Here is a 57,533-nt window from a genome sequence, read left to right on the forward strand (position 1 = left end):
ATCGTCATCGGTGGCACCAGCGCGGGCATGGCCATCCTGGGTGGTGCGAACTTCACCGCCCAGGTGAGTTCGGTGACCAGCGCGCAGGCCCTGGCCAACCCTTACCACCCCGGGGTCACGGTGAGTACGCAGCCATTTCTGGAAGTGCCCTACATGGAGCAAGTGGTCACCGACACGCACTACGACAACCCCGACCGGCGCGGACGCCACACGGTGTTCATGGCGCGCACACTGGCGGACCACGGTTGGGATGTGAAGGGCATCGCCAGCGAGGAGTATGTGGCGGTATGCGTGGATCCCGAGGGCATCGCGCGGGTCTATGGCGAGTATCCCGCCTTCCAGGACTTCGCTTTCTTCCTGCAGGTGAACTGCCTGGAACCCGACGGCCCGGAGACGATCACGCCGGGCATTCCGCTCACCTGGCACCACGGAGGCCAGGCGGTGAAGGCCTACCGTGTGCCGGGCACCATGCAGGGCACGCACACCTTCGACCTGAATGATTGGAACACGGGCAGCGGCGGCACCTGGCAGAGTTGGAGCGTGCAGAACGGCACGTTCATGGCGATGGCCGGCGATCCTGCGCCGAACTGCATCACAGCCACAGAGGATCCCTCATCGGAGGATGTGCGGCTGCTCTACGACGGATCCACGGAGACCTGGGTGTTGCGTGGTCCGCGGCCACCGTTCAGCGCCATGGTCATCGATCTGCTCGGCAGGCCTGTTCCTACGGAGGTGATCCCGGATGAAGGAGGCTTGCGTGTGCGCCTGCACGGATCCGCCCATGGACTGCGGATCCTTACGGTACGCTCGGCGGATGGCGTCCGGAGTTGGATGCTGTCGGCACATTGAGTGACGCGTGTCACCTGTTCCCGCGATCCGAAGCGGCGATCTTCGCACCATGGGACGATGGAAGATCCACATGATCGCGATCGCGATCGGGGCCCTGGCCGGATGGGCCTGGTGGAATTGGTATGGCTGCGCGAGCGGCTGCGGCATCACCGGCCAATGGTGGAGCAGCACGGCCTATGGCGGCGTGATGGGCTATCTGTTGCTGGGGCTGGTCCTGCCCGCTGGCAAGCGAAAGCGATCCGAAGCATCGGATGAGGGCTGATCAGCCCAGGAAGACCACCTCCACGTACTCGTCCTGTCCCAGGCGCAGGTCGCGCAGGCGGATCTCCACGGTCCAACTTGCGGCACCCGGAGCCTGCACGGGCGTGTAGGGCCATCGCCGGATGTTGAGGAAGAGCGCCTCGGGCCAGCTCGCATCGTAGAGCAGCGCGAACCGCATGCCTTGGTGCTCCTGCGCCACCAGCCTGCCTTCCGCATCGCGCGCACTGGTGCTCACCAGCAGCATGGCGGGGTAGAGCCGCTTCTGCCAGCCCGGCCGTGGGGTGTGGAAGAGCGCCTGGCGGAATTCCAACAGCGGCATCCTCGTGCTGGTGAAGCGTGCCAGCGTGGTGCGTTCGTCCAGGCGGATGTGTCTCGGCTTCATCGGTCCGCTTCAACCCCCGGCCCCTCGACCTTAGAACCTCCACCTCATCTGCACCTTGATATCACTCCGCACGTTGCCCGGGATCTCCTGCAGGCCGCTGCTGATGACCGTCTGGTCCTGGTAGATCCACGCGCCATAGCGCACCCACAGGTCCACGCGGCGCAGCGGTGTGGCCCGCACCATGCCGTACCAGCGGATGCCGCGGCCGTAATAGGGCGGTATGGAGAACACGCCGATGAGGTCGTTCTCGTAGGCATAGATGCGCGCGTCGTAGCTGTCCGTCTCGAAGAGCGCGAAACGGAGGGTGAGTTCCACCGGGCTGCTCAGCGGGCGGTGCACGATGTCCTGGTAGATGAGGAAACCGTGCTTCAATGGCGCATCGCCGCGCTTGAAGTCCACGGTCTCCACGCGGGTGCGCAGGCTCACGGCCGCACTCACCTTGTAGGAGGCGTTGAAGCGGTAGTTGGTCTGGTCCATCTCCACCACGTTGCGGATCCGTTCCACATCGTCGGCGGTGTTGCGCGGGCGGTTGCGCTGGCGCACGCGCACATAGAGTTCGGTGCCGCGCTGCGGCCGCCAGTTCACCTGCGCCAGCCAGTCGCTGCCGTTGCTGGGCGCGTCCACCAGGTAGCGCAGCCAGGGGTGCGTCCACTGGTCGTAGAAGGCGTTGATCGTCCACTTGCGGTCCGGGCGGATCTCCAGCCCCGTGAACAGACCGCGCTGGTTCCAGGGATTGATGCCCTCGCCGAAGGCCACGCTGTAGAGGTTCTGGAAGTCACGCGCGTAGTCGCGGTACACCATGCTCACGCTCACGCGTTTGTCCAGTGCCGCCAGCAGTCCGGCGTTCCAACTCACCGCCCCGTTGGCGCTCATGGCCGCTTCGCCGAAGAAGGTGAGGTTGCGGTAGAGCGCGTTCCAGTCGAGGCCGGCGGTGGTGTTGCTGCGCCCCTGGAACTCGAACTGGTTGTAGGGCTGCAGGTTGCGCGCGAGCGTGCCGCCGAACTCGGTGTGCGCCGCTGTGACGCCCACGCTGTAGGCGCGACGTATGTAGCGGAGGTGCCCACCGATGATGCGTTCGGCCACCGAACGCTTGCGGTCCACCTCGCGCTGCGTGCGGTGGAAGCCGTCCTCCTGGAAACTGCTGAAGACGAGTTCGGGTTCGATCGTGTCGGTGGTGTCCTGGCCGGCGGGCACCGAGGTGATGTTCCCGTCGATGCCCTTGTTGGAGTAGAAGCCCGTGAGTTCCACGTTCTTCATCACTTCATAGGTGGCCGCCACGCCACGCATGAAAAGGTTCTCGTTCACGCTGGTGTAGGGCATCAGGCCGATGCCGTTCCGCTTCACGTTCATGGTGAAGCTGCTCTTGCTGCCAAAACCAAGGCCGTTCCAGAAGGTGAGGCCCTGCCCGAACTGCGCCTGGTAGTCGCCCACCGCCAGCGCCTTGAGCCGGCCGAATTCGCGTAGGAAGAAGTGCGCGCTGTAGAAGTCGTACCCCTGCGGCTGGCTGCCCCGGAAGAATTCCTCGCCCTCGTCCTTCTCGGCGGTGATGCCCATGCTGATGTTCTGCCGGTAGCGGAAGCGGTAGCGCGTGTAGAACTTGTAGGGGCTGCCGAGGTAGACGCGGTTGTTCGCGCGCAGCGAATCGAGCACGGCCGGGTCGTCGAAGTCGGGCAAAGGGTTTCCGTTGGGGTAGTAGTAGTCCTTGCCGAAGAGGCTGCGGCGGTCCATGTTGCCGCGCCGCTGCTCGATGTTGAGGAAGCTGCGCACCATCAGCTCGTGGTTGGCGCGCTTGAGGATGTTCTTCAGCGAAGCCGAGGTGCTGCCCGGTGTTTCGCGCACGGTGATGAAGGGCCGCACGATCTCGATGGTGCGCACGTCCCAGCTGTCGATCGTCTGCAGCTCGTAGATGCTGAGCAGCTTGCCGTTGCGGCGGATGTGCTGGATGAGCGCGCTGATCTGCACGTCGGAAAGCAGGAGCAGCTTGTTCAGTTCGAGCGCGTCGGTGTGGTTCAGGTCGATCGGATCGAGGTAGCGGTCGGTGAGGTACTCGAAGAGGTTGGTGAGGTCGATGTCGGCATCGTCGCCGAGTTGCTCGATGGCGTCCTCGATGCGCTGTTCGATGAGGTCCTTGGGCACGCCATCCACCTGGGCCCGCGCGAAGGGCAGGCACAGCAGCAGGAGCGATGCCGCGGCGATCGGCCTCACTTGAATCGGTAGTTCAGGTTGAGCATGGGTGTGGGGCCCAGCAGGGCGCGCACGGCCAGCGCCATGTCGATGTCGAAGCGGTCCAGCCGCAGGCCCACGCCGAAGTGCGACTGCGCCGGGCCGGTGCCCACCCCGGTGCGCAGGTAGAGCACCTTGTTCGGGTTGTACTCCACGCCCACGCGGAAGCGCTCGTCCTGGTCGATGTCCTTCTCCGCGTCGAGCGTCATCAGCAGCTTGTCGCTGAACGTATAGCATAGGCCGGCGCGCAGCACGGTGGGCACGCGCTCGTCCACCACCACGGCGGCATCGCCGGTGCTGCCGAAGCCGCTGCGGTTGGGGTTGTACAGGTGCGCGCCGATCCACAGCGCGTCGGTGATGCGGGCCTGCATGCCCACTTCGGCCACCAGCGTGCCCGATCGCCCGTAGTTGTCGCCCAGCGCCACACCCACATGGCCCAGTTGCACGGCGGCGCGCAGGCCCTCGCCGAAAGGCATGGCATAGGCCAGCGTGGCGCGCGTCTCGTTGTACAGGTCGTAGCCGAAGCGATCGCCCCCGATGCCCAGCACGCCACGCCCGAGCGGTATCGCCACGGCGATGCCCTGATGCGCGAGGTCCTCGCTCAACCAATGGCGCTGGTAGAAGAGCCCGGCCGTGGGCACTTCCACACCCGTGAGTCCAGCCGGGTTCAGCCGCACGCTCCACACATCGGTGAGTGTGAGACCCGCGTAGCCCATGCCGGCGAATCGCGCACCGAGCGGCAGCGGATCGCCACCGGCGTGAACGAAAAAGGAAGACAGGAGGAACAGGCAGGCGAGCGCGCGTGGCATGGTGCCGAAAGTAGGCAACCGTCGCATGCGCCGTGTTATGCCTGGTGCAACACGGTCCCAACCTCCTATTCCACAAGATCCAACCTCTCAACATCCGACCCACCGCCCCTACCTTCGCCACCCGCATGGGCCGCATACGTCTGCACGACAAGGATTTCGAACCCTTCATCCCGCCAGCGGAGCTGGAGGCCGCCATACAGCGTGTGGCCGATGCGTTGCGCGAGGAGTACGACGGCAAGCGGCCCCTCTTCCTCGGGGTGCTCAACGGCTCGTACTTCTTCGCCGCGGAGCTGCTCAAGCGCCTGCCCATCGAGTGCGAGATCAGCTTCGTGAAGGTGGCCAGCTACCGGGGCACGCGCAGCACCGGCAAGGTGGACCAGCTGATCGGCCTCTCGGAGAAGGTCGAGGGCCGGCACGTGGTGGTGGTGGAGGACATCGTGGACACCGGCCACACCATCCGCCACATCATGGACACCCTGGCCGAGCGCCACCCTGCCAGCACGGCCGTGGCCACCATGCTCTTCAAGCCCGAGGCGTACAAGCAGGACATCCCGGTGAACTTCGCCGCCCTGCGCATCCCCAACGATTTCGTGGTGGGCAGTGGCCTGGACCACGACGGGCTGGGCAGGAACCTGCAGGGCATATACAGGATCGTACAACCATGAGGCCCCCGGGCCCGATCGAATTCCGACATGAGCAAACGCAACATCGTCCTTTTCGGCCCCCCGGGCGCGGGCAAGGGCACCCAGAGCAACTTTCTCATCGAACGCTACGGCCTGGTGCATCTCAGCACCGGCGATCTGCTCCGCGCCGAGTTGAAGGCCGAGACCGAACTGGGCCTGCAGGCCAAGGAACTGATGGACGCCGGCCAGCTGGTGCCCGATGAAGTGGTGATCGGCATGATCCGCAACAAGATGGAGGCCCACCACGATGCGAAGGGTTTCATCTTCGACGGTTTCCCGCGCACCAAGGCCCAGGCCGAGGCCCTCGACGCCATGCTCGCCGAGAAGAGCGATCCCATCTCCGCCATGCTCGCGCTGGAAGTGCCCGAGGATGAACTGGTGAAGCGCCTGCTCGGGCGTGGCGCCACCAGCGGCCGCAGCGACGACCAGGATGTGGCCGTGATCCGCAACCGCATCCGCGAGTACGAGACCAAGACCGCGCCGCTGAAGGACTACTACTCCGCGCAAGGCAAGTACAAGGCGATCGATGGGGTGGGGAGTTTGGAGGACATCACGGAACGGTTGGTGGAAGCGATCGGGTAGTCGTGTGCGCATGTGCCCATGTGCGCAGGTGCACATGGCCACATGGGCAGATGGGCACATGAACAATGAACTTCATCGACCACATCCGCATCGAGTGCCGCAGCGGCAAGGGCGGCAAGGGCAGCAGCCACCTGCGGCGGGAGAAGTACATGCCCAAGGGCGGCCCCGATGGCGGTGACGGCGGCAGGGGCGGGCACATCATCGTGCGCGGCAACGCCCAGTTGTGGACCCTGCTGCACCTGCGCTACACCAAGCATGTGATCGCCGAGGACGGCCATGTGGGCACCAGCAACCAGAGCAGCGGATCCGCCGGCCGTGACCAGGTGATCGAACTGCCTCTGGGCACCGTGGTGCGGGACGCCGAGACCGGCGAGCAGCTCTGCGAGGTGACCAAGGACGGCGAGGAGCACATCCTCTTCAAGGGCGGCCGCGGTGGGCTCGGCAACCAGCACTTCAAGAGCGCCACGAACCAGACGCCCCGGTATGCCCAGCCCGGCGAACCCGGTGTCACCCGGCTGGTGGTGATGGAGCTGAAGGTCCTCGCCGATGTGGGTCTGGTGGGCTTCCCCAATGCGGGCAAGAGCACGCTGCTGGCCAGCATCACCGCCGCCAAGCCCAAGGTGGCCGACTACGCCTTCACCACGCTGGTGCCCAACCTGGGCATCGTGCCCTACCGCGACCACAAGAGCTTCGTGATGGCCGACATCCCCGGCATCATCGAGGGCGCCCACGAAGGCAAGGGTCTCGGCCTGCGCTTCCTGCGCCACATCGAACGCAACAGCGTGCTGCTCTTCATGGTGCCAGCGGACAGCAAGGACATCCGGCACGAGTACAACGTGCTGCTGGACGAACTGCGCGCATACAGCCGCGAACTGCTGGACAAGGACCGCCTGCTGGCCGTGACCAAGTGCGACATGCTCGACACCGAGTTGATGGAGCAACTGCGCCAGGAACTTCCCAAAGGTGTGGACCATGTGCTCATCAGCAGTGTGAGCGGCTTCGGGCTGGAAGAATTGAAGGACGTGCTCTGGCGCAAGTTGCACGGTGCACAAAAGCAGCGGGACACCTTCCCTGAATGGACCGCATGAATCTGCTGGAGCGGATCGATGCGTTGGACCGCGAACTCTTCCTCGCCCTCAACGGCCTGCACGCCCCGTGGTCCGATGCCCTGATGGGGACCGTGAGCGAGATGCTCGTGTGGATGCCGCTCTACCTCTTCTTCCTGGTCGTGCTGCGGAAGCGCCTCGGCTGGAAAGGCCTGTGGTGGAGTTTGCCCGTCATCGCTTTGATGATCCTGGCCAGCGACTCGGGATCCGTGGCGCTTTTCAAGAACACGGTGCAACGCCTGCGGCCCTGCCATGAGCCGGCCTTGCAGGGACTGGTGCACATCGTCGACGGCCACTGCGGCGGGCGCTTCGGCTTCGTCAGTTCGCACGCCAGCAACCACTTCGCCATCGCGGCCTTCATGGCGGGCATCCTGCGCGGAACGCCGCGCTGGGCCTCGCCCGCGCTCTTCTTCTGGGCCGCCTTCATCGCCTACAGCAGGGTCCACCTCGGCGTGCACTACCCGGGTGATGTGCTCGTGGGCGCGCTCTTCGGCTTCACGATCGGTTCATGTGCGGTGCTGATCTTGCGCCATTTGGCGAAGCGCAAAGGCTTCGTGTGGTACCTTGGATCGTGATGATGACCTGGCTCGCGGTTTTCGTTGGTGGTGGCCTGGGCAGCATGGCCCGCTTCGGCATGGGCCGCTTGGTGCTGCTGCTGGACGTGCGCGGCATCTTCCCCTGGGCCACGCTGGCCTCCAACCTCATCAGCACGGCCATCCTCGCCGCCTTCATCATCAAATGGCAGGACCAGTTCCAGGGCCGCGACGCGCTGAAGGCCTTCATCGCCGTGGGCTTCTGCGGTGGCTTCAGCACTTTCAGCACCTTCAGCTACGAGAACTTCCTGATGCTCCGCAGCGGCCTTGTCGGTCATGCCATGGCCAATGTGGTGGTGAGCGCGCTCGCCGGCATCCTGCTCTTCTACATCATCGCACGCAGCGCATGAGACACCTGGCATTCCTTGCTCTTCTCCTTACCGGTATTCCGCTGCACGCCCAGCGGCCTGGCTGGCAGGATCCTCCCCGTCTCATCGTGGGCGTGGTGGTGGACCAGATGCGCACCGACCACCTCTACCGCTACTGGCACAACTTCGGCGAGGGCGGATTCAAGCGCTTGGTGGGCAACGGGGCTTTTCTGCGCGATGCCCACTTCAACTACCAGCCCACGCGCACCGGGCCGGGCCATGCCAGCATATACACCGGCACCACGCCCACGCACCACGGCATCGTGGGCAACAACATGTACGTGCGCGCCACCGGCCAGGGACTCTATTGCGCGCAGGACGACCGGGCGAGGTGCGTGGGCGATGAGGCGCATCCCGGCAAGCGTTCACCGGCGAATCTCTTCAGCACCACGCTGGCCGATGAGTTGGAACGCTTCACCGCGGGACGATCGAAGACCATTGGCGTGGCGTGGAAGGACCGCGGCTCGATCCTGCCCATCGGGCGCATGGGCGACGCCGCTTATTGGTTCGGCGAAGGTCTCGCCGGGCATTGGGTCACCAGCGATTGGTACATGGACGAGTTGCCGCGTTGGGTGAAGGACTTCAACGCACAAGGCCTTGCGGCGAAGTACATGCAAGGCAGCTGGGACCTGGTGCTGCCGATGGAACGCTACGCGCAGGTACTGCCGGACGACAACCCCTACGAGATCCCCATCCCGGGCACGGCCACCGCCACCTTGCCGGTCGACCTCGCGGCCTTGCTCGCCGCCAATGGCGGAGACACCAAGGTGCTGCGCTATCTGCCAGTGGGCAACCGCCTCACCACCGACTTCGCCTTGGCCGCTTTGGATGCGGAGGCCATGGGCAGGGACGCCATCACCGACCTGCTCGCCATCAGCTACGGCGCGCCGGACGAGTTGGGACACCTCACCGGCATCCGCGCTTTGGAAATGGAGGACATGTACATCCGGTTGGATCGGGAATTGGAACGGTTGCTGAACGCGCTGGACAAGGCCGTGGGCCCCGAGCACTACACGCTCTTCCTCACCAGCGACCATGGTGCCGTGGACGTGCCCGCCTACATGAAGGACCTGAAGGGCAGTGCGGACTACATCGACACGAAGCTGATCGCGCAGGACCTGGACATCTCCCTGTCCCGGCGATTCGGCCAGGGCAAATGGGTGCGCCACATCGTGGAGGAGCAGATCTTCCTGAACGACTCCCTCATCGCCGCGCGCAAGCTCGATCGCGCCGTGGTGCAACAGGCCGCCGCCGATGAACTGCTTCGCAACCCCTTGGTCGCCGAGGCCCTGACCGCGTCGGATCTTTCGCGCTTCAACTATTCGGAACAGGTGCGTGGCAACATGCAACGCGGCTTCATGCCCCTGCGCGGCGGCGATGTGATGGTGGCCTGGCGGCCCGGTCACATGGATCCGAAGACCTGGGCCAGGGGCCGCGGCACCGACCATGGCTCGCCGTGGAACTACGACTCGCATGTGCCGATCGTCTTCTACGGCAAGGGCATCCGGCCGGGCGAGGTCCTGCGCCGCACGCACATCACGGACATCGCGTCCACCATCGCCATGATCGCGGGGATACCCATGCCGGACGCGGCCACCGGCCATGTGGTGACGGAAGTGCTCCGCTGAATCAGCGGCCGTAAAGCCCACCGTCTTCGCTGATCGTCCCTCGGGGGCGATACCCTCACGTGAAGCGCCCTTCCGTTCCATGGTGCATCCATTGCATCCAACGCCCTGCCACTGCAACATCCAGCCTCGGCACTGTTCATATCCCTGTTGATGTCCGCTTGAAGCATATCGATCGCGAGGCCCCACCACCGAAGTAGTTTTCGGCATGCATCCTTGGGAGCCGCCGGTCTTCAACAGCCCCTTCGAATTGCATCGCGAGGATGGTGTGCTGCGGCTCGTCTTCACACAGGCCTCCGCGGTCGACCGATACCGGATGAAGGAATTGTTGCGCTTGACCGCGGCCTTGGACCCCATGGCGCGCGCGCCCATGCTGGTGGAATGCCGCAGTGGCCTGTCCGTGAGCGAGGAAGCGCGCGCCCTGCTGAGCCGGGCCTGTGGAGCATCGGGCCATGCGCTCGCCATCCATACCGAGGACCTCGACATGCGCCTGCAGGTGGAGCTGTTCCGCCAGGTGTACCGACCGAGGTTCGCCTTGCGCGTCTTCCGCGAGCCCGGGGAGGCGCACCGTTGGATCAGGGAGCGGGCACAGCTCGCTGAATTGGCACAGCCGACGCCCCCTGTTGAGAAACGCGGGGACATCTTGCCCGCCACGCGCCTCTGAGCGCCCATGGCACCGGTCTAATTTCACACCGTGATGTGGCGCGGACGGCTCCTCTTGACCTGTCTGTGGTCGGCCAGCTTACTGCTGTCGTCCTGGGATTCGCATGGGCAGCCTGTGCTCCGGCTCGATGGTGAAAGCAGCGGCACCACGGTGAATGTGCGCGGCACGCTGGAGGATGATCCTGCCGCCGTGCCCGCCTTCGAGGCCATCTGGCGTGGGGTGCCCGGCGCCAACGCCGTGTTCCAGTTCCGCCCGCTCACCGCCCCACGCGATGACCTGCGCCTGATGCTCGACCGCCTGGTGGAGGCCGGTGTGGGCGCCTACCTCGACAGCCGCGTGCGCTTCACCAAGACCGGCATCGCCGCCGACCTCACGGCCGAGGCCATGATGCGCGAGTTGGACGCCATGGCCCGCGCGGCCTGCGAGGAGTACGGCGCGGAGGAGGCCTTCGCCGGATTCTCGCCGCCCACCCGCCAGCAGTTGGATCGCATGCTCCGCATCGATTGGAGCCAGGCGCATCTGGGCATCGACGGTGGCGATGGGCAGGACAAATACCTGGCGATATACCGCTACGTGCGCACCCAGCGCGAGGAACTCGAACGGCAATTGCGCGCCGATCTGCTGCCGCTCGCCGCGGTGCGCGTGCTGGGGCCCAAGGAGTCGCTTCCCGGCGCCGAGTTGCGCATCAACTCCACCTGCGGCACCGTCTTCGACGAGGAGAACTTCCTCTGTGCGCTCGATCTTCAGCTGGCCGATACCGGCGGTGGTGGCATCGACCCCGCGTTGGGCCAGGCTTTTCTTCGTGCCGTTCAAGAGCGCCCTGCGGTCACGGCCGATACGCCTGTGGCCGAACCGCAGCGCATCCGCAAGCGCGACCGCTGGCTGAAGGGCGAGCTGGACAACATCAACACGCGCATCGACCGCATGGACCAGCGCAAGGAGCTGTGGGAACTGCGCGACCGCATGGACGATATCGAGGACCGCCTCACGGGTCTTGACCTGGAGATGCGCGACCTGCGCGAACAGCGGCGTCCCGAGCCGGACAATCCGATCGCCAACCTCAGCGACCTCACGCGGCGCAACCTCACCATCCGCTTCGCGCGCAATTCCGTGGCGCTCGATCCGGAGTACCGCATCCTGCTCAACGAGGTCTTCGAGCAACTGGCACGCGCGCCGCAGCACAAAGTGCTCATCACCGGCTACACCGACCGCAGCGGCGACCCCGCGCTGAACCTGCGCCTCAGTGAGCAGCGCGCCCAGGCCGTGCGCAATTATCTGCTGCAGCGCGGCATCGCCCCCGAGCGTCTGCCGGTGAACCACTACGGCGACAGCCGCAGCGTGGGGCGCAATCCCGATGAGCGGAGGGTGGAGGTGGAGTGGTTGAGGTGAGTTCAGCCACGCATGAAGCGCTGCGCGAGCAAGCCTTCGGGCGTCAGCACCCGCATCACATAAGTGCCCGGCGCCAAATGCGCCACCGGCACGGACCAGCGCCCCCCCGCCGAACGGCCTTGGGCCACGGCCCGGCCGGTGAGGTCCACAATGGTCCAATGCAGCACGGCGGCATGGGGGCCTTCCCATTCCACCTGCAAAAGGTCTTGCACGGGTGATGGGTACAGATGCAGCGCCTGCGGCGTGCCATGCTCGGCAATGCCTACCTCCCAGGGGGCGAGTTTGACGACCCATACGTCGGCTTCGCCATGGTTGCCTGTGAGGTCGCCATCGGATGACTGGCTATACCCGGTGATGACCACACTACCATCTGAAGCCGGTGCGATTCCTTCCGCCAGGTCATTTGTGCTGCCACCCATGGTGCGCTGCCATATGACCTCCAGATCTGAGGATACACATACTACCCAGACATCCAGCCCACCCAAAGGATCTGAAATGTCTCCATCCGCCGAGATCGTCCTGCCAACGACAATAGCATTGCCGGAAGGCAGCACGTTTATGCCCCCGAAGCGATCATGTGCCGTGCCTCCGAAGCATTTGGTGCCGATCAACTCCCCGGCTCCATTCAGCTTGACAATCCATGCGTCTCCGCCACCTTGATTGCCGGTGACATCACCATTATTGGAGTTGGTGTACCCAACCGCCCAGATGGAGCCATCCTGAGCCTCTTTCACATCGTAGAGAAATTCGTTGCCCAATCCGCCAACGCATCGCTGCCAGATGATATCCCCTTCGGCATCCACCTTCATGACCCAACCTGTGGTACTGGGTACAGGTTCAGCATAGTAGGGATTGTTGCCGACGAGGTCCCCGTCGTTGGAACTCGTCTGGCCCACAATGATGCTACCTCCCGCATTGGAGGCGATGACCCGCAAGCCCCCATCACTTTGACTTCCTCCGTAGCACCGGCTCCATATCGTATTGCCTGCGTTGTCGGTCTTGACCAGCAACATATCTGAGAGGCCATGATTGCCCACCGCATCGCCATCGCTTGAAGTGCTGCTTGCGCAGATCAGGAATCCGTCCTCAAAAGTCAAAATGGAATAGAGGATATCGAACCCTGATCCGCCCAAGCATCGCTGCCACTCGATCTCCCCGTTGGATTCTAGCTTGACCAGCCAGATCCGCGGCCCGTTGGATCCCGGGCATTCAACATCACCATCAAATGATGAAGTGGATCCCCCTATAATGTAACCGCCATCAGAAGTTGCGTGGATCACGGCCACATTCTCCTCCCACTCGCTTCCTCCGTAGCAACGCTGCCAATCCATGCTACCGTCCCCCTGTAGCTTGATGACCCATATGTCGCTGAGACCATGATGGCCAGAGATGTCACCGTCATTGGAGTCCGTACGCCCTGCAATGACGTAGCCGCCATCGCTGGTGGGGGAGATACAATGGCCCGCATCGTGCATGCTGCCGCCATAGTTGAACTGCCACAGGATGGTGGGAGGCGTTTGTGCCGCCAGGTACGGAAAGCCACTGGTAGACATGAGGAGGGCCGCCACAGCAATCAAGAGTGGGCACCTCATGGTCAGTTTTGTTTGATGAAGCGGCGGGTATGGACTTCATTGTGGCGGCGCAATAGCAAGCAATAAGCGCCCGCTCTAAGTTGGCCAACTGGCATGCGCACCAACCGCTGTGCTCCCATGGCTTCGGAGATCACCTTGCGCCCAAGAGCGTCAATGATCGTCAGCTCCCAACCGGGTGCGGCCAGGTCACCAATATCGATGGTGAGCATGTCGCTGGCAGGATTGGGGTATACCACGATACCATTTCCACTGATGACTTCATCAGTGCTCACTGTGCTTGGTCCCCAGCAGTCACCATCGACCACCAATAGCGAGTAGGCAGTGCGAAGCTCGCCGGGCACCGCCGGGAACCATTCGTTCACTACAATGCTGTTGTCTGTACTGTTAAGGATGAACCAGGTACTCGTGGTTGCTGTAACATCCACTGAGTTGCCATTGATGACGAACACGTAGTTGGCCCAGGTCCGGCCGTTCACCACGGATCCGCTTCCATGAGTGCCAATCGTCGAGCTTTCGCGCCCCCAGGAGCCACCCGGGACGATGATCTCGGCTGTGATCGGGAATCCATCAAAGTACTCATGTGTCACCATGACGCGATAGGCGTTGTACTCCCCGTGCGGAAGCCCCAAGAGGTTGTTCGGAGGAATAGTGATGACTTCGTTGGAGAATTGTTGTGAATCGGTCGATAGTGGTGCGCTGGAATGGACCACACAATGCGGGGCGGTTACAAGTTCCAATGCCGCTCCAGCATCCAGGCGGCCGTGACCGTGGTAGTCATCGTAGCCCACTTGATAGTCTTCATAAGGAGGCCATTCCGTTTCCAAGTCGAAGATGTCCTTGGCACTCTGCTCCAGAATATGTTCGATATCCTCGGGCGCTAGTCCATTGGGCGCCCCGTTGATCACGCTATGCTCAGCGAGCATTAACGCCGCAACACCCGCCACATGAGGCGCGGCCGAGGAAGTGCCTTGGAAACAGGCATATTTCTGAGGGAATCCGAATGTTTCCCATGGCAGGTCATTGCAGTTGAGTGCGCTTGGCAACGAACCGCCAAGTGCCGTGAATACGATGTTGCTGCTGCCTGGCGCCACGAGGTCTAAGCCAAAGTGATGATTGGAGTTGATGGGGACGCCATTGGTGTTGTTGCTCTCGGATAATAATTGCCGTCCATCATCGCCGGTGGCTCCAACACTTAACATGACACCGTCGCCGATGATCCCATGGGGACCATCGGGATGTTCGGCGAACGCAGATGGCAAGGCTCGAAAGACGGATTGGTCGACACCGTAATTCCCATGAGAGGCGGCTATGGCACAGTGATTCTGATTGGCGGTAAGTACAGCCTCCGCAAGTAGTATCGGATACGGCTGGGAGGGTGGTGGGTGGTCGGCTCCCCAACTAATGTTGAGTACATGGCATCCGAAGCCGTTGTTGCTGCCAGAGTTCTGCGAGGAGCCATTCACAACAGCTGCAGCAGCGATATCAAGCTCGAGATAATTTGTACCTCCACCAACTACAAGTGGCACGATGGAGGCGCCTGTGTTCCCAGTGCCATTCACATCGCCCCCGGCGATACCAGCGACGCCGATTCCATTGTTCCTTAGCGAACCGACTATGCTCGCGCAAGCTGTTCCATGCCAGCCACTGGCATTATAGGTTCCGAGGGTTGGAAGAATTTCTACTCCCGGAGGATGGTAATCATATCCGCTTAAGATCTTGGTTTGGCCCTGGTATATGAAATCCTCATGGTCCCAGTTTATTGGCGTGTCCACGATCCCCACTTTGATGAAAGGTTGTCCGGCCTGGATGGCCCATGCGGGTTCGATGTTGATGTGCGCATCAGGATACTCTGCCTTGGGCTTCAGGCTGCTTTGCCACCCTTCGTCGTAGATGGGATCGTTCGTGTAGAACTGAAAGAGCAAATTGGTGTGGGTATAAGCCAAATGATGGTAAAGCGAACGGAGGCTATCGCAAGCCTCCACCGGCTCCATCCCGCCGGTCTCCATGCCGAATACGCTCCAGAACTTAGGAAGGCGCAGCTCCTCGCCCAGGCGGCTGACGGAGATGCTGTCGGCGCGCGTCCAGGTCAGGAAGGTCTTCACTACGCGCAGGCGTGAAGCGGCCACGCCCAGCTTGGCGGCGATGGCGCCCGCCACACTGTCCGGCACCAGCTTGTCCAGCGTGGTGTGCTGCATGTTCTTGTTGTCCACGAAGGCGGTGTCCAGCAGGTGCGGCCGGAACTTCACGATCACCTCTCGGTCCAGGTAGAGCGGGTTGCCCAGGCTGTCCAGCACGGCATCATGGTCCTTGGTGTACACATCGTATTTGATGGTGGTGTACGCGGTGCCGCCGCCGGGGGTGGCGGTCTGCCCGCTCGCATAGAACACGCCGTTGCTGCCCATGGTCAGGGCCAGCGCCTTGTCATCGCCCTGCTCCGAGCCGTGCAGCGTGGACCAGAGCAGGGTGCCGTTGGCGGCATAGCGCACGGTGGCGTATTGGAGGTTGGTGATGCTGGGTGCGGCACCGGTGACCACCACACCGCCTGCGGTGGACACGGCCATCTTGGTGGCCTGCGCCTGCCAGGTGCCGCTGTGCGGGCGGAAGGGCGGAACATGTGACAGGGTTGGGATATCCAAGGTAGGTATTCGCGTTGAGCAGCGACCATGGATGCCTGACCATTCGGTATCATTTCTATACGATCCCGGGATGATCGATCACCGGATTAACCAAATGGTTAAACTTGCACCGCCGCCCGCCCATGGCCATGGAAACAACCACCGAGGAACGTATCCTGGATGCCGCCCGCAGCGTGTTCCTGCGCAAGGGCATGATGGGCACGCGCATGCAGGAGGTGGCCGATGAGGCCGGGATCAACAAGGCGCTGCTGCACTACTACTTCCGCAACAAGCAACAGCTGTTCGAGGAGGTCTTTTGCGTGTGCGGCAAGCATGGCATGCAGGGCGTGTGGGAGGAACTCACCCGGGACAGGCCCCTGTTCGACAACATCAGGGCCTTTGTGCTGGCCTTCCACACCGCCATCGAGCGCGAGCCGCTCTTCCCGCATTTCCTGCTGAACGAATTGCAACGCGACCCCCAGCACCTGTTGAAGCTGGTGGACCTGGGCAAGGGCGCGCGCCAGATCTTCTTCCAGCAGGTGATGGCGGCCCAGGAGCGCGGCGAGATCATCGCTATCGATCCGCGGCAACTGATGGTGAACATCATGGCCTGGTGCCAGTTCCCTCATGTGGCCAGCCCGGTCATCAAGCACGTGGGTGGCATGGACCAGAAAGCTTTCAAACAATTCCTACAGGAGCGCAGCACGCTGGTGGCCGAGCTCATCATCCGATCCATACGCGCATGAATGACCTTTTGAAGAGAAGGATCACCGTGGTGCTGGGCCTGCTGCTCGTGGTGGGTGGCGTGGTCACCTGCAACAAGCTGGGCGCGAGCCGCAAGTCGCCCGAACGCCGAGCCGACGCGGTGGAGGCGCTGGCGGTACGCACGATCAAGGCGAAGAACGGGCCCGTCGGGCTCCGTATCCCCATCACCGGCCGGCTGCGCGCCACGGGCCGCATGCTCATCAACGCCGAGGTGGGTGGCACGTTGCGCAACAATGGCAGACCCTTCCGAGAGGGCTACACCTTCCGCCAAGGCGAGGTGCTGCTGCGGATCGACGACGGCGAGGTGCGCGCCCAGGTGAACGCCCAGCAGAGCGCCTTCCTGCGCACGCTGGTGCAGTTGGTGCCCGACCTGAAGTACGACCTGCCCGCCGTGGCCGCCAAGTGGGAGGCCTACCTGAGGAGCGTACCGGTGGATGGCCAACTGCCGCCACTTCCCGCCATGGACAACGAGCAGGAGCGCAACTACCTCGCGGGCCGCGGTGTGCTGGACCAGTACTACGGCATTCGGGCGCTCTACGAAAGGCTGGCGAAGTATGTGATCACGGCTCCGTTCGATGGCGTGGTCGTCGCCGCATTCGCCGAGCCGGGCACCATCGTCACGCCGGGCACAAGGCTGGGCGAGTACATCGCACCGGGCTCCCTGGAACTGGAAACGGCCATCGCGGCGAGTGAGCTGCACTTCATACGCGTGGGGGATACGCTGCGCCTCTCCAGCACAGAAGGTCCCGGCGTTTGGACCGGCCGCATCATCCGTTTGGGCGAACAGATCGATCCCGCCACCCAGACAGTGAAGCTTTTCGCCCAAGTGGGCGGTGATGGATCGCGCGACGGCATGTACATGAGCGGCACCATCGAGGCCGGTGCGTTGGACGCTGCGGTATCCGTGCCGCGCCATGCGCTGCTGCCCGATGCCACGCTCTACATCGTGCGCGACTCGCTGCTGCGCAAAGCGCCCGTGGAGGTGCTGCACCAGGGCGTGGAGCTGGCCATCGTGCGCGGCCTGCAGGATGAGGATGTGGTGGTGACCGACCGCCTCAGCGCGGCCTACGAGGGCATGCGTGTGGCGGCCATCGGCAACGGAGAACCCGCACGGCCATGATGCGCTCCTTCGTCGGCTGGTTCATACGCTACCCGGTGACGGTGGACACCCTGATGGTGCTCATCCTCATCTTCGGCTTCTTCGGACTGAAGAACACCCGATCGAGCTTTTTCCCCGAGGTGGAGAGCCGCCAGGTGCAGGTGCGCATCATCTTCCCGGGCGCCGCACCGGAAGAGGTGGAGGAAGGCGTGGTGCTGCGCATCGAGAACGACATCAAGGGCATCACCGGCATCGAGCGCATCAGCAGCGTGAGCCAGGAGAACGGCGGGCTGATCACTGTGGACGCCATCAAGGGCTACGACACCGATGTGCTGTTGCAGGACGTGAAGAACGCGGTGGACCGCATACCCCAGCTGCCCGAGGGCATGGAACCCATCCGCACCTTCAAGCTGGAGAACCTGCAGCCGGCCTTCAGCTTCGCGATCGTCGCCGATGGCGTCGCCGACCTCGCCGTCCTGAAGCACGCAGCGCGCCGTGTGGAGCAGGACCTGCGCAGCATCGAGGGCATCAGCAAGGTCACCCTCACCGGTTTTCCCGAGGAGGAGATCGAGGTGGCCTTCCGCGAGGAGTCGTTGCGCGCCTACGGACTCACCTTCTCACAGGCCGCCGCCATGGTGCGCGCCGCCAACCTGGAACTCACCGGGGGAAAGGTGAAGACCAGCGACGAGGAACTGCTGATCCGCGTGCGCGACCGGCGCAACGTGGCCGAGGGTTTGCGCGGCATACCCTTGGTGTCCGCACCGGACGGACGCATCGTGCGGCTGGGCGATGTGGCCAACGTGCGCGACACCTGGGCCGACGATCCTGCGCGCAGCTACATCAATGGCAAGCCCGCCGTGGTGGTGGGCGTCAGCAGCACGGTGAGCGAGGACATCCTCGGCATCGCCGACAAGACGCGCGCCTACATGGAGGAGTACAACACGCGCAACACCGCGCTGCGCGCCGTGCTCGTGCAGGACAGCACCATCGTGCTCCGCCAACGCATCGACATGCTCACCAAGAACGGCCTGCAGGGCTTCTTCCTGGTGCTCATCCTGCTCGCGCTTTTCCTCAACCTGCGACTGGCCTTCTGGGTGGCGCTCAGCATACCGGTCGCTTTCGCCGGCATGTTCATCCTCTCGCCCGGCTTCATCACCATCAACGTGCTCAGCCTCTTCGGGATGATCCTGGTGGTGGGCATCCTGGTGGACGATGGCATCGTGATCTGCGAAAGCATCTACCAGGAGTACGAGAAGGGCCTGCCGCCGGTGGAAGCCGCCATCGTGGGCACTCAGAAGGTCATCACCGCGGTGATCAGCGCTGTGCTCACCACGGTGGCCGCCTTCAGCACCTTCTTCTACCTCGAGGGCCGGCTGGGCGAGTTCGCTCCGGCACTCGCCTTCGTGGTCATTGCCACCCTGGCCTTCTCGCTCCTGGAAGGCGGGATCATCCTGCCCGCGCACGTGGCGCACAGCAAGGGTCTGCACCGGGGCCGCAAGAACCGCCTGGAGGCCTTCATGGACGGCGGCATGACCCGGCTGCGCGACAAGGTCTACGGACCCTTCCTGGAATGGGCATTGGCCAACCGCATGCTCACCATCGGCATCGGCTTCTTCTTCCTCGCGGTCACCGTGGGCGCCATAGGCGCGGGCACGATCAAGACCACCTTCTTCCCGGTGATCGAACGCGACGACGTGCAGGTGGAACTGGAGATGGTGGCCGGCACGCGCGAGCACATCGTGAACGCCGAGCTGGACCGCATCGAGGCGCTCGCCTGGGCCGTGAACAAGGAGTTGAGCGCGCAGCGCGAAGACAGCCTGCAACTCGTGCTGCGCATCCAGCGGACATTGGGCCCGCGGCCGGAGCAAGGCTTCCTCAATATCGTGCTGCTCGACGGCGAGCGGCGCAACATGCGCTCCGAGGTGGTCACCAACATGATCCGCGAACGGGTGGGGAACATTCCGGGTGCGACCAACGTGTCGTTCGGCCTGCGCAGTCCGTTCGGCAAGCCGGTTTCGGTATCGTTGCGCGGCCATGATCTGGTGCAGCTCAACGCTGCCAAGGCGGAGTTGCGCACCGAGATGGAACGTCTGCCGATCCTGCGCGATGTGGTGGACAGCGACAAGCCCGGCGACCGCGAAGTGGTCTTGCGGCTGAAGCAGAAGGCCCACATGCTGGGACTCACCACGGCCGAGGTGATGCAGCAGGTGCGTCAGGGCTTCTTCGGACAGGAGGCGCAGCGCGTGCAGCGGGGCGAGGACGAGATCAAGGTGTGGGTGCGGTTGGGTGAGGAGGGACGCGCCTCGCTGCGCGACCTGGAGGACATGCGCATCCGCACTCCGGATGGCCGGGCCATCCCCTTGAGCGAACTGGCCACCTACCACATCGAGCGCGGCATCCGGGCGATCAACCACCTCGATGGCCGCCGCGAAGTGCGCGTGGAGGCTGACATGGCCGGGGCCAACCTCAGCAGCACCGATGCGCAGGCGCTGATCCGCAGCGAGGTGTTGCCGCCGATCCTGGCCAGGTACCCCGAGATCCGTTACAGTTTCGAGGGCCAGGGCGAGCAGAGTCGGAAGGTGGGCGAGTCGGCGCAGCGCATCCTGCCCATCACCCTGCTGATCATGTTCGCCATCATGGTCTTCGCGCTGCGCTCCTTCTGGCAGATGGTGATGATCGTGCTGGGCATTCCATTCGCCTTGATCGGCGTGGGCTGGGGCCATTGGATCCACGGTGTGCAGATGAGCCTCTTCAGTTTCTTCGGCATCGTGGCACTCATCGGCGTGATGGTGAACGACTCGTTGGTGCTGCTCACCACCTTCAACGGCAACCTCAAGGAGGGTATGACCTTCCGTGAAGCGCTTGTCACCGCGGCCCGCTCGCGCCTCCGTCCCATCCTGCTCACCACGCTCACCACCGTGGCCGGCCTGCTGCCGCTCATCTTCAACCGCACCTTCCAGGCGCAGTTCATCATCCCCATGGCCATCTCCGTGGCCTATGGTCTCATGCTCGCCACCTTCGTCACGCTGGTGGTGCTGCCCGTTTGCATCACCGCGATGAACGACCTGCGCCGTGGTGTCTTCCGCCTTTGGAACATGCGCACGGCCACACCCGAGGAGCTCGAACCCGCCATCAAGGAACTGCCCTATGAACGCCTGGAAGAAACGCGCGGCTGAGACGATCGCGATGCTGTGCATGGCGCCCCCGGCGATGGCGCAGGACACCCTTTCCCTGGTGGACGCCGTGGCGTTGGCACTGGCGAACGAACACGGCATCCGCATGGCGCGCAACGAGGCGGCCATCGCCGAACGCTTCGCCACGGCCGGCAACGCGGGCCTGCTGCCGCGCATCGACCTCAGCGGACGCGGCACTTGGTCCAACCAGTACACCCGGCTCGACTTCATCGAGGGCATCCCCGATGTGGAGCGCGAAGGGGTGGAGAACACCCTGCTCAGTGGCACACTCGGGCTGACCTGGACGCTCTTCGACGGCATGGGGTCGTACTACGCCCTGGAGCGCGCCCGCATCGACGCCGAGTTGGCGGACCTGCGCACGCGCGCCCAGGTGGAGGGAACCGTGGGCGCGGTGGTGGCCTTGTATTTCGCCTTGGCCGGTCTGTCGGAGGACGTGGCCATCACGCAACGCCTGCTGGAGATCTCGCAGGACCGCTACCAACGTCTGGAGGATCGCGCGGCGCTCGGTGGCGCCGGCCGGCTGGAGGTGCTGAACGCCCTGGTGGACCTGCGGGCCGACAGCGCCAGCTTCGTTTTGTCCACACAGCGGCTCCAACGCACAGGCCATGACCTGAACGTGCTGTTGGGCCGGTCGCCCGTATCGGCGCTGCATGTGGCGCGGGCCGTGTCCTTCGCCGACGGGTTGGACCAGGAGCGCCTGGTGTCCGAGGCCCTGTCGCGCAATGTGGAATTGCAGATGGCTCTCCGGGCGGAGCGTGTGGCGCAGGTGGAAGCGCGGCAGGCGAAGAGCGTGCTGTGGCCGCGGCTCGATCTGAACGCGGGCTACGGCATCACGGACCAGCAGAACGAAGTGGGCATCATCCTGGGCACTTACAACCGGGGTCTCAACGCGGGCCTCACCGCGAGTGTGCCCTTGTTCGACGGAGGCCGGGTGCGCACCCGCGTGGAGAGCGCGAAGCTGCGCGCCGAGAACGCGGCGCTGGCCGGTGAGCAGGCGCGCTTGCAGGTGGAGCGTGACGTGCGCAACGCCTTCACCGCCTGGGCCGCACAGCGCAAGGTGTACCGCATCCAGGGACAGGCCGTGGAGACCGCCCGCATCAACTTCGAGCGCACCAGTGAGCTTTTCTACGCCGGCCAGCTCACGGGATTGCAGTTCCGCCAGGCGCAGTTGGACCTGGCCAATGCCGAGCGGCAGGCCGTGGTGGCCGGTTTCGATACCAAGGTGGCGGAGATGCTGCTTCTGCAGGCCAGTGGTGGCCTGTTGGACGCGCTGGGCGCGGCCGATTAGACCTCTTCGATCTCCGGCTGGGGTTCTCGCGGAATGCGGAAGACCACCTCGAAGGTGGTGCCTCCGTTGGTGCGCATGTGGAAGGATCCGTCCAACTGGTCGGCGAGCGCTTCCACGATCTCCAGGCCCAGCTTGCCAGGACCATCGGCATGGCCCGGCTGCAGGCCCTTGCCGTTGTCCCTCACGATCAGGCGGTGCAGATCGCCTTCGACGAGCTGCACCTGGATCTCGATATGTCCGCCGGTGGCATAGGGGAAGGCGTGCATATAGGCGTTGCCCACCAGTTCGCAGAGCATGATGCCCAGGTTGATCGCCGTGTCCTGGTCGCAGCGGATCTCCGCGCAGCGCACCTCGTGGCTCACGGTGCCGCTCGCCGGCTTGAAGGTGTTGGACAACTCCCGCATCAGGTCATTGATGAACTGCTCCATGTCAACACGGCGCAGGTCCTGCAGTCCATAAAGCTTGTGATGCACCAGCGCCATGAGGTCGATGCGCCGTTTGCCGCGCAGGAACTCGTCGCGTATGGGCCCATCGTCCAGACGAGCGGCCTGGAGATTCAACAGGCTGCTGACCACCTGCAGGTTGTTCTTCACGCGGTGGTGCACTTCGCGGTTGAGCACTTCGCGTTCGCCCAGGGCCTTGGCGAGGCGTTTCTCCTGCGTACGGCTGCGGTACGCCTGCCGCCGGAGTGTCTCTTCTTCGCGCTGCCTGCCGAGCCAGAGCGCGGCCAGGAGTCCGGCCACGATCAGGAGCAGCACGGCCATCGTCACCAGGCCCACACCCATCCCGCTCGATCCCGCGGTGCCGGAGATATCAAGCACGGTGACGATGAAAAGTGTTTCTCCATTGAGCTGGTAGGGGCCCACCGCTGCCAAGTGGCGCGCACCCTGCACGGTGAACTCAAAGGTGCTTCGTGTCTTGTCCGCACGCCATGCCGATGTGGCGGCCAGTCCGGCCTCACGCAGCCGCGTCACTTCACCGCCTTCGGCGAGGTTGAGCACATGTCCGTCGCCATCCAGAAGGATGGAGCCGTGCCTGCTGATCGGTGTGGGCCAGGCATCGAGCCAGCGCGAACGCGCCAGATCGACCTTCATCGTCAGGATGCGGAATGGCCGGTCCTCACGTGGATCGCGGAAGAGCTGGGCCGCCTTCAGCCGAACCCCGGGATCTTCGGGTTCGCCGGCCAGATGCCACACGGGACTGTCGCCAGAATTCTCCAGCGCCTTGCTGAACGAGGTGCGCGTGCGGGGGTCTCGCGATCCGGTGAGCGTGTCGCACTTGCCGATGACAAGGGCTTCCGAGGGACCGTTCACCCGGCATACCGTGGGCCCCACTTTCCGCGACCCTTCGGAGACATGGCGGTAGAGGAGTCCTTCATCCTGGCGCAGCAGGGTGTGTTCGTTGCCCAGTTCGTCGGCCACGGCGATCGAAACGATGGGCCAGTGCGTGTCCATCAACGGCCGCCACCGGCCCACCAGCCCGGCCACATCATGTTCCTGCCAACCGGCCATGGCCTGGGTCTCCTCGCGCAGGTCCTCGGCCACTTCCATGATGAAGGCATCGATGCGCACACGCGTGAGGCGATCGGCCTGTTCCAGGGCATTGAGGGCATCGGCGCGACGGCGTTCGGCATCGACACGGGCCATCAGCGCCACCAGCACGAGGCCCAGCAGGAGCAACGCCCCCATGGCCGCCAGCAGGCGCCTGTCGGTCCGTGGATCCCGCTTCATCGGCACACGTCGCCCACGATCCGCGTGTGGGTCAGCTCCACCGCGCTGTCGTTGCTCTTGATCTGTTCGGTGGTGAGCCGCTCCGGAATGAAATAGATGCCGTTGAGCTTGCCATTGAGCGTCTGTCCCACCCGGATGCAGGTGTCCGCGCTCAACGATTCCACGGTGCGGCCCTGGTAGTAAAGGTCGATCACCAGCTCCAGGCGTTTGTCCTCCTGTGCGGTGTTCACCAGTTTCAGCAATAGTTCGCTGGGTTTGCCGGTGGGGTGCGCCCAGCGGTAGGAGACCTCCACGCCCTCATGCACGCCCTTGAACACGTAGGCCTTGGGGGCGCACGCGGCCAGGGTGATCACGATGGGGATGAGCAGAAGACGATTCATGCGTGCAAGGTACCGAGGATGCCGATGGCGCGATCGATCGCCGCATCGTCCACCTCCAGGTGGGTGACCATGCGCACCTGTGAAGGCCCGATGGCGAAGCAACGCAGGCCAAGCTTCTCCAAGGCGGCCACCTGCGACCGGGCATCGTGGCCGGCGGTGAGGTCGTAGATGATGATATTGGTGTCCACGGGCATCAGACGCGCGCACCAAGGCATGCCCGCGATGGCCCCACCCAGGCGTTGCGCCCGCGCATGATCGTCCTTCAGGCGTTCCACTTGGTGCCGCAAGGCGAAGAGGCCCGCCGCCGCGAGAATGCCGGCCTGCCGCATGCCGCCACCGAAGCGCTTGCGCACACGCCGCGCCTGATGGATGAAGGCGGCACCACCCGTGAGCAAGCTGCCCACCGGTGCGCCCAGTCCCTTGCTCAGGCAGATGGAGATGCTCGGGCAGAGACCGCCCCAGCGCCGCGGCGAGGATCCGTCCACCGCCATGGCGTTGAACAGTCGCGCGCCATCCAGGTGCAGCGACAGGCCGTTCGCGTCGCAGGCCGCACGGATGCGCTCCACTTCCGCGATGTCCCAAATGGCACCGCCGCCCCGGTTCACCGTGTTCTCGATCACCACCAAGCGGCTGTGGGCGAGATAGGCGGCGTTTCGGTCGTTCACGGCCGCGATGACATCCTCCGCCGTGAAACGCCCCCTGTCCGCGGGCAGGTGCTTCACGCTGCAGCCGCTGTTGGCCATCATCCCGCCACCTTCATAGCGGTACACGTGCGCACCCTCCTCGCACAGCACTTCGTCGCCCGGTCGTGTGTGCACATTCATCGCGATCTGGTTCGTCATGGTGCCACTGGGGCAGAACAGCGCGGCGTCATGGCCGAAGAGGTCGGCGGCATGTTCCTCCAACGCGTTGACGGTGGGGTCCTCACCGAAGACATCATCGCCCACCTCGGCGCGCAGCATGGCGTCGCGCATGGCGGGGGTGGGGCGTGTGACCGTATCGGAGCGCAGGTCGATGATGTCCATCGGAAGCGCCCGAAGATAGGCGGGGCATGCGGCTCAGTGCAGGTGCTTGCGCAGCTCGATGAGCAGGGGCAGTTCGGCCTTGTTCACGCCGTGGAAGGCGTTGGCCACGGCGTCGGCCGCGCGGTAGATCAGCTCCTTGCGCTCGGGGTCCAGATCGTTCCTGTGGCGCGCCATGTAGGCGATGAAGGAATCGAAGGCGCCCTCCACGGAAGCGCCGCGATCGGCGAGCACATCGAACTCGAACTCGGTGATGTAGGCCTGGTCAGTGCCGAAGTGGTCGGTGCTCGCCTCCTGGGGCACGAGTTCCTCCGAGACGATGCGTTTGAGCGTGGCCACCTCCTTGTCGCTCACCTTGCCGTCGGCCGCTGCGATGGCATAGAGCAGGCGGCCCAATTCCTTGTAGAACAGTTGCGCTTCCATGGTGCGGTGAAGTTGGGCGTGCACCGAAGATACGGCCCTGACGATGGTCATTTCCGCCGGCTCACCAGCAGGCCATCGCGCAGCGGAAGCAGAAGGCTGTCCACACGGGGGTCTTTCGCCACCTGCGCGGCGTAAGCGGCCAGCGCCCGCGTCTCGGCGTCTTGCGCCTTCTTCGGCAGCAGCACCTTGCCGCTCCACAACACATTGTCGGCGATGATCAATCCGCCGGGCCGCACACGGTCCACCACCAGGTCGAAGTAGCGCAGGTAACTCTCCTTGTCGGCATCGATGAAGACCAGGTCGAAGACGCCCTCGATCCAGGGGATCACATCGGTGGCGGGACCGATATGCGGGACCACTCTTTCGGTGAGTCCGGCCTTCTCGATGTAGCGGCGTACCATGGGGGTGTGGCCGTCATCCACATCGATGGTGTGCACCGTGCCACCTTCGGCCAATCCTTCCGCCAGGCAGAGCGCGCTGTAACCGGTGTAGGTGCCGATGTCCAGCACCAGCTTCGGCGCCAGCAGTCCGCTGAACAGACTGAGAAGCCGCCCTTGCAAGTGGCCGCTCAGCATCTGGGGCATGGGCACATCGGCGCGTGTCTCGGCGGCCAGGGCACTGAGGTGTTCCGGCTCGGGCTCGGTCCGCGAGGCCGCGTAGCGTTCCAGCGCAGGGTCGAGGAAGTCCATCAGGGGAGTTTGATGAAGGAGGCGCGGAGGCGATCGCCGTCCTGTTCCAGGTCGATCGCATAGCGGCCCGGTGCGAGGCTTTCGATGCCGATGCCGCCCCCTGCGACATAATGGCCGGCCATCACTTCGCGGCCGGTGGTGTCCAGGATGCGATAGACCACCCCTGGCCAATGGTCGGGCAGCAGGAGGTGGAGGTTGGCGCTGGCCGGGTTCGGGTAGACACGAAGCTGCTGCGCCGTGGTTTCCGCTACGCCGGTGCCATACACCAGCATCCACCAGTCCTTGTAGCGATCCTGCCCATTGATGCCCAAGCCATAGAAGAGGATGCCGATGTCCATGAGGTAGCCCTGTGTGGAGGCGACACCGCCCTTGCGCGGCCCGCCGGGGAAGGGTGGGATGGGCCAGCTGTTCCATTCGCCGGTGATCCAGTCGCGGCTGAAGACCGTGTTGTGGAATTCATCCAAAGCGCTGGCGCCGCAGAGGAGCATGTGCTCCGCAGATGCGGCACCGAAACGTGGCTCCGGCAGGTCCGGACTTGGCGTCCAGGTGTCGGCGAGGAAGTTGTAGGCATGGACATCACCCAAGGCGTTGAAGTCGGCATCGGCGCCGCCGGCCACCACGTTGTCCACGACGGCCGCGCGGTGGCGCGGTGGTCCGGGCATGGGCGCGCGTGGCGACCAGGTGTTGGAGGCGTGGTCGTAGCGCCAGACCTCGTTGGTCGGTTCGCCATTGGCCAGCATGCCGCCGCAGACGTAGGCGTGGTCCCAGGTGGTGATCACCGATGCGGCATAGCGGCCCGCTGCGGGCAGCGATGCGCGTTGGGTCCAGGTATCCGTCAAGGGGTCGTAGCGCCACAATTCACTGAGCGGGCCGTTGTCGTCCAGCCCGCCGAAGAGGTAGCCGCGCTCATCGCCCAGTTTGAAACCGCTGCAGTACTGGCGCGGACCCGCTGGCAGGGGCGCCACGGGTTCCCACTCTTCCGTGGCCATGGAGTAGGCGTACCAATCGTTGGTGAGACCCCAGCCCACCTCCATGCCGGTGCCCACGTAGATCTTGTCGTACGAATGGAAGACGGCCGCATCGTCGCGGGCCGTGCCTGGGAAATCCGCCATGGGCATCCACCATTGGCCGGCGAGCGGCAAGGCGATGGACAATGCGGGAACGATGGACCAGCGCATGAGGTGAAGGTAAGACGGAGGCCATTTCCGTTCTGCTGCCCGCCCTACCTTGGCACGGTCTTCGTCGGCCCGCGCGTTCCCATTTCAACATCTCTTACGCATGAAAGCATCCGCACTCCTTTTGATCATCGCGCTGTGCACGGCCACCGCCGCCAGCGCCCAGAAAGTGAACGAGACCGTGGAGATCGAATCCAGCGGCGCCTGGTACAAAGGCAAGATCCTCAAGGTCGATGGCGACAAGTACTTCATCACCTACGATGGCTGGGACGAAAGCTGGAACGAATGGGTGGGCAGGGACCGCCTGCGTGGCTTCAAGACCGCTGCGACACCGGCACCCGCCTCGCCCCTCACCAAGTTCAAGGTGGGCGACCGCGTGGAGGTGGAGTACGGCATGGTGCCCGCGCCCGCCACGGTGATCGAAGTGGGCGAGAACAAGTACCACATCCAGTACGACAACAAGCTCTACAAGAGCAAGTGGGTGACGGAGCGGGAGATCAAGAAACTCTGAGTGGAAGACCACAGAGGCACAAAGGCGCGGAGGACACAGGGCCACACCACCTTCGTAACCAAGGACCCACACGCGAAAGAGCGCGGAGGATGTCATCCTCCGCGCTCTTTGTGTCCTTGTGCCTCTGTGTAGGACGATCAGTACGGCAGCTTCCCCGCCTCGATCATCTTCTTCGCCACCACGCGACGCGCCTTGGTCGTGTTCAGCGGCTGCGTCTTGGTGAAGCGCTTGGCACCCATCAGCATCGCCATGCGCTCGTCGCCCTCGGCGAAGGAGTTCACGGCCTCCTTGCAGCTCTTGTGGATGCGGTCGGCGGCGTCGTTGATGTAGAGCTGCGTCATCGCGATCTGCTCGGCGCATGCGGCTTCACCTTTCATGCTCACCAGTTTCTGCGTGCGCAGCAGGGTGCTCTCAGCCATGTAGGTCTCTATCACCATGTCGGCGATGTGCATCACGATCTCCTGCTCGTCGCCCAGGGCGAGGCCGAGTTTCTGCGCGGCACCACCGGCGGTCATCAGCACGGCCTTCTTGAAGTTCTTCACATAGCCCTGCTCGGCGGCCAAGAGGCTCTCGTCCGGCTCGGCGAAGTCAGGGATGCCCAGCAACTCGCCGGCCACGGCCTTCGCAGGACCCATCAGGTCCAACTGGCCTTTCATGGCGCGCTTCAGCAGCATGTCCACCGTCAGCAGGCGGTTGATCTCGTTGGTGCCCTCGAAGATCCGGTTGATGCGGCTGTCGCGGTATGCACGCTCAATGGCGCTCTCAGCGCTGTAGCCCATGCCGCCGTGGATCTGCACCGCCTCGTCCACCACGAAGTCCAGGCATTCGCTGCCCACCACCTTCAGGATGGCCGCTTCCGCAGCGTACTGCTCCACACCTTTCAGCAGCGCGGTCGCGTGGTCGGCACCTTCCGACTTCAGCTGCTCGATCGCCTTCTCCATGTCGTTGCTGCAACGGTAGGTCGCGCTTTCGGTGGCGTAGCAGTAGGTGGCCATGTCGGCCAGCTTCTGCTGGATCGCACCGAAGCTCGCGATCGGCTTGCCGAACTGGTGGCGCTCGTTGGCATACTGCACGGCGATGTCCACGCTCTTCTTCGCACCGCCAAGCGCTGCACCGGCCAGCTTGATGCGGCCCACGTTCAGGATGTTCACTGCGATCTTGAAACCGTTGCCGCGCCCGCCCAGCAGGTTCTCCACCGGCACCTTGCAGTCGTTGAAGAAGACCTGGCGCGTGCTGCTGCCCTTGATGCCCATCTTCTTCTCCTCGGGGTTCAGCGTGATACCGCCGAAACCCTTTTCCACGATGAAGGCCGTCAGGTTCTTGTCCGCCTCGCCGGTCTTCGGGTCGGTGATCTTGGCGAACACCGTGAAGATGTCCGCGAAACCACCGTTGGTGATCCACATCTTCTGGCCGTTCAGGATGTAGTGCTTGCCATCGTCGCTCAGCACCGCCTTCGTCTTTCCGCTGTTGGCATCGCTGCCGCTGCCGGGCTCGGTGAGGCAATAGCAGGCCTTCCATTCTCCGCTGGCCATCTTCGGCACATACTTCTGCCTTTGCTCGGGTGTGCCGTAGTACAGCGTGGGCAGCGTACCGATCCCCGTGTGCGCCGCGATCGCCACGCTGAAGCTGTGCCCCGCGCCGGTGATCTCCGTCACCAGCATGTTGGTCAGGAAGTCCTTGCCGAAACCACCGTACTCCTCGGGCACGCTGATGCCCAGCAGCCCCAGCTCACCGGCCTTGTCCAGCAGGCTCGGCATCAGCCCTTCCTCCAGCGCATCGATGCGGTCCAGGTTGGGCCACACGTGCTGCTCCAGGAACTCCTGCGAACTCTGTGCGATCATGCGCTGCTCCTCGTTGAATTCCTCGGGGATGAAGATGTCCTGAGGGTCGCTCTCGCGGATCAGGAATTCGCCGCCCTGCAATGCTTTGGATTTGATCTCAGTGCTCATGGCTTGTCAATTCAGGAGTTCGAATACGGAGGCTGCGCCCTGGCCGGTGCCGACACACATGGTGACGACCCCGTACTTCTGCTTCCTCCTTCTCATTTCGTTCAACAGTTGCACGGTAAGCTTCGCCCCCGTGCACCCCAGCGGATGCCCCAGCGCGATGGCGCCACCGTTCACGTTCACGATGCTGGGATCGATGCCCAGTTCACGCACTACCGCAAGCGACTGAGATGCGAAGGCCTCGTTCAACTCAAACTGCTCGATGTCCTTCAGCTTCAGGCCGGCAATCTCCACGGCCTTGGGCACTGCCGCCACCGGACCGATGCCCATGATACGCGGCTCCACGCCGGCCACGTGGTAGGAGAGGAGGCGCGCGATCGGCTTCGCATTGAGCTGCTTCAGCATGCGTTCGCCCACCACCAGCACGAAGGCGGCGCCATCGCTGGTCTGGCTGGCGTTGCCGGCCGTTACCGTGCCTTTGGCATCGAACACGGGCTTCAGCTTCGCCAGTGCCTCCAAAGAGCTCGCGCGCGGACCCTCATCGGTGTCCACCACGTACTTCTCCACCTGGCGTTTCTCCTTCGCGTCCAGGTACACGCGCTCCACTTCGATGGGCACGATGTCGTCCTTGAAACGCCCGGCGGCGATGGCGGCCAGCGCCTTCTCGTGGCTGGCCAGCGCAAAGGCGTCCTGGTCCTCGCGGCTCACCTTGAAGTCGCGCGCCACGGCCTCGGCGGTGAGGCCCATGCCCCAGTACCACGTGGGGTTGGCCTTGCCCACCTTGGCGTTGGGCACGATGCGCCAGCCACCGAAGGGGATGGGGCTCATGCACTCCACGCCACCGGCGATGATGCAGTCGGCCTGCCCGCTGTGGATCTTGGCCGCGGCGATGGCGATGGTCTCGCTACCGCTGCTGCAGTAGCGGTTCACCGTCATGCCCGGCACCTTGTTGGTGTTCAGGCCCATCAGGCTGATCATGCGGCCGATGTTCAGGCCCTGCTCGGCCTCGGGCGTGGCGTTGCCCACGATCACGTCGTCGATGCGTTCGATGTCCAGGTTGGGCACGCTGGCCACCAGGTGCTTCACCACGCCAACTGCGAGATCGTCAGGACGTGTAAAACGGAACTTGCCGCGCCCGGACTTGCCTACGGCGGAGCGGAAACCTGCGATGATGTATGCGTTCATGGGGGGAGTGTCTTATGTCTTCTGACGGTTGACGGTTGCTCGCGGGTCTGGTAGGTCGTGCTATCGGAGAGGTTTGCTGTATCTGAGAGATTGTCCGTTGTCTTATGAGGGTTGACGATTGCTGGCGGGTCTGGTAGGTAACGCAGTCCGAGAGGATCGCACTACCTGCCAAATGGGTGAGCGGCATAAGACAACCGACATAGGACATAGGACAGCCACCTAGCTCCGCACCGGCCGCTTCTTGTGTTTCGTTTCCAGTTGTTCCTGCAGTTTGAAGATCCGGTTCATGATGTGGTCCAGCTCTCCGGTGATCTTGTCCGATTGGGCGCGGGTGATATAGCCCAGCTCGCAAGCGATCATGGACTGTGTGTAGAGCTCAGCAGCCGAACCGCACGCAATGCCTAGGAAGTGGTAGAACTCGCCATCGTGGTTGCGCGCCGCACCTTCAGCGATGTTGCTGGGCACGGATACGCCTGCACGCTGCATCTGGCTTGCCAGCCCATAGACCTCCTTTTTCGGGAATTTCTCCGTGGCACGATACACTTCCACTGAGAGGTTCAGGGCCTGTTTCCACACGTCGAGTTTCTTGAAGCGGTTCATGGTGATGTGGGGTTGGTGGGTTTCGCTCTTGTTAGGCTCAAGCAACTGTCAACAGTCATCGGACATAGGACAGCAACCGTCAGCCTTCATAAGACATCGGACAGCCATCAATTCCGTAAAACCTTCCCCGTCGTTATGATGCTCTGCAACCTCTCCAACGTCTTCTTCTGCATGCACAACTCCACGAAGGCCTTGCGCTCCAGGTCGAGCAGGTACTGCTCGCTCACCTCGGTCTTCTCGCTGAGGTCGCCGCCGCAGAGGACGTAGCCGAGCTTTTCGCTGATGAGCGCATCGTGCTCGCTGATATAGTTGCCGCTGAGCATGCTGTTGGCGCCCACGTAGACGATGCCGAGTCCTTCCTGGCCCATCACGGTGATGTCCTTGCGCGGCGCGGGCTTGGTGTAGCCCTTGTTCCAGAGGTCCAGCGCGCATTGCTTGGCGTAGGCCAGCTGGTGGGCGCGGCTCACGATCACCTCGTCCACGCCGGGACGCAGGTAACCGAGACCGAATGCCTCGTGACCGCTGGTGGCCACCTTGGCGGTGCCGATGGTGAGGAAGCGCTCGCGCATGCGGTTGATTCGGATGTCGCCTTCCTTCAGTTCATCGCTGAGGCGCAGGGCGAATTCCTTGGTGCCGCCGCCGCCAGGGATGACGCCCACACCGAACTCCACCAGGCCCATGTAGGTCTCGGCATGCGCCACCACCTTGTCGGCATGCAGGCACAATTCGGTGCCGCCGCCGAGGGTGAGGTTGTGCGGCGCCACCACCACGGGGATGCTGCTGTAGCGCACGCGCATCATGGTGTTCTGGAAGGTGCGCACGGCCATTTCGAGGTCCTCGTACTCCTGCTGCGCGGCCATCATGAAGATCATGCCCACGTTGGCGCCTGCGCTGAACACGGCGGCATCGTTGTAGATCACCAGGCCCTTGCCGCTTTCCTCGGCGAGGTCCATGGCCTTGTTCAGGCCCTGGATCACCTCCGCACCGATGGTGTTCATCTTGGTGCTCCAACTCAGGCATAGGATGCCGTTGCCCAGGTCGCGCACCACGGCGTTGGGGTTCTTCCACACGATGCTGCTGTCGGGCAGGTCGGCCAATACGATGAGGCCCTCGCCACGGGGCACGGGCTTGTAGCTCTTGCTGGCGGCATCGTAGTACATGCGCTTGCCGCCTTCCACTTTGTAGAAGCTGGTGTGTCCGGCCTTCAGCATGTCGCCGATCCATGCGGCCATCTTCACGCTGGCGGCTTCCATATCCTTCACCGCCTTCTCCACACCGATCGCGTCCCAGTACTCGAAGGGACCGAGTTCCCACGCGAAACCGGCGCGCAGGGCATCGTCGATCTTGTAGAGCTCGTCGCTGATCTCGGGGATGCGGTGGCTCACGTACGCGAACAGCGCGTGGAAGCTCTTGCGGTAGAACTCACCCGCCTTGTCCGTGCCGTCGTAGAGCACGGGGATGCGCTTCACCAGGTCTTCCTGCTTCTTGGCGGCTTCCAGCGTGGCGAACTTGGGCTTCACCTGCTCGCGGTACTCCAGCGTGTTGAGGTCCAGCGCGAGGATGTCGCCCTTCGCACTGCTGCGGTCCTTGAAGAAGAAGCCCTTGCCGGTCTTGCTGCCGAGCATGTTCTTCTCCACCATCGTCGCGAGGTAGTCGGGGATGGCGAAAAGGGCGTTCTGCTCGTCGTTCGGGCAGTTGTCCTTCAGGCCCTTGGCCACGTTCACCAGGGTGTCCAGGCCCACCACGTCGGCGGTGCGGAAGGTGGCGCTCTTGGGGCGGCCCAGCACGGGACCGGTAAGGCGATCGATCTCTTCCACGGTGAGGCCGAACTCCTTCACGGAATGGAACAGGCCCATGATGCTGAACACGCCGATGCGGTTGGCGATGAAGGCGGGCGTGTCCTTGCACAGCACGGTGACCTTGCCCAGGATGCGCTGGCCGTAGTCCTCCAGGAAGCTGAGCACGGCGGGGTCGGTGTCCGGGCCGGGGATCAGCTCCAGCAAAGGCAGGTAGCGCGGCGGGTTGAAGAAGTGCGTGCCGCAGAAGTGCTTGCGGAAATCCTCGCTGCGGCCCTGTGCGATGGCGTTGATGGGGATGCCGCTGGTGTTGCTGGTGATGAGCGAACCGGGCTTGCGGTGCTTCTCCACCTTCTCCAGGAGCTGCTGCTTGATGTCGAGCCGCTCGATGATGACCTCGATGACCCAGTCGCAGTCCTTGACCTTGGCCAGGTCGTCGTCGAAGTTGCCCGTGGTGATGCGCTTGGCGAAGGCCTTGTCGTAGATCGGCGAGGGGTTGCTCTTCAGCGCGAAGGCGAGGGCCTCGTCGGTGATCTTGTTGCGCGCTGCGGGGTCCTTGCTGTCCACAGCGTCCTTCGGGACGATGTCCAGCAACAGCACCTCGGTGCCGGTGTTCGCGAAATGGCAGGCGATGCGGCTGCCCATGACGCCGCTTCCGAGCACGGCGACCTTGCGGATGTTGCGTTTGTTGCTCATATCAGCAGTTCCTTGCGTTCGAGTAGGTCGTTGAGTTTGTCCATCACCGCGTGGAAGTTCGCGAGGTCCTTGGCGGGGATCTCCTCCTGCACGCGTTGGTTGAATTTGATCACGGTCTCGCGGCTCACATCGCGCATCTGTTTGCCTTTCGGGGTGAGGTGGATGCGCACCACACGCTTGTCGTCCTGGCAGGCGATGCGTTTGATCAGCCCGGCCTCTTCCATGGTCTGCAGGGTGCGCACCAGGCTGCGGCTCTCCATGCCCATCTTCGGCCCCAGCTTGGTGCTGGGCGTGCCTTCCGGTTCGATGTTGAGCAGGATCTGCCCGATGGCCATGCTGCCCCCATACTTCGCCGCCTCGCTGTTGTATATCCGGGCGATGCGGCTCCAGAGCTTGCGGATGTGGAAGTCGATGGTCTCTTCGGGTTTCATGTGGCAGGGACCAAGATAAGCAGAGAAAGTATGCGTGCATAACAATAACGGCACATCACCTGTTCATGTTCGCCGGGCATGGTCCTTGGTACCTTCGCACGGCCAGATCCGGCCTCATTCCCACCATCATGCGACTCCAACCATTCGCTATCGCCCTGCTCGGCGTCCTGCTCCTCGCTGCATGCAAGAAGGACGATCCGGCACCGGTGCCACCTCCCGTTGGCGGTGACCCCGCACCGCGGCTGATCCTGAAGTTCAAGTTCGACAGCACGCAGGTGCGCTTGAACAATGTGGGCCAGGTGGTGGGGATCCCCGCTGGCCATGGGGCACAGCATCCGAAGTTCCAGGAGATGAGCGCGCACTACGTGGAGTTCGCCCCATCGGCCTTCACGGCGCTGGGTGCGGGCAGCGTGGTCTACCATGCGCCGGAGACCAACGCCGGTGGCGCCACGGCGATCGATTTCTCGCAGAGTGTGCGGGTGGGCGATGGTGGCACCTTCCTGAGCATTCCGCTCACCGAGCTCTCGGCCGGCACCTATCAGTGGCTGCGCGTGTCCTTGGCCTACCAGAAGTACGACGTCCGCTTTCGCCATGTGGAGCCCGGTTTCCCGCCCTTCGACATGAATGCGCGCCTGGCTTCCTTCATCGGCTACAACACCTGGATCGGCACCTTCCAAGTGGCACAGCAGAGCGTGGCGGTGAACGCCAACAAACTCCAGGGATTCTGGGCTTCCGAGGTGCTGGACCCGCCGATCCCTGTGCCGGTGCTGCAGGGCCAGGCCCCACCGGGCGCCACTACCGTGCCCAATCCCATCTTCGCCACTTCGCCCATTCCAGCCGGCAGTTGTGTGGTCACCGGCGCTTTCGCGGAACCGTTGGTGATCACCGGCAGCGAGACGAGCGATGTGGTCATCACTGTTTCGCTGAGCACGAACAACAGCTTCGAGTGGGTGGATGTGGCCGGTGACGGGATCTTCGAACCCGGCGCGGGCGACACCGTGGTGGACATGGGCGTACGCGGGATGGTCCCGATCGTCCACTGATCCGATCAGCGGCCCAGCTCCAGACCGGCTTCCAGCATCAGCGGTCCGCGCGGGCAGGGATCGTCCCGGCTTTCCGCGCGCACCCAGGTCGGGCCATGCACGGTGCCCATGTTGCGCACGGTGATCCCACTCGCATCACGCGAAACGACAGCGACGCCTTCGCCTGTGCTCCAATGCAGGTCGCCGTGGGGGCCGGTGACCGTATAGCGCCGCTCCTGTCCGACGCGCAAGACGCCCTCGCCACCATCGGCCGCCAACTTGCGCGGTGCGGCGCACAGGTCCGCCAACCCGGCTTGTGGCTCGCGTTGGTACACGCGCACATGGTCCACTTCCAGCGCGGTGCCGGGCGCCCAGGCCACAGGCCGCTTAGGTCCCTTGCAGAAGCCCTTGGGGTTGCTCACGGCGAGATTGATGAGGATGTTCGTCGCATCGGTGCCGCGTGGATAATAGGGCGCGGTGGGATGCGTTCCTGCCGCTCTGTCGCAACCGGGCAATGGTCTTCCCCTGGCATCCACGAATCGCCCCTGTGTGAGCACGAGTTCGTCGTCCAGGTAGAAGCGGATCTCATCAGGCTCCCACTCCACGGCGTACACATGGAAGTTCTGCGCCATGTCGGGGCCCTTGTGGTTGCCGCCGCCCGAGTGCTTCTGCGCGCCCCAGCGGTGCAGGGCCATCTTCAGGTACTTCGTGCGTTCGCCGCACATCTCCAGAACATCGATCTCCGTTTCCCCGCCAAAGGTCCAGAACGCCGGCCAAAGCCCCTGGCCATAGGGGATCTTGGCGCGCATCTCGAAGCGCCCGTAGGTGAACTCCGCGGAGCCGATGGAGCGCACCAGTCCGGCCTCGTGGTCCTTGGTGTGGTGGTACCAGGTGGTGGGCTTGCTGGCCACGCCCAGGAGGAGTCTGCCCTCGTTCACCGACACCTGCGACTCGGTGAAGATGTTGTTGGTGCCGCTCATGTATCGGCAGTCGGCGCAGTTCTCGCTGCCGTCCTCGCTGAAGGGGAAGTAGGTGATCCATTTGCTTCGGTCCAGCGCGGCCCCATTGAACTCGTCGTGGAACACCAGCTTCCAGGCGGCGTTGTCGCAAGGTCCGCCGGGTGAGAATTCCTCAGCGCCCAAGGTGCGTTTCTGGGCCTGCGCGGACAAGGGCAGGAGGATGATCAGCGCAGCTTGCGCAAGCAGGCGCCGTCGCGAATGGACATGGCAGGTGGGCATGCCGGCAATTTATGACCGGAGCGCTACTTTCTTCGGCCGGCGTGGCTTGCCGTCCACGTGCAGAACCATGCCCAAGGTGGGGCTCCAACGGTAGGTGATGCGATCGCCGCCCATGCGCAGATCGATGCCGCCAGCGAGGTCGTCATAGAGGTGGATCACCGGCACCTGGAAGCGGAAGAGGATGTCATCACCATCCTTCATGACGCGTGTCACCGGCCCGATGCCTTTGAGCTTCGCACCGCCGTCCGCCTCAGGCAAGCTCACCGGTAGCGCCACATCCAGGAAGCCCAGTTCGTTGAACCCCCCGGCATCCAAACGGAAGACCTTCTGGCCCCAGCTCTGGCGTTCGCCCAAGTCGGCCAGTATGATCCACGCCGCGCTGTCGTGCGGATGCCGGAAGAAGGTGGGCAGCATGGTCCAGCTGTCGTAGGCTGGCCCGGAAGCTTTCAGCACCAGGGCCTGGCTGTCCGGCAGTACGCGGTACCTGTACAGCCGAAGACCCTCGAACTTTTCGTCCACATGCGAGGCCACCATCACCTGGGTACCGTCACCGAGGTCGAAGGTGACCTGGATCAGAAGGGTGTCGTGGCGCACCTGATCATCCAGCATGGGATAGGTGAGTGGCGCGCCAAGGCCCGGTGACGCATTGGTCGCAGAAGGATCCGGCCCGATCTCCGGAAGTGTTCCTTGTCCATTCTCCGTTCCGCAGGCGCCCAATGCCAAGAGCAATGCGAAGAGTGGCAGCGGATCGGGTCGTACTGAGCTTCTCATTTCGCTTGGCGGATATCACCGGAACCACGCACCTCACGCTTCGCGATATGTGGATCGCCATGGTAGCGGATATCGCCACTGCCATGAACGCTGGCCGAAAGTGATCCACGGGCGTTCACCACGATGTCGCCCGAACCGCGCACCTCCGCCACGGCTTCTTCTGTTTCCAACCCGGCCGCGCGTATGTCACCGCTGCCATGGAGCCTGGCCACGAGGCTGCGGGTGGCGCCTTTCAGCACCATGTCCCCGCTACCCCGCAGATCGGCGGTCACCGAAGCCGAAGCGATCTCCAGCTCCATGTCTCCACTGCCATGGAGTTCAACAAGGACGGCATCGCTGCTGGATGGTATGGCACCCTTCACATCGCCGGAGCCGCGAAGCTTCACGGCAGCCAGTGAAGGTGCGGTGACATGCACGATCAGCTTGCCACGCCCGCTGAGACAGCCCTCCATGCTGATGGTGAGGACCCCTCCCAGGACTTCAGCTTGTACCATTTCGCTCCACGAGGATGGGCCTTCCACCTCAACGCCATATTCAGCACCGGGGGTGACCTTGATGTCCATGGGGCCTTCGGCGATCAGACTCTGGAAGGGTTCCACCGAGATGGATCGGGTCTCCACGACGCCTTCGGCGGAAATGCAGGGGCCGAAGTAGCATCCGCTATACAACAGGCTGATGGCCAGTCCTATGGAGAGCTTGAGGGGCGTCGTTCCGGTCATCGCGGTCCGTTTCAGGCAAAGCTAAATGGCCAAACCCCGCAACCAAGGGACGAACGGTTGCGTATATCGACAAAAAGAGGCACTTTGCCGACAGTTATCCCAATTTCATCGTACAATGTCCAGGTTGGTGCACATAGAGCAGCAAGTGGCGGATAGCACGGCTGGAAGCGGATGCACCGCGGACACGTTTGTTCCGCATGTGCCAGTGCCAGATGCCACGATGGCCTTCGATCACCAAGGCTTGGTGGATCATGGGGTGGTGCATCGGTTGCTCACGATAGCCGAGGAGGCGAGTCTGGCATCGGGCGATCCCGTCGCCGCGCGCAAACGGCTCTTCAATGTGCTCACCGAGGGCTTGGAGAACATCCACCACCACCATTTGCCCAATTCAGCGGTATCCTCCTTCGCGCGCATGGTGCGGGCGCCTTGGGGGTATCGGCTCGTGATGGGCAATGTGGTGCCGGCCGCCACCGCGGCGCTGCTCAGCCACCGGGTGGACATCCTCAATGAGATGGATGATGCCGAGTTGAAGAGCCAGTACCTGAAGTTGCTTTCCATGCAGGAACGTACCGAGCACGGCGGCGCGGGCCTGGGGCTGATCACCATGGCGCGCAAAAGCGATGGCCCCATCCGCACACATTGCCGTGACCTGGGCGACGGCACGGTCTGCTTCGCCTTGGAACTGACCGTGCGTGTGGCTTGAGCCGTGGGTCAGGTCCCTGACGCGTATCCCTCCAGGTAACGGTAGGCCTCTGTGAGGTGCCCTTCGCGCGCGATCGTGGCACGGTCGACCATGCCTTCGGGATCGTCGCCGACCAAAGCAGGCAGGACGCGCGCCAACAAGTCATTGCCGAATGCTTCGGAAGCGTCGCGCGGCAATTCGCAGGGCAGGTTGTCCACGGCCATGACCGTGATGCTGCCTGACGAACCTGCTGGCACCTCACGTCCGGAGACGGGATCATATCCGTAGAAGGGCTCCGCGATGGTGCTTGCCCGCAGGGTGCTGTCGATGGGGCCACCGATGTCGCAACTGATGTCCGCCACCACTTCGATGCTACGCTGTGGATCACGCAGGTCGTCGGCGGTCAGGATCTTGGGTCCGCGTGGATCGAAGAAGTGGCAGGCCATGTAGATGTGCGCCCGCCGGGCGTAAGGCAGGAATCGGGCGCGATGGCCGCTGGGATCATGGTGGAATGCGGCCTTGTCGAAGGGCCGGCCATCCTCACGTTCATACAGATCGGCCGAACCCAACACGCAGTAGATGGGACCACGGTGTTCCCCGGCCAGGAAGTCGGCCGGCGATATGCGTTCCACCCCGGCCCGTTCGAGCACGCCCATGGCGCCCTTGCCCACGCGCCCGCCACCGGTGAGTACGATCCGCAGGTCGTTCGGAAGCGGATAGGCATGGAGATGGCGCTCCAGTTCCTCCAGGTCGTGGCATTCGTGCGCGGGCTTCAGCGGGATGCCGCCATGCGTCAGCCGCCAGGCGCGGATGCCGTTGTACGCACCCACCACGCCGGCCCAATAGCCGAAGGCCAGCACGCGCTCGCCCGCCGCATTGGTCAGCAGTTCATGGTCGATCAGGGTGATGCCCCGGTCCAGCACCGCACGCAAAAGTTTCCTGTTGTGGGGTTGTTCCTTGATGGTGTGGCTGAAGAACAGGTAGGCTTTGCCGGGCAGCAGCATGTCCACAGGAACTTCCTTGATGCCGAGGATCAGGTCGCGGTCGCTCAGGTCGTCCACCAAGGGCACGCCCGCGTCGGCGTATTCGGCGTCGGTGAATGCGCGCGCGGCAGCGCGTTGGACCACCAGGTCCACTTGGGGATGTTGCTCCGCGACGGCCCGGCACTGCGCGGGAGTGAGCGGCACGCGCCGGTCCGGCGGGACCTTGCCCTCGCGAATGATGCCCAGCTTGCTGAAGGGTGCTGCCATTTTGAGCGGCGGCAAAGAAAAGCAGAACAGGGCCCCCCTTGCGGAGGACCCTGTTCAAGTGTGGAGCCGGAGGGGATCGAACCCTCGTCCAAACGACCGCGAAATGGGTTTTCTACATGCTTAGCCGCTTCATTGGTTTTCGATCCGCGCCTGGGGAAGGGCACCCCAGCGTGGACTTAGGTCCTGTGTCTTACCCGCGCTCCGGACCACCGCGCGGGCCAGCTTCCCAGGGCGACACCCCTGGTCCGGAAAGGAGGGAAACGGGCCTCTCCGAGGGGTACTCGTCCACGCTACTGTTGTTCACGTGGATAAAGCTTCAGAGCCTAAGGCTCTTAGGCAGCGAGAGCGTAGTCTACTTCGCCAGTTATGGCGTTGTGGCACTGGGATACGGGCCGCACCACACGCCCGGCATGCTTGCCACACCTCACGAAGCCGCTGTCGAATCCATGTCGGCCCCAAGGTTTTTCAATGAACTGCCGCAAAGGTACGGCGAACACCCACCTCGGCACGGTGACCAGGGACACCTGGCACATCAGAAGCCCAGGCCCACGCCCACGCTCACGATGGGTCCCATGCCATAGTACACGCTGTTGGGGTCCTGCAGCACCTCGAACAGCACTTGGGCCACGATGCCGGAACGGCCACCCATGCGCTGTATGTAACCGCCGCCCACCAACAGGTGCGGCACCCAGATGCGCTGGTCAAGCGGGCCGAAGAGTTCGTTGCGTGCGCCGTCCACATTCATGTTCAGGAACTCCGCGTGCGCGAATGCCTGTTCAATGAAGCGGTAGCGGCTGAAGACCCGGTAACCGTATCCGGTGAAGGTCCAGGTGGGGGTGAAGCGCTTGTCGGCGAAGTGCCAGTAGCTGGGTCCTGTGCCCACCATGAAACGTCCCTCGCGATCCACCTTGTAGCCCACCATGGGATCGAGCTGGATGAAGGTGACGTTGCCGAACAGCAGGCCGATGTTGCCACCGAACCAGAGCCGGTCGCCCAAGGGACGGTCGTCCTTCTTCTCTTCCTGCGCCATCGCGGACAGGGCCAGGAGCATCGGGATCGCCAGGGTGATGGTGCGGATCATGCGTCGAAGTTAAGCGTGCCGCATGGCGGCCGCGAGGCGGCCATAGCGGCGCTGGAAGTGCCAGGCGAGGAGACCACCACGCACGAACATCCAGGCCAGGAAGGCGGCCCACACCGCGTGCAGTTCCCAGCCGAGCGCATCGGTGCCCCAGGCGATCGGCACGAAGACCAGGAAGGTGGACAGCATCAGCACATTGCGCAGGACCAGGCCATTGCCAAGCCCTTTGTAGATCCCGTCGAAGGCGAAAGCCACCGCGTTGATCGGCTGGGTGAGGACCACCATCCAGAATACGCCGGCCAGCAGGGCGAGCACGACCGGGTCGCGTGTGAAGAGGCTGCCGATGAAGCCATAACCGAGGAGGTAGACCACCGCCAGCGCCGCGCCGATGGTCACACTCATGCGCGTCACCTGCCAGCCCACCAGATGCAGTTGCCGCCAATCGCGCGCGCCTTTCAACCGTCCGGCGACCACACTTCCTGCGGCCGCGTATCCGTCGATGAAGAAGGCGCTGAAGAGCCAGATCTGCATGGCGATGCTGTGCGCGGCGATGTGCGCGTCGCCATAGCCCGTGGCATAGCGGTTGCCCAGGTAGTAACACACGTTCAACGCCAGCGTACGGGCGAAAAGATTGCCGCTCAAGAGCCACAGGCCGCGCAATTCCGGGTGGCGCCAGGTGCCGGGGAACAGGTCGAAGGGTGTACGCACGAGCATCACACGCACCGCGGCGGCGAACATCACCAGCTGGGCGACAAGGCTGCTCCACGCGCTGCCGGCGATCCCCAGGCCGGGCAAAGGTCCCCAGCCGAAGATCAGCACCGGATTCAGCGCCAGGTTCACCACGGCACCGAGCAGGCCGATCCACATGCTCCAACTCAGGTTCTGGATGCCGCGGAACGCGCCGGTGATGGCGAAGGTGGCCAGCACCACGGGGTGCCCGATGCTGCGGATGCGGTAGTACTCCACGGCCTTGGCCAGCACTTCGCCCTCGGCGTTGTACAGGCGGAAGATGGACTCGGCGAAATAGGCGGTGAGGGCGAAGAAGCCCAGGCCCAGCAGGAAGTTCATCCAGATGGCGATCGGCACCAGGCCTTTCACTTCATCGAGCCTGCCGGCACCATAGTAGCGCGCCGTCACCGCCAGCACGGCGCTCCGCGTTTGCGCCAGCACCCACACCACCAGAAGAAAAAAGCTGCTTCCGATGCCCACCGCAGCGAGGTCGGCCGTGCCCAGGCGGCCCACGAAGGCGGTGTCCACCAAAGCGATCACCGGTTCGGCGATGCCGGCGATGATGGCCGGAATGGCCAGCCGGTCCAGGTCGCGGCGGGTGACGGGATGGGAACGGCGCATGGAGAACGGCGGCGCAAAGATGCCGTCGATCGGTCGGAGGCCGTTATCTCACGCGGTACAGGGTCCAGTCCACCGCGCGCTCGCCCCAATGGTATTGGTGCAGCGACCAGCGCGCCCATGCCGGATGCGATGCGGCGAGCGGGACGAACGCTTGACCCGATCGCATCTGGACCATGCCGATCTGCGCGGCTTGGGCGATCACATAGGGTGTTGTGATATGCCCGGTGATGGAATGAGGCGCGATGGCCGTATCGCCCGGTACCGGTGCGCGAAAGAAAGGCGGCAATGCGATCCGCCAGGCTTCCGAAGGCTCGATCAGGCAGGTGACCGGAGCATCATCATCGGCACGCAGGGAATGGACAAAGGCCATGTTGCCGGTGCCTGCCGGTTGTGTCATCACCACGGCGAGTCCGGCGATGTTGAAGAGCGCGATGAACGTGATGGCGGTGCGGATCATCCAGAGGGGTATGCGCTCGCTGATGCCGGTATCGCGGAGTTTCGCCCAAGCGGCGATGATCGACCAGGGCGTCAGTATGGCCAAGGGATACAGAAAGCGGAGTTCCTTGTGCGGCAGCCAGGAATGCGCGATGAGGAAGGGCAGGATGCACCAGACCAAGGGATGCCGTCGATCATAAAGGATCAGCGTCGCCAATGCGGCCAGCAGCATCAGGCCGATCGGTGGCAGCGCGTACTTGATCACCCAGGGCGGGTAATACCACCATGGCATCGCCGTGGTACGCATGTGCTCCGGAGGTCCGCTGATGCCGGTGAGCGAATAGTTCCAAGGGCTGAAGGTGACATGTCCATAGAACATGCTGTCGGCGACGAACAGGATGACCGACATGAGCACCATGCCCACCATGATCCGCACCATCGTCGCCCGGCTTTCGCCGCGCACCCCCACGAGCCAGGCGAGCAGGCCCGCCGCCGCCACCGCCATGGGTGGCCTCAGCCACATGGAGGCCATCAAGCAGAGGCCCAGGAGCATTGGCCAACGTGTCGTGCGTCCTTCATTCAACGCCAGGAGCATGCCCAGGAAGAAGAGTATGCCACTCCATGTTTCACCGCTGTAGCGCACCAGTTGGAAGGGCACGAACCACAGCGACCAGGTGATGACGATGAAGGGGATACGAAGCCTTTCGGCCATGGCCGGCAGCAGCACGCGCAACGATCGATGCAGCACCAGCAAGGCGAGCAGTGCCGTGATGGCGCGGAGGATGAATGTGACCATCATCGGATCGGTCATTCCCACCGCCCTGGTGGCCAACATCACGCCCACCGCGACCCACGGCAGGGCCGAAGGACGCATGGCCCGCTCGTGCTCCCACGCCAGATCTTTCACAGGAAGCTCGCCCAGGCGATGCTGCGCGAAGGCGATCACCTGGTGGTGTTCATCGGAAGCGTGGTACCCGCTGCTGTTCCAAGCGGTGATGGCGTACAGCACGAACGCCGCCACGAAGGCATGGCGCAGGAAGCGTGCATCTCGCAGGGACAACATCGCGGTCGCGGACGGATGCGAAGGTCAGCAAATGGGAACGGGTCCCGAAGGACCCGTCCACCGGCTGATGGGGTCCCGCTTCTCACATGCTGCGATCGAGTTCCTCGCGCAGTGCGGCCATGAAGTGCTCTGTGGTGAGGTAGTGCTCCGGCCTGGTGTCATCGCCGTGGATGCACATCGCCAGGTCCTTGGTCATTTTGCCGCTCTCCACGGTGCGGATGCACACCGCCTCCAGTTTGGAGGAGAAATCGATCAACGCGGTGTTGCCGTCCAGCTTGCCGCGGAATGCCAGGCCGCGCGTCCAGGCGAAGATGCTGGCGATGGGGTTGGTGCTGGTGGGCTTGCCCTGCTGGTGCTGGCGGTAATGGCGCGTCACGGTGCCGTGCGCGGCCTCGGCCTCCATGGTCTTGCCGTCGGGGGTGATCAGCACGCTGGTCATCAGGCCCAACGATCCGAAGCCCTGCGCCACGGTGTCGCTCTGCACGTCGCCGTCGTAGTTCTTGCAGGCCCACACGAAACCACCACTCCACTTCATGGCCGCAGCCACCATGTCGTCGATCAGGCGGTGCTCATAGGTGATGCCGGCCTCCTTGTAGGCGGCTTTGAACTCCTGCTCGTAGATGTCCTGGAAGATGTCCTTGAAGCGGCCGTCGTATTTCTTCAGGATGGTGTTCTTGGTGCTTAGGTAGAGGGGCCACTTCTTCTGCAGCGCAAGGTTCATGCAGCTGCGCGCGAAACCGGCGATGCTCTCGTCGGTGTTGTACATGCTCAGCGCCACCCCATCGCCCTTGAAGTCGTACACCTCCCATGTGACAGGTGCACCGTTCTCCGGTGTGAAGGTCATGGTGAGCTTGCCCTTGCCTTTGATCACCGCGTCGGTGGCGCGGTACTGGTCGCCGAAGGCATGGCGGCCGATGACGATGGGCTGGGTCCAACCCGGCACCAGGCGGGGAATGTTGCTGATGACGATGGGCTCGCGGAAGACCGTTCCTCCCAGGATGTTGCGAATGGTGCCGTTCGGACTCTTCCACATCTGTTTCAGGCCGAACTCCTCTACGCGCGCTTCATCGGGCGTGATGGTGGCGCACTTGATCCCCACGCCATGTTTCTTGATCGCGTTGGCGGCGTCGATGGTCACCTGGTCGTTGGTGGCATCGCGGTGTTCCATGCCCAGGTCGTAGTACTCGATGGGCACCTCCACATGGGGCAGGATGAGTTGTTCCTTGATCCACCGCCAGATGATGCGGGTCATTTCATCGCCATCGAGTTCCACCACGGGTTTGGCCACTTTGATCTTTGACATGCTCAGGAAGAAGTTGGGGGGTTGGAGGTTGGTATTTGCTAAAGGCCATTCAGCATGGCGCGGCGAAAATACCCATCCCCAGAAAGTGGTTTGATGCGGGCGCAGCCCGATCGCTGGAGAAGTCGATCAGCGATCCCTCAGCTGCTCAACACCCGACCGCCCTTCACCCCAGATCCAGGTCCAGTACATCCCTGAGCGTGGTCACGGCAGGGTTGCGCTCGGCCATCAGCTGGAAACGTTCCTTCGGCGTACCGCGTGGTTTGACGATCGTCTCCACCTTGGTCACCTCCAGTTCCAGGCCGGGGTCGCCCATGGCGCGGCGCAGGTAGCCCAGCAGGTCGGGCCGTTCGGTGCGGAGGTAGTTCTCCTGCACCTCGTTCACGATGGTGAAGCTCACCCGGCCGGGTCCGGCCACTTGTGGCTCGTGGGCCACCAGGGTGGCGTGCAGGCTGTTGCGGCCTTTGGCTTTCTGCTGCAGGGCGTAATCGTTCCACACCTTCATCAGCAGCGCGGGGTTCACCGCCTTGTCGCTGGTAGGCATGGCGCCCTCGTGATCGGCTTCCAGGGCCACGGCCTGCGCGGTTTCCACAGGCACCGCTTTGATGCTCACCTGGCCGGCCATGCGCCGCTTGGGCACATAGGCAGGCGCTACCGGCGCGGGTTCCTGCGCCACGGGCACCTGTGCGGGCTTGGGTGGAGCGCCTACCGCCCCGGACCCGTTGCCGTCAGGACTTTTTTTTTCAACGGCCGGCGGAGCTTCCACCGAAGCGGTGGCCGGGCCTTGGCAGGCTTGGATCAGGGCAAGTTCCACCAGCAGACGTGGTTCCTTGCTGGACTTGTACTGGGCATCCACCTGGGCCAGGAGTTCCAGCCCTTTCACCAGCAGTGCACGCGGGGCTTGGGAAGCCTGCTGGGCATAGCGCGCACGCAGGTCCTCGCTCACCTCCAGCAATTCCAGCGTCCGGGGGTCCTGGCAAACAAGCAGGTCGCGCAGGTGCCGCGCCAGGCCGGTGACGAACAGGTGCCCGTCGAAGCCCTGCTGCAGGATCGCGTTGAATTCCACCAGGGCGCCGGCGGCATCGCCCGAGATCATGTCCCCTGTGATGCGGAAGTAGTGCTCGTGGTCCAGCACGTTCAGGTTGCGCACCACGTCCTGGTAGGTCAGGCGGTCGCCGGTGGCGCTCACCAGCTGGTCGAAGATGCTCAGGGCGTCGCGCAGGCCGCCGTCGGCCTTGACGGCGATGGTGTGCAGTGCTTGCGGTTCGGCTTCCACGCCTTCCGCCTTGGCCACACCCGCCAGATGCCGGGCGATATCACCCACGGAGATCCGCCGGAAGTCGAACACCTGGCAACGGCTCAGAATGGTCGGCAGGATCTTGTGCTTCTCGGTGGTGGCCAGAATGAAGATGGCATAGGAGGGGGGTTCCTCCAGGGTCTTCAGGAAGGCGTTGAAGGCCGCCTGGCTGAGCATGTGCACCTCGTCGATGATGTAGACCTTCTTGGTGCCCACCTGGGGGGCGATGGACACCTGCAGGATCAGGTCCCGGATGTTGTCCACGCTGTTGTTGCTGGCAGCGTCGAGTTCGAAGATGCTCATCGAATGGCCCTCCTTGAATCCCTTGCAGGGTGGGCAGGTACCGCAGGCGACAAGGTCTTCGCCCAGATCCTCACAATTCACCGTGCTGGCCAGAATGCGGGCGCAGGTGGTCTTGCCCACCCCCCGGGGGCCGGTGAACAGGAAGGCCTGGGCCAGGTGCCCGCTGCGGATGGCATTCTTCAGGGTGCTGGTGACGGCCTCCTGGCCCACCACCGCATCGAAGGTGGCGGGGCGGTATTTGCGGGCACTGACGACGAAACGGTCCATGGGGTGGCGGCGAAGATAGGTGGGGGTGAGTGAGGTTGAGGATCGAGAAGTCAGGGGGCAGGGGTGTTGCGGTCCAAGGGGGGGGTGGCCGGCCTGCGACGCTGCCTGCCTGCCTGCCGGCTTCAACATCCAACAGCACAACTTCCTCTCGTTCCACCAAATAACCCTACATTCGCGGCCCAATTCCACCGAAAGTCACATGACCAACCGGTACGAGGCCGTCTTCATCCTTACTCCCGTTTTGTCCGAGGACCAGACAAAGGAGGCGGTCAAAAAATTCAAAGACCTGATCAAAGCAGGCAGTGGCAAGGTCCGCCACGAAGAGAGCTGGGGGATGCGCAAGCTGGCCTATCCCATCCAGAAGAAGTCCACGGGCTTCTACCACCTGATCGAGTTCGAAAGCGAGCCTTCGCTCGTGGCCAAGCTCGAGACCGAGTACCGGCGCGACGAGCGCGTGATCCGGTTCCTCACCACGAAGATGGACAAGCATCACGTGGCATTCGCCGAGCGCCGCCGCAACAAGCAGCGCGCCGAGAAGGAGAACGCAGAGACCACCAACGCCTGAGCCATGGCCGACAACAGCGAGATCCGCTATCTCACGCCGATCGCGATCGAGACCAAGAAGGACAAGTACTGCCGCTTCAAGAAGATGGGCATTACTTACGTGGACTACAAGGACGCCGACTTCCTGCTGCGCTTCGTGAACGAACAGGGCAAGATCCTGCCCCGCCGCCTCACGGGCACAAGCCTGAAGTTCCAGCGGAAGGTGGGCCAGGCCATCAAGCGCAGCCGCCATCTGGCGCTGATGCCCTATGTGGCCGACATGATGAAGTGACACCCGACACGCCTACGACCATGGAAGTGATCCTGAAACAAGACGTGGAGCACCTGGGCTACGCCAACGACGTGGTGAAGGTGCGCGACGGGTACGCCCGCAACTACCTGATGCCGCGCGGCCTTGCCGTGCCGGCCACCGCAGGGGAGAAGAAACAGCTGGCCGAGACCCTCCGCCAGCGCGCCCACAAGGAGACCAAGATCCGCGAGGCGGCCGAGAAGATGGCCAACAACCTCATGGACAAGGAACTCCGCATCGGCGCCAAGGTGGGCGAGAGCGGCAAGATCTTCGGCAGTGTCAACACCATCATGCTGGCCGACGCCATCAAGGCGCTCGGCTTCGAGGTGGACCGCAAGAACATCAAGATCAAGGGCGATACGATCAAGACCACCGGCAAGTACGAGGCCGAGGTGACCTTCCATCGCGAGGTGGTTCGCACCATCCCCTTCGTGGTGGTGGAGGAGTGACCGATCCGTCCTGAGAAGATCCGAAGGAGCGGGCCACGGCCCGCTCCTTACGTTTCCGCCTGCGGATACTTGACCGCGATCAGGGACCCGCATGCAGGCCATGATACCTTGGCCCCCCGGTATGAGGCGCCGCGGCCGCCACGGCGCTGCCTTCACCATGATCGGCAGGGCCAATGGCAGCAATGCCCAAGCCTACCGGATAGGCCACGGCATGAGCACCACCGCCGAATTCTTCCGCCGCTGGGATCTGGGTGGGAGCACCAAACTGATGCCCTCTTTCGGTGTGTACCACGAACTAACCGGCCGCGACGTGGAGGGTATCGACCACGTGGCCGGCACCGGTGGTTCCACATTTTTCGCCCATGTGGGTTTCCGCATGTGGTGGCGCTCCTGGGGCTTCCAGGCCATGTTCCAGAAAGCCATGGCCCACGACCTGGGCCAGTTGATGGTCCCCAACCGCGAACGCATCGTCTCGGGGATCTCCTACAATTTCAACCGAAACTGAACGCTCATAAGCACATGAACAAGTTCCTTTTGGCCATCACGGCCATCACCCTGCTGACGCTCACCGCCTGCAAGAAGGACGAGCCACTTCCACCCACACCGGATCCCACGCCCACCGAGGCCACCATCCGCATGGCCTTCCACTGGAAGAGCGGCTTGGCGGACTTCAACATCAACAACACCTATCAGGATGGTGCCGGCAATCCCGTCCGTTTCACCTTCCTGAAGTTCTACGCCAGTGACTTTCACCTCACCAATGATGACGGCGCCCAAGTGGCGGAGTTCCACAACAAGGTGTTGCTGGTGGATGCCGCCTCGAGCAACAACACTTTCACCTTGGGCACCATGCCGCCCGGCCATGTCCACGAGGTGCATCTGGTGCTCGGCCTGGACAGTGCCACGAACCACGCCGACCCCATGCAGGCCCCTTATCCGTTGGACCAGCCGAACATGCATTGGTTCTGGAACCCCACGGCCGGCTACATCTTCCTGAAGGCGGAAGGCTACGTGGACGTCAATGGCAATGGCAGCTTCGATCCTGGCGTGGACCAGGGCTTCGAGTACCATTGTGCCACGCTGGCCCTGCGCCGGGAGAAGCACATGCACATGCATATGGATGCGATGGCCGGCCAGACGCACACCCTGGAAGCCCAAGTGGACGTGAACATGCTGTTGATGGGACTGGACCTCCTGGCCAACCCCGTGGGCCATGGCGGTGGGGCCAACGCCCAAGCGATGATGGACAACCTGGTGACCGCGATATCCGCCCACTGAGTGACCGGCCAACATACCCATTGAAAGGCGGGCGCTCCGGCAACGGGGCGCCCGCTTTGTTCATGGCACATCCCACCGCCCATCGCTTCCCACCGCCCCGGTTACCTTTGCGGCGCCATTCCAAGGCACCATCGAAAGACATCAGACCAAATGAGCCAGACCTTCGACCTCGACATGATCAAGGCGGTTTACGACCGCTATCCCGCACGCGTGGCAGCCGCCCGCAAGGTCCTGGGTCGACCGCTTACGCTCACCGAAAAGATCCTCTACAGCCACCTGTGGGATGGTGATGCGAAGTCCGCCTTTGGCCGTGGCCAGGACTACGTCGATTTCGCACCGGACCGCGTGGCCATGCAGGACGCCACCGCCCAGATGGCCCTGCTGCAATTCAGCACAACCGGCCGCAAGAAGGTGGCCGTGCCCAGCACCGTGCACTGCGACCACTTGATCCAGGCCCGTGTGGGTGCGAAGGAGGACCTGCAGGAGGCGCTCAACAAGAGCAACGAGGTCTTCAACTTCCTGGAGAGCATCAGCAACAAGTATGGCATCGGTTTCTGGAAGCCCGGCGCCGGTATCATCCACCAGGTGGTGTTGGAGCAGTACGCCTTCCCCGGCGGCATGATGATCGGCACCGACAGCCACACGGTGAACGCCGGCGGACTGGGCATGATCGCCATCGGCGTGGGCGGGGCCGATGCCTGCGACGTGATGAGCGGCCTGGCGTGGGAGCTGAAGTGGCCCAAGCTGATCGGCGTGAAGCTCACCGGGAAGATGAGCGGCTGGACCAGCGCCAAGGACGTGATCCTGAAGGTGGCCGGCATACTCACCGTGAAGGGTGGCACCGGGGCCATCGTGGAGTACTTCGGACCGGGCGCCGAGAGCATGAGCTGCACCGGCAAGGGCACCATCGCCAACATGGGCGCCGAGATCGGGGCCACCACCAGCACCTTCAGCTACGACGACAGCATGCGGCGCTACCTGAAGGGCACCGGCCGTGCGGAAGTCGCTGCCATGGCCGACAAGATCGCCGAGCATCTGCAGGGCGACCCCGAGGTCTACGCCGATCCCGCCAAGTACTTCGACCAGGTGATCGAGATCGACCTCAGCACGCTGGAGCCGCACGTGAACGGTCCCTTCACGCCCGACCTGGCGCATCCGATCAGTGAGTTCGCGGCGGCGGTGAAGAAGAACGGCTGGCCGGCCAAGCTCGAAGTGGGTCTGATCGGCAGCTGTACCAACAGCAGCTACGAGGATCTTACGCGCGCCGCCTCGCTCGCCCAGCAGGCCGTGGACAAGAAGTTGAAAGCGAAGGCGGAGTACACCATCACTCCCGGGAGCGAGCAGGTGCGCTACACCGCCGAGCGCGATGGCCTGCTGAAGAAGTTCGATGCCATCGGCGGCGTGGTGCTGGCCAACGCCTGCGGACCCTGCATCGGCCAGTGGGCGCGCCACAGCGACGACCCGAACCGCAAGAACTCGATCATCACCAGCTTCAACCGCAACTTCGCCAAGCGCAACGACGGCAACCCCAATACGCACGCCTTCGTGGCCAGCCCGGAGATCGTCACCGCCTTCGCCATCGCCGGCGACCTCACCTTCAATCCGCTCACCGACACCTTGGTGAACGAAGAGGGCCAGGCCGTGAAGCTCGATGAGCCTCAGGGCATCGAGCTGCCGCCCATGGGCTTCGATGTGAAGGACGCCGGCTACAAGGCCCCCGCCGAGGACGGCAGCGGTGTGCAGGTGATCGTGAAGCCCGGCAGCGAGCGGCTGCAGTTGTTGGAGCCCTTCCCCGCCTGGGACGGGAAGAACATCACCGGCGCCGTGCTGCTGATCAAGGCCCAGGGCAAGTGCACCACCGACCACATCAGCATGGCAGGCCCCTGGCTGCGTTACCGCGGCCACCTGGACAACATCAGCAACAACACGCTCACCGGTGCGATCAACGCCTTCAACAGCGAGGCCGACAAGGTGAAGAACCAGCTGACCGGCGCGTATGGCAAGGTGCCCGATACGCAGCGTGCCTACAAGGCCGCCGGGGTGCCGAGCATCGTGGTGGGCGACCACAACTACGGTGAAGGCAGCAGCCGGGAGCACGCCGCCATGCAGCCGCGCCACCTCGGGGTGCGGGCCGTGCTGGTGAAGAGCTTCGCCCGCATCCACGAGACCAACCTGAAGAAGCAGGGCATGCTCGCCCTCACCTTCAACAACGAGGACGATTACGACAAGATCCAGGAGGACGACCGCGTGGACTTCGCCGACCTCACGGCATTCGCTCCGGGCAAACCGCTCACGCTGGTGTTCAAGCACAGCGATGGCAGCAGCGACAGCATCAAGTGCGCACACACTTACAATGCACAGCAGGTGGAGTGGTTCAAGGCAGGCAGTGCATTGAACATCATCCGGGCGCAGCAGGGGGTGTAGCCGTGCCATCCATGCGCAGCCTGGCCGTCGTCAGCTTGCTGGCCATGTCCTTGGTGGGGCATGGGCAGGACAGTACCCGCGCCCGTCCACAGTTGCTGTTGGAAGCAGGCTGGGGCCGAACCTGGTTCACTGCCTCCGGAGACGACTACCAGTATTTCGACACGTATTGGCAGGAGGGTGAAGCACTGAGTGGTGGTCTCCTGCTCCGCGCTCCCATTTCACGCACGTTCGCTTTGCGGATCGGCGCACGGGTCTTCTCACGGGAGTTCGGCTCCCTCACCTTCGACTACCGGACACCCATCAACTCCCAGCAGAGCGGCTACTCGCCAAATCGTCAATTCACACGGATGGCCATGCTGGGTGTGCCCATGGCCGTGGAGTACATGCCCATCCGCTGGGTCTCCCTGTCGGCGGGCATGCAAGTGCTGAAAGTGTTGGACCAGACCAGCAACCCTTGGGGCGACAACCATTCCGCGCCGGTGAAGGTCGCGGCCATGGAATGGATGGGGCAGTTGGACCTGTGGCCGGTGCGGCGCGTGGGTCTCTCTTTGCGCTACCTGCATCAGGCAGCGCCCATGCGCGAGCAGTCCATCTGGACACCGGATCGCGTCTATCGGCGTACCACCCATTGGCGCACGGTGGAAGCGGGGTTGATCTTCGTGCTGGTGGGTGCCCAAGGCGGGGGTGATACGAGCCACTGAGCATCCCGGCTTCAACGGTACATCATCACGCAGGCTGGTTTCGGCATGGACTTGGTCTTGGCCCGCGCCATCCGAACAAGCTTACCATGAGAACCCTGACGATCATCGCATCCATCGCGCTCGGCATCTTGTCGGCGCACGCACAATTCGACCTCGGCGGCAAGGCCGGCCTCAACTACCACTTCCAGGACGCACGTCCGGGTGACAAGGCGCCCGCCGGCATGGAACGGCCCGATGGGGACAACGGCCTGGGTTGGCACGCGGGCCTGTTCGCGGAATTCTCCTTGGGCGATCGGTGGCTGTTGCGTCCCGAGGCGCTCTACAGCACCCGCCTCACACGCAGGGAGATCAGCAGCACCATAGGCATGGGTGGCACCACCACCGCGATCGAAAGCGATGCACGCGGCACGCTCAGCTACCTGGAGGTGCCCGTGCTCATCGGCCGCCGGCTGGGCGAGTGTCTCACGCTGCAGGCGGGTCCGGCCATGGGCTTGTTGTTGGGCAACCAGGTGAAGGTGACCGGCACACAGCGCGTCACCACCGACGGCAACACGGTGACCACCAGCCTGGATGCCACCACCAGCAGCACGGATGGCCTGAACGCGGTGGAGTTCGCCGGGGTGATCGGCCTGGGCTACCGCTTGGACAACGGTATGGACCTGGGCTTGCGCTTCTGGAACGGCTTCACACCCCTGCAGGAGGACACGGACATCATACGCACCAAGCAGCGTTTGATCCAGTTGTCCGTGGGATGGGCCTTCAAGCGCGGCTGAACGGTCCGTGGCAATGCCTTGGCTTGGATGGCTGATACCTGGAACCGACCCCCACTTGGGCGGTCCACATGGCAACGGCCATTGATAGGGCCCTCGCATGATGATGTGATGCCCGTGGAGGGCCTACTCCCGCAGGGCATACGGGGCCCTTCCACCGGGTCCGGTGAATAAAAAGGCGCTCATCGTGATCCCAAGCATGCCATAGGATCGGTGGATGGCCTATGTTTGACGCGTTCCTTAGCACTCAACCAAACCAAACAGACAATGAAGAAGTTGATCCTTTCAGGCATGGCCCTGGTGATGGCCGGGGGCATGATGGCCCAGTCCAACCAGCTCTCCTTCGGCTTGGACCTGGCCCTCCCCATGGGTGATTTCGGTGATGCTTACACCTTGGGTATCGGTCCTGCCGTTGGCTTTGAGCTTCCGGTCGGGGACAACCTGGGCATCACCGCACAGTTGAGCTACCAGATCTTGATGGTGGACAGCGACCTGAGTGACTTCATCAAGAGCGCATCGATGATGCCGATCCAAGTGGGCCTCAAGTACTATTTCTCCGAGCAGCAGGCAGGTTTGTATGGCCATGCGCAGGTGGGTGTGCATAGTTCCAGTGTGACCACCGAGGACATCGATCTCGGCCCCTTTGGCAAGATCGAGGGCACCACGAATTCCAGTTCGAACTTCAGCTGGGCCATTGGAGCGGGTTACCAATTGGAGAAGCTCGATATCGGACTTCGTTACAATTCGATCTCGCCCGACAGCGACGCGCCGGATGGCACCTCGTCCTCCACCTACATCGGTCTCCGTGTGGGTTACATCCTGAGCCTGAAGTAGTGCAGGCCCAATACTTCTTCAACGGGGCGGCCACTGGCCGCCCCGTTCGTTTTCCACCGATCGGCATGGCATTGGCAACGCCGCCGCAAAGGTCATCCGGCCTTCGCCCTGTGCATGCCCGTCGCTAACTTGGCGCGCCTTCCAGAAGGCCCCACGCCACCAGACCACGATCCATGAAACACACGCATACGCTCACCCTTCTCCTGGCCATGGCCTGCCTGCCCTATGCCATCCACGCGCAGGACGATGAGAAGAAGGACGAGAACCTCATCCTGAACGGCAGCTTCGAGGAGATGGACGGCAAGCTCAAGCGCTTGGGTTCCATCGAGATGGCCAAGGGCTGGAAGAGTCCCACGGGTGTGCCCGCCGACCTGTTCAGTGAAACGGTGGCCGGCTCCCCGGTGAGCGCACCGCGCAACCAGTTCGGCGATCAAAGCGCCCTGAGCGGCGTGAACTACGCCGGCGTGCTGTGGTGGAGCTACCAGAACAAGCAGCCGCGCAGCTATCTGTCGGCCAAGTTGAAGACGCCCATGCGCAAGGGCCAGAAATACTGCGTGAAGTATTACGTGAGCCTCGGTGATCTGAGCAAGTACGCCACCAACGAACTGGGCGCCTACCTCAGCAAGATCCAGGTGGCCAAGAAGGAGACCGCCAACCTCACCTACAATCCGCAGATCCCCGTGCTGCGCAACAAGATCTACGACGACATGTTCAGCTGGCAGGGCGTGTGCGGCGTTTACGAGGCGCAGGGCGAAGAGCAATACCTGATCATCGGCAACTTCGCCGCCACCGAAAAGACGGACACCTCCAAGCCCAAGCGGCCCAAGGGCGAGAACCGGCCGCAGCAGATGCTCGCCTACTACTTCATCGACGATGTGAGCGTGACGCCCGTGAAGAGCGCCGCCGAGTGCACCTGCGAGCAGATCGACAAGGCCGAGAGCGAGTACATCTTCAGCCGCCGTGGGGCGACCACACCCGGCATGAAACCCGCCCAGCGTGTGGACGCCATGGTGATCTACTTCAAGCGCTTCCAGCGCAACATCGACCCCGCCATGGAATCCTGGATCGAGGAGATGGCCAGGTTCATGGAAGAGGACCCCACGATCCGGGTGCGCCTCACCGGTTTCATCGATGAGACCGAGAAGGACCGCATGCGCATGCGCCCGGACCTGGAAACGCTGGCCGTGGAGCGCGCCGAAGCGGTGAAGGAAGCCTTGGTCGAAGCGGGCATCCCGGCTTCACGCATATCCACCGCCGCGAAGGGCGCCGAGGAACTGGCCGACGATGCCGGCACCGAAGTGGCCATGAGCAAGAACAGGCGGGTGGAGGTGGAGTTGGTGCGGTAGAAGTCGATCGGTCCCATTGCTGTACCACTTTCCAGAGCGCGATAGGTGGAAAGTGCAAAAGCGGAAGGTGTCCGAGCACATGCCCGCATGACGTGGTGAACGGCAAGGCCCTACATTTCCCCCATGAAGAAGGGCGACCCCAGGGTCATCCGTGGCTGGACGATGTACGACTGGGCCAATTCGGTCTACTCGCTCACCATCACCACGGCGGTCTTCCCGGTCTTCTACCTCGCCATCACGCACGATGGTGATACCGATCTGGTGCTGGAGCGCCACGGTCTGCCCTCGCAATCGCTGTATTCCTACGCCCTCAGCGCCGGCTTCCTGCTGGTGGCCCTGATCACCCCGGTGCTCAGCGGTATCGCCGACCACACCGGCAGCAAGAAAAAGTTCCTCCAGGCATTCTGCTATCTGGGCGCCGCGTCCTGCGCGGGCCTGTTCTTCTTCGGCCTGGACACCCTGTGGATCGGACTGCTGATGGTGATGCTCGCCTGCGTGGGCTTCAGTGGCAGCCTCATCTTTTACGACGCCTTCCTGCCCGAGATCGCCGAGCCCAAGGACCATGACCGCGTCAGTGCGAGAGGCTACACCATGGGCTATCTCGGCAGTGTGATACTGCTGGTGCTGAACCTGCTGATGGTGATGAAGCCCGGGTGGTTCGGCATACCGGATCGGGATGGGCTGCCCGCGCGGATCACCTTCCTCACCGTGGCGGTCTGGTGGGCGGGCTTCGCGCAACTGGCCTTCCGGGTGCTGCCCGACAATCCCTACGGCCGCAAACCCACCGGCGACATCCTGCTGAACGGCTACCACGAGTTGCGCAAGGTGTGGCGCGAATTGCGGAGCACCAAGCGCCTCAACGGCTATCTCATGGCCTTCTTCGTCTTCAACATGGGCATCCAGACCATCATGTACCTGGCCGTGACCTATGCCAAGGAGGAAGTGAAGGACCACGACGCGTTGGGCGCCATCGTGCCCATCAGCGACCAGAGCCTCATCGTCAGCATCCTGCTGATCCAATTGGTGGCGGCGGTGGGCGCCTACCTCTTCGTATGGCTCAGCAAGCGCTTCGGCAACCTGGGCGCGCTCACCATCGGCTGTTGCGTTTGGATCGCGTTGTGTGCCGGGGCCTATGGCATCCAATGGGCCTGGGAGTTCCATCTGCTGGCTTGCGGGGTGGGCCTGGTGATGGGCGGCAGCCAGGCGCTCTCGCGCAGCACCTACGCCAAGTTCCTGCCCGACACCATCGACCACGCCAGCTACTTCTCCTTCTACGATGTGAGCTTCTACGTGGGCACCGTGCTGGGCACCTTCGCCTACGGCCTGGTGTACCAGCTCACCGGCGATCTGCGCAACACGGTCATCATCATCGGCGGCTTCTTCGTGGTGGCGCTGGTGCTGCTGCTCCTGGTGCCGCGCCGCGAGGTGGCCC

51 protein-coding genes, 1 other RNA gene and 1 pseudogene (2 of these 53 running past the window's edge) are annotated in these 57,533 nt (G+C 63.5%); 27 read left to right on the forward strand and 26 right to left on the reverse strand.

Annotation, left to right across the window (positions count from 1 at the left end):
• Positions 1–849 carry the 3' portion of a cyanophycinase gene (locus tag KIT10_14085; GenBank protein ID MCW5900391.1) on the forward strand. Its footprint begins 447 nt before the window's first position, so the window shows 849 of its 1,296 coding nt (coding positions 448–1,296); its start codon lies off the left edge, out of view; it ends in the stop codon at positions 847–849.
• A gap of 49 nt (positions 850–898) precedes the next feature.
• Positions 899–1,111 carry a hypothetical protein gene (locus KIT10_14090; protein MCW5900392.1) on the forward strand — a complete coding sequence of 71 codons (213 nt, stop codon included), beginning with the start codon at positions 899–901 and terminating at the stop codon, positions 1,109–1,111.
• Here the strand turns inward: KIT10_14090 and KIT10_14095 are convergent, their stop codons facing one another.
• The 3 genes from KIT10_14095 to KIT10_14105 are packed head-to-tail and all read right to left on the reverse strand — an operon-like array spanning position 1,112 to position 4,524.
• On the reverse strand, positions 1,112–1,492 hold the full coding sequence (locus KIT10_14095) for a hypothetical protein (protein MCW5900393.1): 381 nt from the start codon (positions 1,490–1,492) through the stop codon (positions 1,112–1,114). It abuts the gene before it with no gap.
• A 30-nt stretch (positions 1,493–1,522) separates the two neighbouring features.
• Entirely contained in the window at positions 1,523–3,697 is a 2,175-nt protein-coding gene (locus tag KIT10_14100) for a hypothetical protein (GenBank protein MCW5900394.1), read from the reverse strand.
• Positions 3,694–4,524 carry a hypothetical protein gene (locus KIT10_14105; protein ID MCW5900395.1) on the reverse strand — a complete coding sequence of 277 codons (831 nt, stop codon included), beginning with the start codon at positions 4,522–4,524 and terminating at the stop codon, positions 3,694–3,696. Before KIT10_14105 ends, KIT10_14100 begins: the two co-directional genes overlap by 4 nt.
• Positions 4,525–4,649: 125 nt before the next feature.
• Between KIT10_14105 and KIT10_14110 the strand changes: the two are divergent.
• The 7 genes and pseudogenes from KIT10_14110 (at position 4,650) to KIT10_14140 (ending at position 11,534) form a co-directional block, all read left to right on the forward strand.
• Positions 4,650–5,789: pseudogene (locus KIT10_14110) on the forward strand (adenylate kinase).
• Between the two features lie 65 nt (positions 5,790–5,854).
• A complete protein-coding gene (gene obgE, locus KIT10_14115) occupies positions 5,855–6,877 on the forward strand; it encodes a GTPase ObgE (protein ID MCW5900396.1) in 1,023 nt (340 codons plus the stop codon).
• On the forward strand, positions 6,865–7,470 hold the full coding sequence (locus KIT10_14120) for a phosphatase PAP2 family protein (GenBank protein ID MCW5900397.1): 606 nt from the start codon (positions 6,865–6,867) through the stop codon (positions 7,468–7,470). Before obgE ends, KIT10_14120 begins: the two co-directional genes overlap by 13 nt.
• Positions 7,470–7,838, forward strand: a complete 369-nt coding sequence (locus KIT10_14125) for a CrcB family protein (protein MCW5900398.1) — start codon at positions 7,470–7,472, stop codon at positions 7,836–7,838. The genes KIT10_14120 and KIT10_14125 overlap by 1 nt, the downstream gene beginning before the upstream one ends.
• A complete protein-coding gene (locus KIT10_14130; protein ID MCW5900399.1) occupies positions 7,835–9,484 on the forward strand; it encodes an alkaline phosphatase family protein in 1,650 nt (549 codons plus the stop codon). Before KIT10_14125 ends, KIT10_14130 begins: the two co-directional genes overlap by 4 nt.
• Positions 9,485–9,689: 205 nt before the next feature.
• A complete protein-coding gene (locus tag KIT10_14135; GenBank protein ID MCW5900400.1) occupies positions 9,690–10,145 on the forward strand; it encodes a hypothetical protein in 456 nt (151 codons plus the stop codon).
• A 33-nt stretch (positions 10,146–10,178) separates the two neighbouring features.
• Entirely contained in the window at positions 10,179–11,534 is a 1,356-nt protein-coding gene (locus KIT10_14140) for an OmpA family protein (GenBank protein MCW5900401.1), read from the forward strand.
• A 2-nt stretch (positions 11,535–11,536) separates the two neighbouring features.
• Here the strand turns inward: KIT10_14140 and KIT10_14145 are convergent, their stop codons facing one another.
• Both KIT10_14145 and KIT10_14150 read right to left on the reverse strand, forming a co-directional pair.
• Positions 11,537–13,126, reverse strand: coding sequence for a T9SS type A sorting domain-containing protein (locus KIT10_14145; protein ID MCW5900402.1), 1,590 nt, complete (start codon positions 13,124–13,126; stop codon positions 11,537–11,539).
• A 2-nt stretch (positions 13,127–13,128) separates the two neighbouring features.
• On the reverse strand, positions 13,129–15,687 hold the full coding sequence (locus tag KIT10_14150) for a S8 family serine peptidase (GenBank protein ID MCW5900403.1): 2,559 nt from the start codon (positions 15,685–15,687) through the stop codon (positions 13,129–13,131).
• Positions 15,688–15,890: 203 nt separating this feature from the next.
• Between KIT10_14150 and KIT10_14155 the strand changes: the two genes are divergently transcribed.
• Genes KIT10_14155 through KIT10_14170 form a run of 4 tightly spaced genes read left to right on the forward strand, consistent with a single transcriptional unit; the run spans position 15,891 to position 22,087 of the window.
• Complete coding sequence (locus KIT10_14155; GenBank protein MCW5900404.1) at positions 15,891–16,487, forward strand: TetR/AcrR family transcriptional regulator; 597 nt, start codon at positions 15,891–15,893, stop codon at positions 16,485–16,487.
• Entirely contained in the window at positions 16,484–17,626 is a 1,143-nt protein-coding gene (locus KIT10_14160) for an HlyD family efflux transporter periplasmic adaptor subunit (protein ID MCW5900405.1), read from the forward strand. Before KIT10_14155 ends, KIT10_14160 begins: the two co-directional genes overlap by 4 nt.
• Entirely contained in the window at positions 17,623–20,781 is a 3,159-nt protein-coding gene (locus KIT10_14165; GenBank protein ID MCW5900406.1) for an efflux RND transporter permease subunit, read from the forward strand. Before KIT10_14160 ends, KIT10_14165 begins: the two co-directional genes overlap by 4 nt.
• Positions 20,753–22,087, forward strand: coding sequence for a TolC family protein (locus KIT10_14170; GenBank protein ID MCW5900407.1), 1,335 nt, complete (start codon positions 20,753–20,755; stop codon positions 22,085–22,087). Before KIT10_14165 ends, KIT10_14170 begins: the two co-directional genes overlap by 29 nt.
• Here the strand turns inward: KIT10_14170 and KIT10_14175 are convergent.
• Genes KIT10_14175 through KIT10_14200 form a run of 6 tightly spaced genes read right to left on the reverse strand, consistent with a single transcriptional unit; the run spans position 22,084 to position 27,509 of the window.
• A complete protein-coding gene (locus tag KIT10_14175; protein ID MCW5900408.1) occupies positions 22,084–23,817 on the reverse strand; it encodes a sensor histidine kinase in 1,734 nt (577 codons plus the stop codon). The genes KIT10_14170 and KIT10_14175 overlap by 4 nt on opposite strands.
• A complete protein-coding gene (locus KIT10_14180; GenBank protein MCW5900409.1) occupies positions 23,814–24,197 on the reverse strand; it encodes a hypothetical protein in 384 nt (127 codons plus the stop codon). The genes KIT10_14175 and KIT10_14180 overlap by 4 nt, the downstream gene beginning before the upstream one ends.
• A complete protein-coding gene (locus KIT10_14185) occupies positions 24,194–25,222 on the reverse strand; it encodes a threonine aldolase (protein ID MCW5900410.1) in 1,029 nt (342 codons plus the stop codon). The genes KIT10_14180 and KIT10_14185 overlap by 4 nt, the downstream gene beginning before the upstream one ends.
• Positions 25,223–25,255: 33 nt before the next feature.
• Positions 25,256–25,642 (reverse strand): TerB family tellurite resistance protein, encoded by a 387-nt coding sequence (locus KIT10_14190; protein MCW5900411.1) that lies wholly within the window; start codon positions 25,640–25,642, stop codon positions 25,256–25,258.
• A gap of 47 nt (positions 25,643–25,689) precedes the next feature.
• Positions 25,690–26,331: an O-methyltransferase gene (locus tag KIT10_14195; protein ID MCW5900412.1), complete on the reverse strand. Its 642-nt coding sequence runs from the start codon at positions 26,329–26,331 to the stop codon at positions 25,690–25,692.
• Positions 26,331–27,509, reverse strand: coding sequence for a hypothetical protein (locus KIT10_14200; protein MCW5900413.1), 1,179 nt, complete (start codon positions 27,507–27,509; stop codon positions 26,331–26,333). The genes KIT10_14195 and KIT10_14200 overlap by 1 nt, the downstream gene beginning before the upstream one ends.
• A 100-nt stretch (positions 27,510–27,609) precedes the next feature.
• Between KIT10_14200 and KIT10_14205 the strand changes: the two genes are divergently transcribed.
• Entirely contained in the window at positions 27,610–28,017 is a 408-nt protein-coding gene (locus KIT10_14205) for a hypothetical protein (GenBank protein MCW5900414.1), read from the forward strand.
• Between the two features lie 137 nt (positions 28,018–28,154).
• Here the strand turns inward: KIT10_14205 and KIT10_14210 are convergent, their stop codons facing one another.
• The 5 genes from KIT10_14210 to KIT10_14230 all read right to left on the reverse strand — a co-directional run bounded on the left by KIT10_14210 (position 28,155) and on the right by KIT10_14230 (position 34,671).
• On the reverse strand, positions 28,155–29,966 hold the full coding sequence (locus tag KIT10_14210; protein MCW5900415.1) for an acyl-CoA dehydrogenase family protein: 1,812 nt from the start codon (positions 29,964–29,966) through the stop codon (positions 28,155–28,157).
• Positions 29,967–29,972: 6 nt separating this feature from the next.
• Positions 29,973–31,148, reverse strand: coding sequence for an acetyl-CoA C-acyltransferase (locus tag KIT10_14215; protein ID MCW5900416.1), 1,176 nt, complete (start codon positions 31,146–31,148; stop codon positions 29,973–29,975).
• Between the two features lie 219 nt (positions 31,149–31,367).
• Entirely contained in the window at positions 31,368–31,748 is a 381-nt protein-coding gene (locus tag KIT10_14220; protein ID MCW5900417.1) for a four helix bundle protein, read from the reverse strand.
• 107 nt (positions 31,749–31,855) lie between these two features.
• Positions 31,856–34,240, reverse strand: coding sequence for a 3-hydroxyacyl-CoA dehydrogenase/enoyl-CoA hydratase family protein (locus KIT10_14225; GenBank protein ID MCW5900418.1), 2,385 nt, complete (start codon positions 34,238–34,240; stop codon positions 31,856–31,858).
• The gene (locus KIT10_14230; GenBank protein MCW5900419.1) at positions 34,237–34,671 is read right to left on the reverse strand and encodes a MarR family transcriptional regulator; all 435 of its coding nucleotides are present in this window, start codon (positions 34,669–34,671) and stop codon (positions 34,237–34,239) included. The genes KIT10_14225 and KIT10_14230 overlap by 4 nt, the downstream gene beginning before the upstream one ends.
• 125 nt (positions 34,672–34,796) lie before the next feature.
• Here KIT10_14230 and KIT10_14235 point away from each other — a divergent pair, with 125 nt between their 5' ends.
• Positions 34,797–35,714: a hypothetical protein gene (locus KIT10_14235; protein ID MCW5900420.1), complete on the forward strand. Its 918-nt coding sequence runs from the start codon at positions 34,797–34,799 to the stop codon at positions 35,712–35,714.
• Between the two features lie 5 nt (positions 35,715–35,719).
• Here the strand turns inward: KIT10_14235 and KIT10_14240 are convergent, their stop codons facing one another.
• Genes KIT10_14240 through KIT10_14250 form a run of 3 tightly spaced genes read right to left on the reverse strand, consistent with a single transcriptional unit; the run spans position 35,720 to position 38,421 of the window.
• Positions 35,720–36,931 carry a glycoside hydrolase family 16 protein gene (locus tag KIT10_14240; protein MCW5900421.1) on the reverse strand — a complete coding sequence of 404 codons (1,212 nt, stop codon included), beginning with the start codon at positions 36,929–36,931 and terminating at the stop codon, positions 35,720–35,722.
• Between the two features lie 9 nt (positions 36,932–36,940).
• The gene (locus tag KIT10_14245; GenBank protein ID MCW5900422.1) at positions 36,941–37,702 is read right to left on the reverse strand and encodes a hypothetical protein; all 762 of its coding nucleotides are present in this window, start codon (positions 37,700–37,702) and stop codon (positions 36,941–36,943) included.
• Entirely contained in the window at positions 37,699–38,421 is a 723-nt protein-coding gene (locus tag KIT10_14250) for a DUF2807 domain-containing protein (GenBank protein ID MCW5900423.1), read from the reverse strand. Before KIT10_14250 ends, KIT10_14245 begins: the two co-directional genes overlap by 4 nt.
• 259 nt (positions 38,422–38,680) lie before the next feature.
• Between KIT10_14250 and KIT10_14255 the strand changes: the two genes are divergently transcribed.
• Entirely contained in the window at positions 38,681–39,124 is a 444-nt protein-coding gene (locus tag KIT10_14255) for a hypothetical protein (GenBank protein ID MCW5900424.1), read from the forward strand.
• 8 nt (positions 39,125–39,132) lie between these two features.
• Here the strand turns inward: KIT10_14255 and KIT10_14260 are convergent, their stop codons facing one another.
• The 7 genes from KIT10_14260 to dnaX form a co-directional block, all read right to left on the reverse strand.
• Entirely contained in the window at positions 39,133–40,353 is a 1,221-nt protein-coding gene (locus KIT10_14260; GenBank protein MCW5900425.1) for an alanine dehydrogenase, read from the reverse strand.
• 58 nt (positions 40,354–40,411) lie between these two features.
• Positions 40,412–40,810, reverse strand: a transfer-messenger RNA (tmRNA) gene (gene ssrA / locus KIT10_14265).
• Positions 40,811–40,885: 75 nt separating this feature from the next.
• Positions 40,886–41,434, reverse strand: coding sequence for a hypothetical protein (locus tag KIT10_14270; GenBank protein MCW5900426.1), 549 nt, complete (start codon positions 41,432–41,434; stop codon positions 40,886–40,888).
• 9 nt (positions 41,435–41,443) lie between these two features.
• Positions 41,444–42,781 (reverse strand): MATE family efflux transporter, encoded by a 1,338-nt coding sequence (locus KIT10_14275; protein MCW5900427.1) that lies wholly within the window; start codon positions 42,779–42,781, stop codon positions 41,444–41,446.
• A 43-nt stretch (positions 42,782–42,824) separates the two neighbouring features.
• Entirely contained in the window at positions 42,825–44,279 is a 1,455-nt protein-coding gene (locus KIT10_14280; GenBank protein MCW5900428.1) for a hypothetical protein, read from the reverse strand.
• Positions 44,280–44,361: 82 nt separating this feature from the next.
• The gene (locus tag KIT10_14285) at positions 44,362–45,582 is read right to left on the reverse strand and encodes an NADP-dependent isocitrate dehydrogenase (protein ID MCW5900429.1); all 1,221 of its coding nucleotides are present in this window, start codon (positions 45,580–45,582) and stop codon (positions 44,362–44,364) included.
• A gap of 163 nt (positions 45,583–45,745) precedes the next feature.
• On the reverse strand, positions 45,746–47,446 hold the full coding sequence (gene dnaX / locus KIT10_14290; GenBank protein ID MCW5900430.1) for a DNA polymerase III subunit gamma/tau: 1,701 nt from the start codon (positions 47,444–47,446) through the stop codon (positions 45,746–45,748).
• Between the two features lie 199 nt (positions 47,447–47,645).
• On the opposite strand from dnaX, the gene KIT10_14295 reads away from it, so the two are divergent.
• The 11 genes from KIT10_14295 to KIT10_14345 all read left to right on the forward strand — a co-directional run.
• Entirely contained in the window at positions 47,646–48,011 is a 366-nt protein-coding gene (locus KIT10_14295) for a 30S ribosomal protein S6 (protein ID MCW5900431.1), read from the forward strand.
• Positions 48,012–48,014: 3 nt separating this feature from the next.
• On the forward strand, positions 48,015–48,281 hold the full coding sequence (gene rpsR, locus KIT10_14300) for a 30S ribosomal protein S18 (protein ID MCW5900432.1): 267 nt from the start codon (positions 48,015–48,017) through the stop codon (positions 48,279–48,281).
• Between the two features lie 20 nt (positions 48,282–48,301).
• On the forward strand, positions 48,302–48,748 hold the full coding sequence (gene rplI / locus KIT10_14305; GenBank protein MCW5900433.1) for a 50S ribosomal protein L9: 447 nt from the start codon (positions 48,302–48,304) through the stop codon (positions 48,746–48,748).
• 121 nt (positions 48,749–48,869) lie between these two features.
• Entirely contained in the window at positions 48,870–49,253 is a 384-nt protein-coding gene (locus tag KIT10_14310) for a hypothetical protein (protein MCW5900434.1), read from the forward strand.
• Between the two features lie 14 nt (positions 49,254–49,267).
• Complete coding sequence (locus KIT10_14315) at positions 49,268–50,026, forward strand: hypothetical protein (GenBank protein ID MCW5900435.1); 759 nt, start codon at positions 49,268–49,270, stop codon at positions 50,024–50,026.
• Between the two features lie 150 nt (positions 50,027–50,176).
• Positions 50,177–52,450 (forward strand): aconitate hydratase, encoded by a 2,274-nt coding sequence (locus KIT10_14320; GenBank protein ID MCW5900436.1) that lies wholly within the window; start codon positions 50,177–50,179, stop codon positions 52,448–52,450.
• Positions 52,451–52,461: 11 nt separating this feature from the next.
• Positions 52,462–53,151, forward strand: a complete 690-nt coding sequence (locus tag KIT10_14325) for a hypothetical protein (GenBank protein ID MCW5900437.1) — start codon at positions 52,462–52,464, stop codon at positions 53,149–53,151.
• Positions 53,152–53,237: 86 nt separating this feature from the next.
• Positions 53,238–53,924, forward strand: coding sequence for a PorT family protein (locus KIT10_14330; protein MCW5900438.1), 687 nt, complete (start codon positions 53,238–53,240; stop codon positions 53,922–53,924).
• Between the two features lie 264 nt (positions 53,925–54,188).
• Positions 54,189–54,755, forward strand: coding sequence for an outer membrane beta-barrel protein (locus KIT10_14335; GenBank protein ID MCW5900439.1), 567 nt, complete (start codon positions 54,189–54,191; stop codon positions 54,753–54,755).
• A 173-nt stretch (positions 54,756–54,928) separates the two neighbouring features.
• Positions 54,929–56,101: an OmpA family protein gene (locus tag KIT10_14340; protein ID MCW5900440.1), complete on the forward strand. Its 1,173-nt coding sequence runs from the start codon at positions 54,929–54,931 to the stop codon at positions 56,099–56,101.
• A 123-nt stretch (positions 56,102–56,224) separates the two neighbouring features.
• Positions 56,225–57,533: the 5' portion of an MFS transporter gene (locus tag KIT10_14345; GenBank protein MCW5900441.1), read on the forward strand. Its footprint extends 23 nt past the window's final position; the window shows 1,309 of its 1,332 coding nt (coding positions 1–1,309); the start codon lies at positions 56,225–56,227; its stop codon lies beyond the right edge, outside the window.

It is taken from the genome of Flavobacteriales bacterium (assembly GCA_026129465.1).
In the GTDB taxonomy this organism is placed as follows: Bacteria; Bacteroidota; Bacteroidia; order Flavobacteriales_F; family PHOS-HE28; genus PHOS-HE28.

Excerpts from the sequence above, each read along its gene's own strand:
- dnaX (MCW5900430.1), bottom strand. The coding sequence starts at position 47,446 with ATGGACCGTTTCGTCGTCAGTGCCCGCAAATACCGCCCCGCCACCTTC.
- KIT10_14185 (MCW5900410.1), bottom strand. The coding sequence starts at position 25,222 with ATGGACATCATCGACCTGCGCTCCGATACGGTCACACGCCCCACCCCC.
- KIT10_14160 (MCW5900405.1), top strand. The coding sequence starts at position 16,484 with ATGAATGACCTTTTGAAGAGAAGGATCACCGTGGTGCTGGGCCTGCTG.
- KIT10_14295 (MCW5900431.1), top strand. The coding sequence starts at position 47,646 with ATGACCAACCGGTACGAGGCCGTCTTCATCCTTACTCCCGTTTTGTCC.
- KIT10_14170 (MCW5900407.1), top strand. The coding sequence starts at position 20,753 with ATGAACGCCTGGAAGAAACGCGCGGCTGAGACGATCGCGATGCTGTGC.
- KIT10_14320 (MCW5900436.1), top strand. The coding sequence starts at position 50,177 with ATGAGCCAGACCTTCGACCTCGACATGATCAAGGCGGTTTACGACCGC.
- KIT10_14190 (MCW5900411.1), bottom strand. The coding sequence starts at position 25,642 with ATGGAAGCGCAACTGTTCTACAAGGAATTGGGCCGCCTGCTCTATGCC.
- KIT10_14195 (MCW5900412.1), bottom strand. The coding sequence starts at position 26,331 with ATGGACTTCCTCGACCCTGCGCTGGAACGCTACGCGGCCTCGCGGACC.
- obgE (MCW5900396.1), top strand. The coding sequence starts at position 5,855 with ATGAACTTCATCGACCACATCCGCATCGAGTGCCGCAGCGGCAAGGGC.
- KIT10_14220 (MCW5900417.1), bottom strand. The coding sequence starts at position 31,748 with ATGAACCGCTTCAAGAAACTCGACGTGTGGAAACAGGCCCTGAACCTC.
- KIT10_14250 (MCW5900423.1), bottom strand. The coding sequence starts at position 38,421 with ATGACCGGAACGACGCCCCTCAAGCTCTCCATAGGACTGGCCATCAGC.
- KIT10_14275 (MCW5900427.1), bottom strand. The coding sequence starts at position 42,781 with ATGCGCCGTTCCCATCCCGTCACCCGCCGCGACCTGGACCGGCTGGCC.
- KIT10_14125 (MCW5900398.1), top strand. The coding sequence starts at position 7,470 with ATGATGACCTGGCTCGCGGTTTTCGTTGGTGGTGGCCTGGGCAGCATG.
- rplI (MCW5900433.1), top strand. The coding sequence starts at position 48,302 with ATGGAAGTGATCCTGAAACAAGACGTGGAGCACCTGGGCTACGCCAAC.
- KIT10_14140 (MCW5900401.1), top strand. The coding sequence starts at position 10,179 with ATGTGGCGCGGACGGCTCCTCTTGACCTGTCTGTGGTCGGCCAGCTTA.
- KIT10_14260 (MCW5900425.1), bottom strand. The coding sequence starts at position 40,353 with ATGGCAGCACCCTTCAGCAAGCTGGGCATCATTCGCGAGGGCAAGGTC.
- KIT10_14210 (MCW5900415.1), bottom strand. The coding sequence starts at position 29,966 with ATGAGCACTGAGATCAAATCCAAAGCATTGCAGGGCGGCGAATTCCTG.
- KIT10_14330 (MCW5900438.1), top strand. The coding sequence starts at position 53,238 with ATGAGAACCCTGACGATCATCGCATCCATCGCGCTCGGCATCTTGTCG.
- KIT10_14165 (MCW5900406.1), top strand. The coding sequence starts at position 17,623 with ATGATGCGCTCCTTCGTCGGCTGGTTCATACGCTACCCGGTGACGGTG.
- KIT10_14215 (MCW5900416.1), bottom strand. The coding sequence starts at position 31,148 with ATGAACGCATACATCATCGCAGGTTTCCGCTCCGCCGTAGGCAAGTCC.
- KIT10_14175 (MCW5900408.1), bottom strand. The coding sequence starts at position 23,817 with ATGAAGCGGGATCCACGGACCGACAGGCGCCTGCTGGCGGCCATGGGG.
- KIT10_14335 (MCW5900439.1), top strand. The coding sequence starts at position 54,189 with ATGAAGAAGTTGATCCTTTCAGGCATGGCCCTGGTGATGGCCGGGGGC.
- KIT10_14205 (MCW5900414.1), top strand. The coding sequence starts at position 27,610 with ATGAAAGCATCCGCACTCCTTTTGATCATCGCGCTGTGCACGGCCACC.
- KIT10_14095 (MCW5900393.1), bottom strand. The coding sequence starts at position 1,492 with ATGAAGCCGAGACACATCCGCCTGGACGAACGCACCACGCTGGCACGC.
- KIT10_14120 (MCW5900397.1), top strand. The coding sequence starts at position 6,865 with ATGGACCGCATGAATCTGCTGGAGCGGATCGATGCGTTGGACCGCGAA.
- KIT10_14315 (MCW5900435.1), top strand. The coding sequence starts at position 49,268 with ATGAACAAGTTCCTTTTGGCCATCACGGCCATCACCCTGCTGACGCTC.
- KIT10_14135 (MCW5900400.1), top strand. The coding sequence starts at position 9,690 with ATGCATCCTTGGGAGCCGCCGGTCTTCAACAGCCCCTTCGAATTGCAT.
- KIT10_14270 (MCW5900426.1), bottom strand. The coding sequence starts at position 41,434 with ATGATCCGCACCATCACCCTGGCGATCCCGATGCTCCTGGCCCTGTCC.
- KIT10_14180 (MCW5900409.1), bottom strand. The coding sequence starts at position 24,197 with ATGAATCGTCTTCTGCTCATCCCCATCGTGATCACCCTGGCCGCGTGC.
- KIT10_14090 (MCW5900392.1), top strand. The coding sequence starts at position 899 with ATGGGACGATGGAAGATCCACATGATCGCGATCGCGATCGGGGCCCTG.
- KIT10_14145 (MCW5900402.1), bottom strand. The coding sequence starts at position 13,126 with ATGAGGTGCCCACTCTTGATTGCTGTGGCGGCCCTCCTCATGTCTACC.
- KIT10_14225 (MCW5900418.1), bottom strand. The coding sequence starts at position 34,240 with ATGAGCAACAAACGCAACATCCGCAAGGTCGCCGTGCTCGGAAGCGGC.
- KIT10_14105 (MCW5900395.1), bottom strand. The coding sequence starts at position 4,524 with ATGCCACGCGCGCTCGCCTGCCTGTTCCTCCTGTCTTCCTTTTTCGTT.
- KIT10_14280 (MCW5900428.1), bottom strand. The coding sequence starts at position 44,279 with ATGTTGTCCCTGCGAGATGCACGCTTCCTGCGCCATGCCTTCGTGGCG.
- KIT10_14310 (MCW5900434.1), top strand. The coding sequence starts at position 48,870 with ATGAGGCGCCGCGGCCGCCACGGCGCTGCCTTCACCATGATCGGCAGG.
- KIT10_14200 (MCW5900413.1), bottom strand. The coding sequence starts at position 27,509 with ATGCGCTGGTCCATCGTTCCCGCATTGTCCATCGCCTTGCCGCTCGCC.
- KIT10_14240 (MCW5900421.1), bottom strand. The coding sequence starts at position 36,931 with ATGCCCACCTGCCATGTCCATTCGCGACGGCGCCTGCTTGCGCAAGCT.
- rpsR (MCW5900432.1), top strand. The coding sequence starts at position 48,015 with ATGGCCGACAACAGCGAGATCCGCTATCTCACGCCGATCGCGATCGAG.
- KIT10_14230 (MCW5900419.1), bottom strand. The coding sequence starts at position 34,671 with ATGAAACCCGAAGAGACCATCGACTTCCACATCCGCAAGCTCTGGAGC.
- KIT10_14155 (MCW5900404.1), top strand. The coding sequence starts at position 15,891 with ATGGAAACAACCACCGAGGAACGTATCCTGGATGCCGCCCGCAGCGTG.
- KIT10_14245 (MCW5900422.1), bottom strand. The coding sequence starts at position 37,702 with ATGAGAAGCTCAGTACGACCCGATCCGCTGCCACTCTTCGCATTGCTC.
- KIT10_14285 (MCW5900429.1), bottom strand. The coding sequence starts at position 45,582 with ATGTCAAAGATCAAAGTGGCCAAACCCGTGGTGGAACTCGATGGCGAT.
- KIT10_14150 (MCW5900403.1), bottom strand. The coding sequence starts at position 15,687 with ATGGCCGTGTCCACCGCAGGCGGTGTGGTGGTCACCGGTGCCGCACCC.
- KIT10_14325 (MCW5900437.1), top strand. The coding sequence starts at position 52,462 with ATGCGCAGCCTGGCCGTCGTCAGCTTGCTGGCCATGTCCTTGGTGGGG.
- KIT10_14130 (MCW5900399.1), top strand. The coding sequence starts at position 7,835 with ATGAGACACCTGGCATTCCTTGCTCTTCTCCTTACCGGTATTCCGCTG.
- KIT10_14340 (MCW5900440.1), top strand. The coding sequence starts at position 54,929 with ATGAAACACACGCATACGCTCACCCTTCTCCTGGCCATGGCCTGCCTG.